The sequence below is a fragment of the Streptomyces sp. NPDC048523 genome (assembly GCF_043199815.1).
Lineage (GTDB): Bacteria > Actinomycetota > Actinomycetes > Streptomycetales > Streptomycetaceae > Streptomyces.
Window position 1 is genome coordinate 57096 of record NZ_JBICWQ010000005.1, and the last position, 56265, is coordinate 113360.

47 protein-coding genes, 5 tRNA genes, 1 other RNA gene and 1 pseudogene (2 of these 54 running past the window's edge) are annotated in these 56265 nt (G+C 71.3%); 29 read left to right on the forward strand and 25 right to left on the reverse strand.

Annotated elements, in window-relative coordinates; genetic code table 11:
* The 4 genes from ACGFWE_RS25800 to purS all read right to left on the reverse strand — a co-directional run.
* Positions 1-713, reverse strand: partial view of a sterol carrier family protein gene (locus ACGFWE_RS25800; protein WP_393602057.1) — the 5' portion only. 82 nt of this gene lie to the left of the window's left edge; the window shows 713 of its 795 coding nt (coding positions 1-713); it begins with the start codon at positions 711-713; its stop codon lies beyond the left edge, outside the window.
* A 112-nt stretch (positions 714-825) separates the two neighbouring features.
* Complete coding sequence (gene purL, locus ACGFWE_RS25805) at positions 826-3084, reverse strand: phosphoribosylformylglycinamidine synthase subunit PurL (RefSeq protein WP_352391847.1); 2259 nt, start codon at positions 3082-3084, stop codon at positions 826-828.
* Positions 3081-3761, reverse strand: coding sequence for a phosphoribosylformylglycinamidine synthase subunit PurQ (gene purQ / locus ACGFWE_RS25810; protein ID WP_352391848.1), 681 nt, complete (start codon positions 3759-3761; stop codon positions 3081-3083). The genes purL and purQ overlap by 4 nt, the downstream gene beginning before the upstream one ends.
* Complete coding sequence (gene purS, locus ACGFWE_RS25815) at positions 3758-4030, reverse strand: phosphoribosylformylglycinamidine synthase subunit PurS (protein WP_352391849.1); 273 nt, start codon at positions 4028-4030, stop codon at positions 3758-3760. Before purS ends, purQ begins: the two co-directional genes overlap by 4 nt.
* Before the next feature lie 268 nt (positions 4031-4298).
* Between purS and ACGFWE_RS25820 the strand changes: the two genes are divergently transcribed.
* From ACGFWE_RS25820 to ACGFWE_RS25855, 8 genes are all read left to right on the forward strand, one after another.
* The gene (locus ACGFWE_RS25820) at positions 4299-4616 is read left to right on the forward strand and encodes an Lsr2 family protein (protein WP_352391850.1); all 318 of its coding nucleotides are present in this window, start codon (positions 4299-4301) and stop codon (positions 4614-4616) included.
* A 124-nt stretch (positions 4617-4740) separates the two neighbouring features.
* Positions 4741-4812: transfer RNA gene (locus ACGFWE_RS25825), tRNA-Gly, on the forward strand.
* Positions 4813-4892: 80 nt separating this feature from the next.
* Positions 4893-4965, forward strand: a tRNA-Gly gene (locus ACGFWE_RS25830).
* Between the two features lie 138 nt (positions 4966-5103).
* Entirely contained in the window at positions 5104-6042 is a 939-nt protein-coding gene (locus ACGFWE_RS25835) for an ABC transporter ATP-binding protein (RefSeq protein ID WP_393602060.1), read from the forward strand.
* Positions 6039-6812, forward strand: coding sequence for an ABC transporter permease (locus tag ACGFWE_RS25840; RefSeq protein ID WP_393602062.1), 774 nt, complete (start codon positions 6039-6041; stop codon positions 6810-6812). Before ACGFWE_RS25835 ends, ACGFWE_RS25840 begins: the two co-directional genes overlap by 4 nt.
* A gap of 14 nt (positions 6813-6826) precedes the next feature.
* Complete coding sequence (locus tag ACGFWE_RS25845) at positions 6827-8044, forward strand: sensor histidine kinase (RefSeq protein WP_393602064.1); 1218 nt, start codon at positions 6827-6829, stop codon at positions 8042-8044.
* 22 nt (positions 8045-8066) lie between these two features.
* The gene (locus ACGFWE_RS25850; RefSeq protein WP_352391854.1) at positions 8067-8702 is read left to right on the forward strand and encodes a response regulator transcription factor; all 636 of its coding nucleotides are present in this window, start codon (positions 8067-8069) and stop codon (positions 8700-8702) included.
* A 22-nt stretch (positions 8703-8724) separates the two neighbouring features.
* Positions 8725-8800 (forward strand) — tRNA-Gly (locus ACGFWE_RS25855).
* A 50-nt stretch (positions 8801-8850) separates the two neighbouring features.
* On the opposite strand, the gene ACGFWE_RS25860 is transcribed toward ACGFWE_RS25855, so the two are convergent.
* The 6 genes from ACGFWE_RS25860 to ffs all read right to left on the reverse strand — a co-directional run bounded on the left by ACGFWE_RS25860 (position 8851) and on the right by ffs (position 18117).
* Positions 8851-9750, reverse strand: a complete 900-nt coding sequence (locus ACGFWE_RS25860) for a phosphoribosylaminoimidazolesuccinocarboxamide synthase (RefSeq protein WP_393602066.1) — start codon at positions 9748-9750, stop codon at positions 8851-8853.
* Positions 9751-9909: 159 nt separating this feature from the next.
* Positions 9910-11418 carry a N,N-dimethylformamidase beta subunit family domain-containing protein gene (locus ACGFWE_RS25865; protein ID WP_393602068.1) on the reverse strand — a complete coding sequence of 503 codons (1509 nt, stop codon included), beginning with the start codon at positions 11416-11418 and terminating at the stop codon, positions 9910-9912.
* 197 nt (positions 11419-11615) lie between these two features.
* Positions 11616-13763: a hypothetical protein gene (locus ACGFWE_RS25870; RefSeq protein WP_393602070.1), complete on the reverse strand. Its 2148-nt coding sequence runs from the start codon at positions 13761-13763 to the stop codon at positions 11616-11618.
* Between the two features lie 336 nt (positions 13764-14099).
* Positions 14100-15353, reverse strand: a complete 1254-nt coding sequence (gene purD, locus ACGFWE_RS25875; protein WP_352391858.1) for a phosphoribosylamine--glycine ligase — start codon at positions 15351-15353, stop codon at positions 14100-14102.
* A gap of 107 nt (positions 15354-15460) precedes the next feature.
* A complete protein-coding gene (locus ACGFWE_RS25880; RefSeq protein ID WP_393602072.1) occupies positions 15461-17959 on the reverse strand; it encodes a DNA polymerase III subunit gamma and tau in 2499 nt (832 codons plus the stop codon).
* 59 nt (positions 17960-18018) lie between these two features.
* Positions 18019-18117, reverse strand: an RNA gene (gene ffs / locus ACGFWE_RS25885) — signal recognition particle sRNA small type.
* Between the two features lie 72 nt (positions 18118-18189).
* Between ffs and ACGFWE_RS25890 the strand changes: the two genes are divergently transcribed.
* Positions 18190-18277: transfer RNA gene (locus ACGFWE_RS25890), tRNA-Ser, on the forward strand.
* A 61-nt stretch (positions 18278-18338) separates the two neighbouring features.
* On the opposite strand, the pseudogene ACGFWE_RS25895 reads toward ACGFWE_RS25890, so the two are convergent.
* Positions 18339-18574, reverse strand: a pseudogene (locus ACGFWE_RS25895) (DUF4287 domain-containing protein); the annotation flags it as partial.
* A gap of 132 nt (positions 18575-18706) precedes the next feature.
* Here ACGFWE_RS25895 and ACGFWE_RS25900 point away from each other — a divergent pair.
* Complete coding sequence (locus ACGFWE_RS25900; protein WP_393602074.1) at positions 18707-22660, forward strand: hypothetical protein; 3954 nt, start codon at positions 18707-18709, stop codon at positions 22658-22660.
* A 521-nt stretch (positions 22661-23181) separates the two neighbouring features.
* On the opposite strand, the gene ACGFWE_RS25905 is transcribed toward ACGFWE_RS25900, so the two are convergent.
* Positions 23182-26250: an FG-GAP repeat domain-containing protein gene (locus ACGFWE_RS25905; RefSeq protein WP_393602076.1), complete on the reverse strand. Its 3069-nt coding sequence runs from the start codon at positions 26248-26250 to the stop codon at positions 23182-23184.
* Between the two features lie 607 nt (positions 26251-26857).
* Positions 26858-27637 (reverse strand): SDR family NAD(P)-dependent oxidoreductase, encoded by a 780-nt coding sequence (locus tag ACGFWE_RS25910; RefSeq protein WP_393602078.1) that lies wholly within the window; start codon positions 27635-27637, stop codon positions 26858-26860.
* Positions 27638-27668: 31 nt separating this feature from the next.
* Between ACGFWE_RS25910 and ACGFWE_RS25915 the strand changes: the two genes are divergently transcribed.
* The gene (locus tag ACGFWE_RS25915; protein ID WP_393602080.1) at positions 27669-28511 is read left to right on the forward strand and encodes a DUF72 domain-containing protein; all 843 of its coding nucleotides are present in this window, start codon (positions 27669-27671) and stop codon (positions 28509-28511) included.
* On the opposite strand, the gene ACGFWE_RS25920 is transcribed toward ACGFWE_RS25915, so the two are convergent.
* The 5 genes from ACGFWE_RS25920 to ACGFWE_RS25940 form a co-directional block, all read right to left on the reverse strand.
* Positions 28477-30339, reverse strand: a complete 1863-nt coding sequence (locus tag ACGFWE_RS25920; RefSeq protein ID WP_393602082.1) for a copper resistance CopC/CopD family protein — start codon at positions 30337-30339, stop codon at positions 28477-28479. The genes ACGFWE_RS25915 and ACGFWE_RS25920 overlap by 35 nt on opposite strands.
* 123 nt (positions 30340-30462) lie before the next feature.
* Positions 30463-31230 carry an SDR family NAD(P)-dependent oxidoreductase gene (locus ACGFWE_RS25925; RefSeq protein WP_393602084.1) on the reverse strand — a complete coding sequence of 256 codons (768 nt, stop codon included), beginning with the start codon at positions 31228-31230 and terminating at the stop codon, positions 30463-30465.
* The gene (locus tag ACGFWE_RS25930; RefSeq protein ID WP_352391345.1) at positions 31227-31694 is read right to left on the reverse strand and encodes a cupin domain-containing protein; all 468 of its coding nucleotides are present in this window, start codon (positions 31692-31694) and stop codon (positions 31227-31229) included. Before ACGFWE_RS25930 ends, ACGFWE_RS25925 begins: the two co-directional genes overlap by 4 nt.
* Positions 31684-32295, reverse strand: coding sequence for a GNAT family N-acetyltransferase (locus ACGFWE_RS25935; RefSeq protein WP_352391346.1), 612 nt, complete (start codon positions 32293-32295; stop codon positions 31684-31686). The genes ACGFWE_RS25930 and ACGFWE_RS25935 overlap by 11 nt, the downstream gene beginning before the upstream one ends.
* 8 nt (positions 32296-32303) lie before the next feature.
* Positions 32304-34421, reverse strand: a complete 2118-nt coding sequence (locus ACGFWE_RS25940; RefSeq protein WP_393602086.1) for a penicillin acylase family protein — start codon at positions 34419-34421, stop codon at positions 32304-32306.
* Between the two features lie 79 nt (positions 34422-34500).
* Here ACGFWE_RS25940 and ACGFWE_RS25945 point away from each other — a divergent pair, with 79 nt between their 5' ends.
* From ACGFWE_RS25945 to ACGFWE_RS25955, 3 genes are all read left to right on the forward strand, one after another.
* Positions 34501-35238, forward strand: a complete 738-nt coding sequence (locus ACGFWE_RS25945) for a siderophore-interacting protein (protein ID WP_393602088.1) — start codon at positions 34501-34503, stop codon at positions 35236-35238.
* Positions 35239-35271: 33 nt separating this feature from the next.
* Positions 35272-35877: an HhH-GPD-type base excision DNA repair protein gene (locus ACGFWE_RS25950; RefSeq protein WP_393602090.1), complete on the forward strand. Its 606-nt coding sequence runs from the start codon at positions 35272-35274 to the stop codon at positions 35875-35877.
* 347 nt (positions 35878-36224) lie between these two features.
* Positions 36225-36542 carry a hypothetical protein gene (locus ACGFWE_RS25955; protein ID WP_393602092.1) on the forward strand — a complete coding sequence of 106 codons (318 nt, stop codon included), beginning with the start codon at positions 36225-36227 and terminating at the stop codon, positions 36540-36542.
* Positions 36543-36732: 190 nt separating this feature from the next.
* Here the strand turns inward: ACGFWE_RS25955 and ACGFWE_RS25960 are convergent, their stop codons facing one another.
* The gene (locus ACGFWE_RS25960; RefSeq protein WP_393602094.1) at positions 36733-38295 is read right to left on the reverse strand and encodes a helicase HerA-like domain-containing protein; all 1563 of its coding nucleotides are present in this window, start codon (positions 38293-38295) and stop codon (positions 36733-36735) included.
* Between the two features lie 170 nt (positions 38296-38465).
* On the opposite strand from ACGFWE_RS25960, the gene ACGFWE_RS25965 reads away from it, so the two are divergent.
* Entirely contained in the window at positions 38466-38762 is a 297-nt protein-coding gene (locus ACGFWE_RS25965; RefSeq protein ID WP_003999914.1) for a type II toxin-antitoxin system VapB family antitoxin, read from the forward strand.
* 99 nt (positions 38763-38861) lie between these two features.
* The gene (locus ACGFWE_RS25970; protein ID WP_393602096.1) at positions 38862-39503 is read left to right on the forward strand and encodes a LytR C-terminal domain-containing protein; all 642 of its coding nucleotides are present in this window, start codon (positions 38862-38864) and stop codon (positions 39501-39503) included.
* 115 nt (positions 39504-39618) lie between these two features.
* Here the strand turns inward: ACGFWE_RS25970 and upp are convergent, their stop codons facing one another.
* Positions 39619-40254 carry a uracil phosphoribosyltransferase gene (gene upp, locus ACGFWE_RS25975; protein WP_393602098.1) on the reverse strand — a complete coding sequence of 212 codons (636 nt, stop codon included), beginning with the start codon at positions 40252-40254 and terminating at the stop codon, positions 39619-39621.
* A 96-nt stretch (positions 40255-40350) separates the two neighbouring features.
* Here upp and ACGFWE_RS25980 point away from each other — a divergent pair, with 96 nt between their 5' ends.
* From ACGFWE_RS25980 to ACGFWE_RS26015, 8 genes are all read left to right on the forward strand, one after another.
* Positions 40351-40533 carry a hypothetical protein gene (locus tag ACGFWE_RS25980; protein WP_007383124.1) on the forward strand — a complete coding sequence of 61 codons (183 nt, stop codon included), beginning with the start codon at positions 40351-40353 and terminating at the stop codon, positions 40531-40533.
* Between the two features lie 291 nt (positions 40534-40824).
* Positions 40825-41367 (forward strand): hypothetical protein, encoded by a 543-nt coding sequence (locus tag ACGFWE_RS25985; RefSeq protein ID WP_352391441.1) that lies wholly within the window; start codon positions 40825-40827, stop codon positions 41365-41367.
* 59 nt (positions 41368-41426) lie between these two features.
* Positions 41427-41852, forward strand: a complete 426-nt coding sequence (tadA, locus tag ACGFWE_RS25990) for a tRNA adenosine(34) deaminase TadA (protein ID WP_393602100.1) — start codon at positions 41427-41429, stop codon at positions 41850-41852.
* A gap of 111 nt (positions 41853-41963) precedes the next feature.
* Positions 41964-42048: transfer RNA gene (locus ACGFWE_RS25995), tRNA-Ser, on the forward strand.
* A gap of 107 nt (positions 42049-42155) precedes the next feature.
* Positions 42156-42332 (forward strand): hypothetical protein, encoded by a 177-nt coding sequence (locus ACGFWE_RS26000; RefSeq protein ID WP_352391355.1) that lies wholly within the window; start codon positions 42156-42158, stop codon positions 42330-42332.
* A 20-nt stretch (positions 42333-42352) separates the two neighbouring features.
* Complete coding sequence (locus ACGFWE_RS26005; RefSeq protein ID WP_352391356.1) at positions 42353-42646, forward strand: Dabb family protein; 294 nt, start codon at positions 42353-42355, stop codon at positions 42644-42646.
* 144 nt (positions 42647-42790) lie between these two features.
* A complete protein-coding gene (locus ACGFWE_RS26010) occupies positions 42791-43648 on the forward strand; it encodes an RNA polymerase sigma factor SigF (RefSeq protein ID WP_352391357.1) in 858 nt (285 codons plus the stop codon).
* A 327-nt stretch (positions 43649-43975) separates the two neighbouring features.
* On the forward strand, positions 43976-44869 hold the full coding sequence (locus ACGFWE_RS26015) for an RNA polymerase sigma factor SigF (RefSeq protein WP_352391358.1): 894 nt from the start codon (positions 43976-43978) through the stop codon (positions 44867-44869).
* Between the two features lie 492 nt (positions 44870-45361).
* Here ACGFWE_RS26015 and ACGFWE_RS26020 read toward each other — a convergent pair whose 3' ends face one another.
* The gene (locus ACGFWE_RS26020) at positions 45362-45568 is read right to left on the reverse strand and encodes a hypothetical protein (RefSeq protein ID WP_352391359.1); all 207 of its coding nucleotides are present in this window, start codon (positions 45566-45568) and stop codon (positions 45362-45364) included.
* A gap of 195 nt (positions 45569-45763) precedes the next feature.
* Here ACGFWE_RS26020 and ACGFWE_RS26025 point away from each other — a divergent pair, with 195 nt between their 5' ends.
* From ACGFWE_RS26025 to ACGFWE_RS26045, 5 genes are all read left to right on the forward strand, one after another.
* The gene (locus tag ACGFWE_RS26025; protein WP_352391360.1) at positions 45764-46300 is read left to right on the forward strand and encodes a MarR family transcriptional regulator; all 537 of its coding nucleotides are present in this window, start codon (positions 45764-45766) and stop codon (positions 46298-46300) included.
* A 13-nt stretch (positions 46301-46313) separates the two neighbouring features.
* Positions 46314-48845 (forward strand): MFS transporter, encoded by a 2532-nt coding sequence (locus ACGFWE_RS26030; protein WP_393602104.1) that lies wholly within the window; start codon positions 46314-46316, stop codon positions 48843-48845.
* 91 nt (positions 48846-48936) lie between these two features.
* Positions 48937-49758: a YceI family protein gene (locus tag ACGFWE_RS26035; RefSeq protein WP_352391362.1), complete on the forward strand. Its 822-nt coding sequence runs from the start codon at positions 48937-48939 to the stop codon at positions 49756-49758.
* 35 nt (positions 49759-49793) lie between these two features.
* The gene (locus tag ACGFWE_RS26040; RefSeq protein ID WP_393602106.1) at positions 49794-50393 is read left to right on the forward strand and encodes a class I SAM-dependent methyltransferase; all 600 of its coding nucleotides are present in this window, start codon (positions 49794-49796) and stop codon (positions 50391-50393) included.
* A 4-nt stretch (positions 50394-50397) separates the two neighbouring features.
* The gene (locus ACGFWE_RS26045; RefSeq protein WP_352391364.1) at positions 50398-50859 is read left to right on the forward strand and encodes a PPOX class F420-dependent oxidoreductase; all 462 of its coding nucleotides are present in this window, start codon (positions 50398-50400) and stop codon (positions 50857-50859) included.
* Positions 50860-50906: 47 nt separating this feature from the next.
* Here the strand turns inward: ACGFWE_RS26045 and ACGFWE_RS26050 are convergent, their stop codons facing one another.
* The 4 genes from ACGFWE_RS26050 to ACGFWE_RS26065 form a co-directional block, all read right to left on the reverse strand.
* On the reverse strand, positions 50907-51668 hold the full coding sequence (locus ACGFWE_RS26050) for a TetR/AcrR family transcriptional regulator (RefSeq protein ID WP_352391365.1): 762 nt from the start codon (positions 51666-51668) through the stop codon (positions 50907-50909).
* A 154-nt stretch (positions 51669-51822) separates the two neighbouring features.
* Positions 51823-53316, reverse strand: coding sequence for an MFS transporter (locus ACGFWE_RS26055; RefSeq protein ID WP_393602108.1), 1494 nt, complete (start codon positions 53314-53316; stop codon positions 51823-51825).
* 108 nt (positions 53317-53424) lie between these two features.
* A complete protein-coding gene (locus tag ACGFWE_RS26060) occupies positions 53425-55623 on the reverse strand; it encodes a glycosyltransferase family 39 protein (protein ID WP_393602110.1) in 2199 nt (732 codons plus the stop codon).
* Positions 55623-56265: the final stretch of a glycosyltransferase gene (locus ACGFWE_RS26065; protein ID WP_393602112.1), read on the reverse strand. The gene runs 854 nt beyond the window's last position; only the last 643 of its 1497 coding nucleotides appear in the window; its start codon lies off the right edge, out of view — the gene reads right to left on this strand; the stop codon is at positions 55623-55625. The genes ACGFWE_RS26060 and ACGFWE_RS26065 overlap by 1 nt, the downstream gene beginning before the upstream one ends.

The window sequence follows — 56265 nt, forward strand, 5'->3', positions numbered from 1 at the left end:
CAGGCCAGCCTGCCGGTGGCGAGCCGGATCCAGGTCAGCGGGTCGGTCTCGACGACGTTCGGCGGGGTGCCCCGGGTGTGCTTCGGCCCCTCGACGCACTGCACGACGGCATACGGCGGGATCCGCACCTCGGTCGAGCCGCCGGGCGCCTTCGCGGCCAGGGCGTCGGCGAGGAGACGGGTGCAGGCGGCGAGCGCCTGGCGGTCGTAGGGGATGTCGAGGCCGGGCACGGCCGCGTTCAGGTCGTCGGTGTGGACGACGAGTTCGACGGTTCGGGTGACCAGGTAGTCGGCCAGGGTCATGGCACCGGTACGGGCGGCGAGGACGCGGGAGCCGGGGGCACTCAGGGCGTGCAGGAACCGCTCCTCGGTACGGGCGTACAGCGCGTCGAGGTCCGGGTTGGCCGAGGCCAGCTCCCGGGTGCCGTCGGCGATGTCACCGGCCCGGGCAGCCGTGGCGAAGGGCCATTCGAGGAGGGTGAGCCGCGGCGCCGGGGGCTCCTCCCGGTCGAGGTTCCGGCTGACCGTCTCGACCGCCATGGTGAGGTGCGCGGCCAGGTCCCGCACGGTCCAGCCGGTCAGGCGCGTGGCGAGAGCGAGTTGCTCGGGGGTGAGGGCGCCCACGGCCTCCCGTACATGTCCGAACTGGTTCTTCAGAGCCTCGCGGATCCTGGCGGGGTCGTAGGTGCGGGCGCGCTTCCTGGTCGTGGGCATGGCGGTGAGCCTAATCGGCGGTGCTTCGGAGGCGGCCGGCGAACCGGTGGCTGCGTGACGAAGGCCCCGCCCGTCACGGCGACGGGCGGGGCCTTCGGAGTCGTACGACCGGCTACTTCAGCAGTGCCGGGATCGTCTCCTCGTGGGCCGTCCGCAGTTCCTCCAGGGACAGTTCGAACTCGCCCTGGAGCTCGACCGAGTCGCCGTCGACGACACCGATGCGGGTGACGGGCAGGCCCCGCGCGCCGCACATGTCGTTGAAGCGGAGCTCCTCGGAGCGGGGGACGGCCACCACCGCGCGGCCGGCCGACTCCGAGAACAGCAGCGTGAACGCGTCCAGACCGTCCGGGACGATCAGGCGGGCGCCCTTGCCGCCGAGCAGCGCCGACTCCACGACCGCCTGGATCAGGCCGCCGTCGGACAGGTCGTGCGCGGAGTCGATCATGCCGTCGCGGCTGGCGGAGATCAGGATCTCGGCCAGCAGCCGCTCGCGCTCCAGGTCGACCTTGGGCGGCAGACCGCCGAGGTGGTCGTGGACGACCTGCGACCAGGCCGAGCCGCCGAACTCCTCACGGGTGTCGCCGAGGAGGTACAGCAGCTGGCCCTCCTCGCGGAAGGCGACCGGGGTGCGGCGGGCGACGTCGTCGATGACGCCCAGGACCGCGACGACCGGGGTGGGGTGGATGGCCACATCACCGGTCTGGTTGTAGAGGGAGACGTTGCCGCCGGTCACCGGGGTGCCCAACTGCTGGCAGGCGTCTGCCAGTCCGCGGATGGCCTCCGCGAACTGCCACATGACGGCCGGGTCCTCGGGCGAGCCGAAGTTCAGGCAGTCGGAGACCGCGAGGGGCTTGGCACCGGTCGTCGCCACGTTCCGGTAGGCCTCCGAGAGCGCCAACTGCGCGCCCGCGTACGGGTCGAGCTTCGCGTACCGGCCGTTGCCGTCCGTCGCGATGGCGACGCCGAGCCCGGTCTCCTCGTCGATGCGGATCATGCCGGAGTCCTCCGGCTGGGCCAGCACCGTGTTGCCCTGCACGAAGTGGTCGTACTGCGAGGTGATCCACTTCTTGGATGCCTGGTTCGGGGAGGAGACCAGCGCGAGGACCTGGTCCTTGAGCTCCTCGCCCGTCTGCGGCCGGGGCAGCTTGTTCGCGTCGTCCGCCTGGAGCGCGTCCTGCCAGTCCGGACGGGCGTACGGGCGCTCGTAGACCGGGCCGTCGTGGGCCACGGTCCGCGGGTCGACGTCGACGATCTTGCCGCCGTGCCAGTAGATCTCCAGCCGGTCGCCGTCGGTGACCTCACCGATGACGGTGGCGATGACGTCCCACTTGTCGCAGATCTCCAGGAACCGGTCGACCTTCGACGGCTCGACGACCGCGCACATGCGCTCCTGGGACTCGCTCATGAGGATTTCCTCGGGCGAGAGCGTGGAGTCGCGCAGCGGTACGTCGTCCAGGGTGACGCGCATGCCGCCGGAACCGTTGGAGGCGAGCTCGGAGGTGGCACAGGACAGACCGGCCGCGCCGAGGTCCTGGATGCCGACGACCAGCTTCTCCTTGAAGGCCTCCAGGGTGCACTCGATGAGGAGCTTCTCCTGGAAGGGGTCGCCGACCTGCACGGCCGGACGCTTCGACGGCTTGGCGTCGTCGAAGGTCTCGCTCGCCAGGATCGACGCGCCGCCGATGCCGTCACCGCCGGTGCGGGCCCCGTACAGGATGACCTTGTTGCCCGCGCCGGACGCCTTCGCGAGGTGGATGTCCTCGTGCCGCATGACGCCGATGGCACCGGCGTTGACCAGCGGGTTTCCCTGGTAGCAGGCGTCGAAGACGACCTCGCCGCCGATGTTCGGCAGGCCAAGGCAGTTGCCGTAGCCGCCGATGCCGGCGACGACACCGGGGAGCACGCGCTTGGTGTCCGGGTGGTCCGCGGCACCGAAGCGCAGGGGGTCGACCACGGCCACCGGCCGCGCGCCCATCGCGATGATGTCGCGGACGATGCCGCCGACACCGGTCGCGGCGCCCTGGTAGGGCTCGACGTACGAGGGGTGGTTGTGCGACTCGACCTTGAAGGTGACCGCGTAACCCTGGCCGACGTCCACGACGCCCGCGTTCTCGCCGATGCCGACAAGGAGGGCGTCCGACTGGGGCGCCTTCTCGCCGAACTGGCGCAGGTGCACCTTCGAGGACTTGTAGGAGCAGTGCTCGGACCACATGACCGAGTACATGGCGAGCTCGGCACCGGTGGGCCGACGCCCGAGGATCTCGACGACCCTCTCGTACTCGTCCTTCTTCAGGCCCAGTTCGGCCCAGGGCAGCTCGACGTCGGGGGTCGCGGTCGCGTGCTCGACCGTGTCCAGAGGCGTCCGGCTCATACGTTGACCAGCTTCTTGAGGATCGAGGTGAAGAAGGGGAGGCCGTCGGTGCGGCCGGTGCCGATGAGCGGCTCCACGGCGTGCTCCGGGTGCGGCATCAGGCCTACGACATTGCCCGCCTCGTTGGTGATGCCGGCGATGTCACGGAGCGAGCCGTTGGGGTTGAAGTCCAGGTAGCGGAAGGCGACCCGGCCCTCCGCCTCCAGCTTGTCCAGCGTGTACTCGTCGGCGACGTACCGGCCGTCCATGTTCTTCAGCGGGATGTGGATCTCCTGGCCCGCGTCGTAGTCGACCGTCCAGGCGCTGGAGGTGTTCTCCACCCGCAGCTTCTGGTCGCGGCAGATGAAGTGGAGGTGGTCGTTGCCGAGCATCCCGCCCGGGAGGAGGTGGGCCTCGGTGAGGATCTGGAAGCCGTTGCAGATGCCGAGGACCGGGAGGCCGGCCTTCGCCTGCTCGATGAGGGGCTCCATCACCGGCGAGAAGCGCGCGATGGCACCCGCGCGCAGATAGTCGCCGTAGGAGAAACCGCCGCACAGCACCACGGCGTCGACCTGGTGGAGGTCCTTGTCCTTGTGCCAGAGGGCGACCGGTTCGGCGCCCGCGAGGCGGATCGCGCGCTGGGTGTCCCGGTCGTCGAGGCTGCCCGGGAAAGTGACGACGCCAATACGAGCGGTCACTTCGCGGCCCCCGCGACTTCCGCAGAGTCCTCCACCTTCACGGTGAAGTCCTCGATCACGGTGTTGGCGAGGAAGGATTCCGCAAGATCATGGATGCGGGCGAGCGCGGCCTCGTCGACCGGCCCGTCAACTTCCAGTTCGAATCGCTTTCCCTGACGTACGTCGGAGATGCCGTCGAAACCAAGCCGCGGCAGTGCGCGCTGCACCGCCTGGCCCTGGGGGTCGAGGATCTCCGGCTTGAGCATGACGTCGACTACGACGCGTGCCACTGGCACTCCCGGTGGTGTGGTGCTGAGCAGGTTCCTTCAGACTACCCGCACAAAAATTCTACGCGCGTTGAGTTGTAGGAATCTACGTGACGGCCATCACGACACATCGTGGAGGCGTCCGGTCGCGAAAATTTCCCGGAAAGATCTCAGATCGACACCCGATACCTATTGCGCTGGGACACGCGGAAGGATTTAGTCGAGCTCACAATGCATTGTTGGGCACTGTACAAATGAATTGGCAACGTGCCGTACGAAGGGACCGATATTCGTGGCGCAGAAGGTCGTGGTCACTCTCTTTGACGACATCGACGGCTCGGAAGCGGCGGAAACGATCGCCTTCGGACTCGACGGCAAGTCGTACGAGATCGACCTGAATCAAGCCAATGCCAAGAAACTGCGTAAGGCGCTCGAGCCGTACGTGGAGGCCGGCCGCAAGCGGTCCAGGTCGGGCAAGGCGTACCAGCAGACCGAGGTCGCTCCCGACCCGGCGGCGGTCCGGGCCTGGGCCCAGGCCAACAAGATGGATGTCCCCGCCCGCGGACGCATCCCCAAGAGGGTCTACGAGGCGTTCGCCGAGGCCCGGTAAGGGCCGGTCGACGCCGGGTCACCCGCCCCTCGGGACAACCGACTTGCGTTGCACCCCACCTGGTCAGCTAGAGTCTGGAGCACGCCGAGGGGCGAGGCCGAAAGGCCCAGCTCACGGAGTACATGCGGGTGTAGTTCAGTAGTAGAACATCCCCCTTCCAGGGGGAAGGCGCAGTGTGCAATTCCTGTCACCCGCTCTGCACCACCGGCCTGGCCACAGTTGTGGATCAGGTATGCTGGTGCCCGCGCCGATCGGTGAGAGCCGGTCGGATGCAATGCGGACGTAGCTCAGTTGGTAGAGCGCAACCTTGCCAAGGTTGAGGTCGCGAGTTCGAGCCTCGTCGTCCGCTCTGAATCAAGCCCCCCGGTTTCCGCCGGGGGGCTTTTTCATGCCCGGTGCCTGACCGGTCGGGTCGTCTGACATTTGTCATACGGAGTGGTGACAGCACGCACTGCTGTCGCCTCCGCTCCGCCGGGACGCTGGCTCCATGAACACCGACGAACACGAACACGTGATTGAGGTCACCGGCCTACGGCGTGTGTACGGGGGCGGGTTCGAGGCCGTGCGCGGGATCAGCTTCTCCGTGGTCCGCGGAGAGGTCTTCGCCCTGCTCGGCACCAACGGCGCCGGCAAGACCTCCACCGTCGAACTCCTCGAAGGACTCGCCCGGCCGACCGAGGGCCGCATCCGCGTCCTCGGACACGATCCGTACACCGAGCGTGCCGCCGTACGCCCGCGGACCGGGGTGATGCTCCAGGAGGGCGGCTTCCCCTCCGAGCTGACCGTCGAGGAGACCGCGCGCATGTGGGCCGGCTGCGTCAGCGGGGCCCGGCCGCCGCTGGAGGTGCTGGAACTCGTCGGGCTCGCCCGGCGGACCGGCGTACGGGTCAAGCAGTTGTCCGGGGGCGAGCGGCGGCGCCTCGACCTGGCGCTCGCGCTGCTCGGCGACCCCGAGGTGCTGTTCCTGGACGAGCCGACGACCGGACTCGACGCCGAAGGGCGCCGGGACACCTGGGAGTTGGTGCGGGCCCTGCGGGACCGGGGGACGACCGTGCTGCTCACCACCCACTACCTGGAGGAGGCCGAGGACCTCGCCGGCCGGCTGGCGATCCTCCACGAGGGGCGGATCGCGGCCACGGGGACACCGGCCGAGGTGACCGCCGCGCAGCCGGCACGGATCTCGTTCGAGCTGCCGGAGGGGTACTTCGTGGGGGATCTGCCACCGCTCGGGGAGCTGGGGGTGAGCGGGCACGAGGTCGACGGGAACGTCGTACGGCTGCGGACGCGGGAGTTGCAGCGGGCCGCCACCGGGCTGCTGGTGTGGGCCGAGCGGGCCGGCATCGAGCTGCGGCGGCTCGATGTGCGGTCCGCCTCGCTGGAGGAGGCGTTCCTGGGGATCGCGGCGCGCGAGGAGGTCTCGGCATGAGCATGGTCACCACTCCCGCGAGCCGGCTGGCCGCCCTCGCCCGCGCCGAGTTCACGCTGCTCGGACGCAGCAAGGCCACGCTCGTCGCGGCCGTACTGGTGCCGCTCGCGCTGCCGTTCAGCCTGCGGCCCGTCGTGGACGACATGGACGTCGAGAAGTCCGGGCTGAGCGTCGGGCTGGTGCTGCTGCCGGCCGCGGTCGGCTTCACTCTGCTCTTCGGTGTCTATGGCGCTCTGGTCGGGATCTACACCGCCCGGCGCGAGGAACTCGTGCTGAAGCGGCTGCGCACGGGTGAGCTGCGGGACGTCGAGATCCTCTGCGGGACCGCGCTGCCGATCGGCGCGACCGGGCTCACCCAGTCCGTGGTGCTGGTGGCCGCGAGCACGGTCCTGCTCGACGTGCCCGCGCCGCACGCACCCCATCTCGTCGTACTGGGGCTGCTGTTGGGGCTGGTGATGTGCGCGGCGCTCGCTGCCGTGACGGCGGCCGTGACCCGGACCGTGGAAAGCGCGCAGGTCACCACGCTGCCGTTCGTGATGATCTCGATGATCCTCTCGGGCGTCGCCGTACCCCTGGAGCTGCTGCCCGACACGTTCGCGTCGGTGTGCGAGCTCCTGCCCCTGTCGCCCGTGATCACCCTGGTCCGCGGCGGCTGGGCCGGCACGCTCTCCCCCTACGAGGCCCTGGGCTCCCTCGCCACCGCGGTGGCCTGGACGGTGCTGGCCGTGTTTGCTGTACAGCGGTGGTTCCGGTGGGAGCCGAGGCGCTGACGTACGGGGAGAGCATGCGCGAGGCAGGGGGCTGGTGGCGGCGGAAGAGCACGCCGGCGAAGGTGGAGACGTACACGCGCTGGTCGTTCCACTTCTTCGCGGTGATCTACGTCGCCTCGATCGGACTGCCGGTCTTCGGGCAGGTGACGGGGCAGCTCGCGGTCTGGCTGGTGCTGCTGGTGTGCGCGCACGCCCTGGCGTGCGCGGTGACCGCGTCGCGGGCGCTCGACTGGACGCGCGGGCGGCGCGAGCAGCCGGTGCGGACGCTGTGGCTGCTCGGGGCGGTCACTGCCGCCGTCTCCGTCGCGGTGATCGGCATCGCCGAGCGGGGGCCGCACAGTGACGGGCTCGACATGGCCACGGGCGCAGTCTTCGTGGGCGTGCTGACCTTCGGGGCCGGCATCGGCGCGCTCGGCGTCCGCAGGCGGCGGCGCGTGCTCGCGCTGGTGGGCGGCTTCGCCGCGGGCGCGGTGCTCGGCGGCTTTCCCCTGGGGCACGCCCTCCCGGAGTCCCTGGTCACCGGAGTCGTGGTGCTGATCGCCGCCGGGTTCCTCGCCTTCACCTCCGTCTTCTCCGTCTGGCTCCTGAACGCCGTCTACGAACTCGACACGGCCCGCGAAACCCGCGCCCGGCTCGCCGTCGCCGAGGAACGGCTGCGGTTCGGGCGGGACCTGCACGACGTGATGGGGCGCAACCTGGCCGTGATCGCGCTGAAGAGCGAACTGGCCGTGCAGTTGGCGCGTCGGGGACGCGACGAGGCCGTGGACCAGATGACCGAGGTGCAGCGGATCGCGCATGAGACACAGCGCGAGGTGCGGGACGTCGTACGGGGATACCGGGAGGCCGATCTGGGGATCGAACTGGCCGGAGCGCGAGGGGTGTTGACCGCCGCCGGCATCGACTGCGAGGTCACCGGTGAGCCGGGCGGGCTGCCCGCCGAGGTGCAGTCGGCGCTCGGCTGGGTGGTCCGGGAGGCCACGACGAACGTACTGCGGCACGGGGACGCCAAGCGGTGCGTGGTGGCCCTGCGGAGAGAGGGGGAGCAGGTGGTGCTGACCGTGGAGAACGACGGGGTCCTGAGATCGTCGGGCGGTGCCGGTGGGTCCGGGCTCGCCGGGCTGCGGGAACGGCTTGCGGCGGTGTCCGGGACGCTGGAGGCGAGACCGGTCCGAGAGGGTGTGTTCCGGCTGGTGGCGGAGGTGCCGGTGGTGGCGGCGGAGGGGGTTTCATGAATGGGGGCGGGGTCGTGACCGTATGTGTCGGGTCGCCGGAGGTGGGCCCGTGACCGTGCGGGTGCTGCTCGCCGATGACGAGCATCTGATCCGGGGTGCGCTCGCCGCGCTGCTCTCGCTGGAGGACGACCTGGTGGTCGTCGCGGAGGCGGCGACCGGCCCCGAGGCGCTGGCGATGGCCCGGGCGCACGAGCCCGACGTCGCCGTACTGGATCTCCAGATGCCCGGCGCGGACGGTGTGAAGGTCGCCACATCTCTGCGGACCGAACTGCCCTCGTGCAAGGTGCTGATCGTCACCGGTCACGGGCGCCCGGGGCATCTCAAGCGGGCCCTGGAGGCCGGTGTGCGGGGGTTCGTCCCGAAGACCTTGAGCGCGCAGCGGCTCGCGGAGATCATCCGCACGGTGCACGCGGGAAACCGTTACGTCGACCCGGAGTTGGCCGCCGACGCGATCTCCGCCGGGGACTCGCCCCTGACCGCGCGGGAGGCCGAGGTGCTGGAACTGGCCGCCGACGGGGCCCCCGTCGCGGAGATCGCCGAACGGGCCGCGCTGTCGCAGGGGACCGTACGGAACTATCTGTCCTCGGCCGTCTCCAAACTCGGGGCCGAGAACCGGCACGCGGCCGTGCGGCTCGCGCGGGAGCGAGGTTGGGTATAGTGGTTCTCGCGCCACGGCGCATGCGAACGTAGCTCAGTTGGTAGAGCGCAACCTTGCCAAGGTTGAGGTCGCGAGTTCGAACCTCGTCGTTCGCTCCATCGAGAAGCCCCCCGGTTTTCACCGGGGGGCTTCTCTGTTACGACCAGGGCTACGACCAGCTCGTGCCCGTCAGACGCTCGTACGCCTCGATGTACTTGGCTCGAGTGCGGTCCACGACCTCCTGCGGCAGCGGCGGCGGGGGCCGCTCGCTCTTCCTGTCCCAGCCGGACTCCGCCGAGGTCAGCCAGTCGCGCACGAACTGCTTGTCGTACGACGGCTGCGCGTGCCCCGGCTCCCATTGGTCGGCCGGCCAGAAGCGGGAGGAGTCCGGGGTGAGGACCTCGTCCGCGATGACGAGGGTGTCCCCGTCGAAGCCGAACTCGAACTTGGTGTCCGCGAGGATGATCCCGCGGTCCCGGGCGATGTCCCGGCCGCGCGAGTACACGGCGAGGGTCGCCTGGCGCAGCTGGGCGGCGGTGTCCGCGCCGACCTGGCGGGCGATCTCCTCGTAGGAGACGTTCTCGTCGTGCTCGCCGACGGCGGCCTTGGTGGCCGGGGTGAAGATCGGGGCGGGGAGTTCGCTGCCGTCCGTGAGCCCCTCCGGGAGGGCGAGGCCGCAGACCGTGCGGGACTCGTCGTACTCCAGCAGTCCGGAGCCCGTGAGGTAGCCGCGCGCGACGGCCTCCACCGGGACCATCCGGAGCGACTTGCAGACCAGGGTGCGGCCGGCCCAGTCGGCGGGGGCGCCTTCCGGCACGTCCGTGCTCAGGACGTGGTTCGGCAGCAGGTCGGCGATCTGGTCGAACCACCACAGTGACAGCTGGGTGAGGACGCGGCCCTTGTCGGGGATCTCGGTCGGCAGCACCCAGTCGAAGGCGGAGATACGGTCGCTGGCGACCATCACGAGGTCGCCCGCCTCGTTCTGGTACAGCTCGCGCACCTTGCCGGTGTGCAGGTGCACCAGCCCCGGAACCTGGAGCGGCTCGGGCTTTTCTACGAATCCGGACACGGTTCCTCCCCGTGGGTATGTCCTACGGGTCGATTGTCCCGTACACCGGGCTGACCTTGGACTTGGGGTGTGCTGGGGCTGTGCTGGGGGTGTGCTGCGGGTGCTCCACCGGCGTTGTGCCGGTGTTTTGCCGGTGTTGTGCCGGTGTTTTGCGTGGGCTCAGTCACGCTTGCAGATGCGGTCCAGGAGGTTGGCGGTGGCGCGCTGGACACGGGCGTCGACGTGCCCCGGGCGGTCCAGCGCCGGGGACCAGGCGAAGGTGCCGGCGGCGAAGACCAGGGCTCCGGAGGGGGCGCGGTAGAGGGACGTCTCCTGGTGGCGGAGGACGCCCTCGCTGTCGGCGTAGGGCGAGTGGGCGAGCAGGATGCGGTCGTCGTGCTCGGGGAGCGGGGCGCGCGGGAAGTAGCGGTCGGCCTCGCCCGCGACCAGGCCGGCGAGTTCGTCGCCCTCCTGGGCGCCGGTCGCCTCCCACAGCCAGTGCTCGGCGTTGCGGACGATCAGAGGGTGGGGCTCGGGCACCCTTCCCGCGTACTGGATGCCGACCAACTGCTGTTCGGGGCGGTCGACTTCGCGCCAGAGCGCCGGTTTTCCCGGCCCCCTGCGCTTGCGGCAGGTCAGCAGGCGGTCGGGGACGCCGGACGGCGACGGGCCCAACTCCACCTGCCAGTACATGGTGTTGGCGGAGAGGAAGACCAGCGAGGTGCCGCTGTCGCGGGCCCGCTCGACCGTGCGGCGCATGGCCGCCGACCAGTACTCGTCGTGGCCGGGGAAGACCAGACCCCGGTAGCGGGTGGGGTCGAGGTGACCGGCGTGCAGGTCGCGGGCGTCGGCGTAGGCGAGGTCGTAGCCGTAGCGCTCGGCGAAGCGGATGAAGTCGTAGGCGTGGCCCACGTGTATCGGCAGGCCCGCGCCCGCGTACGGCCGGTCGAAGGAGACCGTGGTCGCCGCGTCGGCCTCGCCGAGGAGCCTGCCCTGTTCGTCCCAGGCGTGGTAGAGGCTGGCGCCGGTGCGGCCGTCCTCCGGGTAGAGGTTGTACGCCTGCCAGGTCACGTCGGGCAGCAGGAGCAGTAAGTCCGCGGGGTGGTTGTCGCGGATCGTGAAGGGGATGTGGGAGCGGTAGCCGTCGGCGGTGGTGAGGACGGCGACATACGCCCCGATGCTCCAGTACGACGGGATCTGCAGCCGCCAGGACAGCCACCAGTGGTGACAGGAGACCGTGCGGTCCGCGGTCAGCGGCGGGGGCTGGACGATGCCGGAGAGGCGGGGGCTGGTGGTGATCTTCGCGGCACCGTCGCCGCCGTAGTGGCCGATGCGGTAGATGTCGACGGCGAATTCCTGCGGCGGGTCGACGGTGATGTGGAAGTCGACGGCCTCGCCGGGGGCGACCGCGCCGGTCGAGGTGAAGCCCTTGATCTGGCGGCGGACGTCGTCGGCGGAGCGGGGGCCGCCGCCGGGGTCCGAGCGGGGGGAGGGCACGCGCGGGGCGCCCCGTTTCGGGGTGTGGGCGGGGTCCGTCTCGACGTACCAGGGGACCACCTGGCCGGTGTCGTCGAAGTAGGTCTCACTGCCGCGCAGCCAGGGGACGGGGCCCTGGCCGAAGGGGTCCGTCACGGCGTGCGCGAGTGCTCCCGACTCCCAGCGGCGGATGTGCTCCTGTCCCGGCGTCATGGTCGCTCCCCTCCCTCGTGCCCCCGTCGTCCGTCCTGCGCGGTGCTTTGGAACGCGTGTCGTGCACCTGTCCTATGGCGCGAGCCCTTGCCATGTGCGCGATCGGTCCCAGCACATCACATTCCGCACTTGAACTGTCACTGTTCGTTGCGAATTGGCCGAAAGTGGAAGCGGGGGTTCCGCCTATTCCGTCTTCGTCAGACGAGGCGGACGGGCTTCTCGGGGCGTATCCCCGACTTGACCAGCCAGGCACGCAGCGGGCCCGGGTCGCCGTCCTCCACGAGACTCAGGACGCGGGGAGCGAGGTCCGCGGCGCGTTCGCCGTTGATGAGGAGCGACGGGCCGTCGAGCCAGTCCAGGCCCGGGGTGGCACCGGCGGTGTCGATCGCGGCGCAGCAGATCATCGCGGTGACGTGATCGGTGAGCAGCTCTCGGGCGCTGCGCGGGGGCTGGAGCGGGAACAGGGGCAGCGCGGTGTCGTCCCAGGGAGTGGCGTCGGGAGCGGTACGGGAGGTGGGGGCGGCGGCTTCCTCACGGGCGAGCTCGGCGGTGAGGGCTGCGGCGAGGATCTCGGCGAGGGGTTCGTCGGGAGGTGGCGGTGAAGCGTGGGGGGTGAGCTCGCCGGCGGCAGTTGTGGGGGCGTCCGGGGTGTCCGGGGCGTCCGGAGCGTCTGCGGAGGGGTGCGGCGGGGCCGGGGTGGGATCGGTGGGCGCGGGCGCGTGGGGCGGGGTGGGCTCGTGAGGGGCCGCGTCGCGGTCGGCCGCGGCGGTCCGTGCGCCGTCCGTTGCCGTGTCGTCGGACGGCGGAGTCGGTACGGGCTCGGCGGTGGCAGGAGCCTCGGCGTGCGGGTCGGTGGGTGCCGGGTGGGCTGCCGTGGGGCGGGCCGCCGGTTCGGCCGACCTGTCGGATGCCGTGGGGCGTGCCGCCGGGTCGGCGGGCCTGTCGGCTGCCGTGGAGGGTGACGCCGCACGGGCGAGCCCATCAGTCGCCGCGGAGCGTGACATCGGGTCGGCCGACCCGGACAGCGAACCTGAACCCGGCTGCGCCGAGGGGCCGGTAGGCGGAGAGGAGGACAGGTGGGAGAGCACTCGGGAGAGGGTGGGGGCGTCGGACTCCGGTGGGGTTCCCGGGGGGCGGCGTACGCCCTGGGCGTCGAGGACCCGGTGGAGGCGGGCGGCGTCGAGGCGCCACTTTCGGTCCACCACCTCTTCCGGGTACTCCTGCCAGTCCACCGGCGACCAGTCCGGGCCGGTCTCCGCGGGGCCGCCGTGGAAGAGGCGGGCGGCGAGCAGGGAGGCGGCCTCATCGATCGTGCCGGGCTCTTCGAGCAGGTCGCAGGCGGGACGCTCGCCGAGGCGGGAGGCGAAACCCTCGGCCAGGCGGTCGCGGCGTGACAGTTCGGTGAGGGCGGCCACCACGCCCGCGTCCAGGCGGGAGGGCCAGCGCCCCATCCGCCAGGCGGGAAGCGCGACCCGGGTCAGCAGCCGGTCCCAGCCCGCGTAGGCCAGGCCCACCTGCTCCTGGGCCACGATCCTGAGGCCGTAGTCCACAGCCTGTGCACGCTCGGCGGCCGCCGCGGCGACCCCGCGCTCCATCTGGGTCGCGTGCTCCCGGCAACTGCGCAGGAGCAGGCGGGCCACCCAGGCGACGCCCGCGCACGCCACCCGGGTCAGCGGACAGCGGCCGGGTACGGAGCCGACGGCCACCGCCGCGTCCAGTCCGCGTACGAAACGGCGGGCCGCCGCTATGTCGGGGTGGGCCGAGGGGCCCGTACCGGCGACGACCGGGGCGAGGACCGCGCGCAGTTCGCCGACGCGCATCCACCACAGGAACGGCGAGCCGATGACCAGCACCGGTGCGGCCGGGACCCGGCGGTGGGAGCCGCGGACGCCCGCGATCTCGTCCTCCCGGCCCTCCTGCGGGGGCGGGCCGTGCGCAGGGTGGGTGCGGTCCTCGAGCCAGCTGTCGCAGTCCGGGGTGAGCGCTATGGCGGAGGGGGCGGGGACGTCCAGGCGGTCGGCGAGGTCGCGCACCATGCGGTACAGGTCGGGCGCGGACTCCTCGGCGATCGCGACGGTCGGACTGACCGCGGGGCGGGCGCGGGCGACGACCAGGGCGACGGCCCCGGCGGCGAGCAGCACCACGGCCCCGAGAACGCTCATGACCAGCCGGGCGGTGTCCCAGAACCCGCCCACGAGATGGCTGGTGGAACCTCCGGCGAGCAGCACCACGGCCACCGCCGCGGGCAGCAGCGCCACGGCCAGCGCACGGCTGCGGATCCGCAGCACGGCAAGGGCCCAGGAGCGCGCGGCCTGCGCGCCCGCCTCCACACCGATACCGGTCATGACCGGACCTCACCCCCTCCCTGCCGTCCTGAATGCCCAGCTTTCCTGGTGTTGCTCACTCCCCCACTGTGGCACCCGCCACTGACATCGCAATGCCGGTGGGCCAAGTGCCGGAACGCTTGCGCCGCACCCTAGTTGGGCCCCGGGCCCCCGTCAGCCGTATAGCGCCCCGGTCACTCGATGGAATGGCTTTGGGGAAAGGTGGATGACGTACAGCAAAGATCAGGCCCCGAATCCTTAGACGGATCCGGGGCCGGTCGGGTTGTTCGGGGCGGCTTCGGGACAGGAGTTTCGGGACAGGGGCTTCGGGGAGTTTCGCCCCGGGCTCCGGGCTTCTCAGGCTTCGGACGCCGCCTTCGCCGCGATGTCCGTCCGGTGCTGGGAACCGTCGAGCCGGATACGGCCCACCGCCCGGTAGGCGCGCTCGCGGGCCTCGGTGAGGTCCTTGCCGGACGCCGTGACCGACAGCACGCGGCCGCCGGCGCTGACGACGGCGTCGCCGTCCCGCCTGGTGCCGGCGTGCAGGACGTACGCGTGCGGGGCGTCCTGCTCGGCCACCTCGTCGAGGCCGGTGATCGGGTCGCCGGTGCGCGGGGTGGCCGGGTAGTTGTGGGAGGCGACGACCACGGTGACCGCGGCGTCCTCGCTCCAGCGCAGGGGTGGCAGGTCCTCGAGGTTGCCGCTCGCGGCGGCGAGCAGGACACCGGCCAGCGGGGTCTTGAGGCGGTTCAGCACGACCTGGGTCTCGGGGTCACCGAAGCGGGCGTTGAATTCGATGACCCGCACACCCCGGGAGGTGATCGCGAGACCGGCGTACAGCAGCCCGGAGAAGGGGGTGCCGCGGCGGCGCATCTCGTCGACGGTCGGCTGCAGAACCGTCTGCATGACCTCGTCCACCAGCTTCGGGTCGGCCCAGGGCAGCGGGGAGTACGCGCCCATGCCGCCGGTGTTCGGGCCCTCGTCGCCGTCGAGGGCGCGCTTGAAGTCCTGGGCGGGCTGCAGCGGGAGGACGGTGTCGCCGTCGGTGATGGCGAAGAGGGAGACCTCGGGGCCGTCGAGGAACTCCTCGATGACGACGCGGTCGCAGGCGTTCGCATGGGCCGTCGCGGCCTCGATGTCGCCGGTCACGACGACGCCCTTGCCCGCGGCGAGACCGTCGTCCTTGACGACGTACGGGGCGCCGAAGGCGTCGAGGGCCTCCGCGACCTCCTCGGGGGTCGTGCAGACGTAGGAGCGGGCGGTCGGGACTCCGGCCGCGGCCATGACGTCCTTGGCGAAAGCCTTGGAGCCCTCGAGCTGCGCGGCCTCCCCGGACGGGCCGAAGACCGGGATGCCCACCTCGCGCACGGCGTCGGCGACCCCCGCGACGAGCGGGGCCTCCGGGCCTACGACGACCAGGTCGGCGCCGAGTCGCTGGGCGAGCGCGGCCACCGCCTCGCCGTCGAGGGCGTCGACCGGGTGCAGCTCGGCGACCTCGGCGATACCGGCGTTGCCGGGTGCGCAGTGCAGTGCGCTGACGTCGGGATCGAGGGACAGGGAGCGGCACAGGGCGTGTTCGCGGGCGCCGTTACCGATGACGAGGACCTTCACGGGGCTCAGCCTAACGGGGTTTTTGTGCGGGCTTCCCAAGGGGCGGAGGGAGAGGAGCCGTAGGTTCCTCCAAGGTGCGGGCTCTCTTGCGCGCTCCTCCGCACCCCCTACTCGTTCGTGATCTCCTCCACCACGGTCGCCCCGAGCTCCCGCACGATCAGTTCGCGGCCCGAGAGTGCCGACTCGTTGAGGTCGGGGTCGTCGTCCTCGGGGATGTCGTCCTCGATGGAGACGGGCGGGGGTTCCGGCGCGGACCGTTGTGGGGAGGGGGCCTGGGTGGGGGCGGGCGTCTGTCTGGGCTGGGCCGCCTGGGCGGACGTCGGCTGGGGGGATGACGGCGGGGCCTGGGGGGCCGGGGCGCCGTAGCCTCCCGGGTTTCCGGTGCCGTAGCCGCCGGCGTTGCCGCCTCCGCCGTAGCCACCGCCGCCACCGCTGCCGTTGAAGCCGCCGGATGCCGGGGGTGCCGCGCCGCCGCCCGAGGGGTCGACGACGGCCTCGATCTTCCACTGGACGCTGAACTGCTCGGAGAGTGCCTGGCGCAGCACCTCCTCGCTGCCGCTGCTCGCGAAGTTGTCGCGGGCGCCGGCGTTGACGAAGCCGAGCTGGAGGGTGGTGCCGTCGAAGCCGGCCACCTGGGCGTTCTGGCTGAGCAGGATCCAGGTGAAGCGTCGGCGGTTCTTGACCGCTTCCAGGATGTTGGGCCAGAGCTGGCGGGGGTCGAGGCCACCGGTCGGCGGGGCGTAGGAGGCCGGACCGGGTGCGGAGGCCGCGGGGGCGGGCTGTGCGGGCGCCGGGACCGCCGCGGGTCGGTGTGCCGCGGGCGCCTGGGGCTGGCCGCCGCCCGTCGCAGCCGGGGTGGGCCAGCCACCGGGACGCCGGCCGCCGCCGAGGGGGGCGGCGGTGGGCCAGGCGCCGGGGGCGGGGGCGGGGGTCGTGGCGGACGGTTGCTGGTGGGTTGGGTGTGGCTGGTCGGAGTGTGGCTGGTCCGGGTGGGCGGCAGCAGGGGGCGGGCCGGGTGGTGGACCGGCGGGAGCACCAGGGGCCTGGCCCGCGGGTGAGCCGTGCGCCTGGCCGGCGGACGGGCCCGAGGGCGGGCCGGCGGGGGCGGCCGCTGCGGCGAAGGGCGCCGGATCTGCCGCAGCGCCGGGGAAGCCGGCCGGGCCACCGGCTGCGCCGGGAGTGCCGCCGCCCTGGGTGCCGCTGCTGTCGTTGCCGCTGCCGTTGCCGGGCCCTGGGCCGCCGGGTGTACCCGCGCCGGAGGCCCGGACCGCCGCCCTGGCCGCGGCCGGACCGCTACCCGGCGGAACCGGAACGGCAGACGGAGTCGCAGCCGGAGCCGATGGCGGGACGGCGGCCGCCGAGTGGCCGGGGGCGGCTCCCCCGTGCACCTCCGGCCCCGGCCCCGGTACGTATCCCATCGCGGGGGCGCCGCCGCCGGCCGAGAAGTTCACGCCCCGCTCGATGCGGTCGAGGCGGGCCATGACCGAGCGCTCGTCCCCGTAGGACGCGGGGAGCAGCACGCGCGCGCAGATGAGCTCCAGCTGGAGACGGGGCGAGTTGGCGCCGCGCATCTCCGTCAGGCCTTCGTTGACGAGGTCGGCGGCGCGGCTGAGCTCCGCGGCGCCGAAGGTGCCGGCCTGGGCCTGCATGCGCTCGATGACGTCGGCGGGGGCGTCGATGAGCCCCTTCTCGGCGGCATCCGGGACGGCGGCGAGGATGACCAGGTCCCGCAGCCGCTCCAGCAGGTCGGCGACGAAACGGCGCGGGTCGTTGCCACCCTCGATGACACGGTCGACGACCTCGAAGGCGGCGGCGCCGTCACCGGTGGCGAAGGCCTCGACGACGGAGTCGAGGAGGGAGCCGTCGGTGTAGCCGAGGAGGGAGGTGGCCATGGCATACGTCACACCCTCCTCCCGCGCACCGGCGAGCAGCTGGTCCATGACGGACATGGAGTCACGCACGGAGCCCTGGCCGGCCCGGACGACGAGGGGCAGGACGCCTTCCTCGACGGGGATGTTCTCCTTGCCGCACACCTGGCCGAGGTATTCCCGCAGGGTGCCGGGCGGTACGAGCCGGAAGGGGTAGTGGTGGGTCCGCGACCGGATCGTCCCGATGACCTTCTCGGGCTCGGTGGTGGCGAAGATGAACTTGAGGTGCTCCGGGGGCTCCTCGACGACCTTCAGCAGCGCGTTGAACCCGGCCGACGTGACCATGTGGGCCTCGTCGATGATGTAGATCTTGTACCGGCTGCTCGCGGGCCCGAAGAATGCCTTCTCGCGCAGCTCACGGGCGTCGTCCACGCCACCGTGGGAGGCGGCGTCGATCTCGATGACGTCGATGGAACCCGGGCCGTTCCTGGCGAGGTCCTGGCAGGACTGGCACGTGCCGCAGGGCGTGGGTGTGGGCCCCTGCTCGCAGTTCAGGCACCGGGCGAGGATGCGCGCGCTGGTCGTCTTGCCGCAGCCGCGGGGACCGCTGAACAGGTACGCGTGATTGACCCGGTTGTTCCGCAGCGCCTGCTGCAGCGGGTCGGTGACATGCTCCTGCCCGATGACCTCGGCGAAGGACTCCGGGCGATAGCGGCGGTACAACGCGAGAGACGACACGCTTACGAGGTTATAGGCGACCACTGACAACCCGACCCCGCGCGGGCACTCCGTCCGGGAACGCGAACGCCCCCCACGCACCCGCCAGAGCCAACCTACCCTTGCTGCCTTCCGGCCCTGGGGGAGTTCAGTCAGATAGCGCCGCGTGAGGGGCTGCCCAAACAGTACCCGATGGCAGGGGGTGGGAACGAGTTCGCGAGCACTCCTCAACGTCTTGTATTGTTTGCCGCGGAGGATTCGCCTAGAGGCCTAGGGCGCACGCTTGGAAAGCGTGTTGGGGGCAACCCCTCACGAGTTCGAATCTCGTATCCTCCGCCAGTGCCTCACCGGGCACGATGTCGAAGGGCCCCACCGTTCGCGGTGGGGCCCTTCGTCGTTTGGCGTGGCCGTAGCCCAGGCCGTGTTCCGTCTTGAGCCAGGTGACCAGTCCATGTGCTCGGTCAGGGGCGAGGCGCGGATGAGGTCCTTCCACTCCGCGATCGGTCGGCCGTACTTGTTCTCGATCGAGGGGAAGTAGCTCGCGGGGCCCTTCACGGGTTCGGCCGTGACTGCGCTTCCGTTCGTCTGCGGCGTGGTGGTGCTGCCTGTACGACCTGGACCGAGGCGCGAATACATCGGTCGGGAAGGCGTGATCCACGCCACAGTAAAGATCGAACGTCTGTCCTTGCCCCTCGTTAGAATTCGCTCGCCCCAAGAGCCCTCGTGAGCACCACAGGGACGGGGCCTGCGCTTTCCAGGGGGGAACGCATGCTTCACACGTCCATCAGGGAACAACGCCGAAGACGACACGCGTCCAGGGGGGCCACTTCGCTTCTCGCGCTGATCGTCTCCGTCCTGGCCTCGTTCACCGCACAGACCGGCACGGCTTCCGCCGTGGCCGTGCCGACCCCGAAGACCACGGCCGCGACCTCCGGGCCCGCGACACCGAAGTCACCGAAGTCACCGGAGAAGAAGGCGGCTCCCGAGGCGCTGCACGCCACCGCCGCGCGCGAGATCGGCCGTAGCGACACGGCCGACACCTGCTCCGGGGCGATTGAGTCGGGAACGGTCTACACCTGCTCCGCCGGGCCCGAGGGCGGCGCGAGCTTCACGTTCGCCCTGCCGAACCCCGACGACCTGGTGTTCCTCCAGGTCGTCTCCACCGATGACCAGCCCCAGTACCCGACGCTCACCGCACCGGACGGTTCGACGGTCACCTGCGACCGGCCCGACGGCGCGTACGGGGCGGCACGGTGTCCGACGAGCCGGGCCGGTACGTACACCGTGCAGGCCGGGGCCGCGCCGAGTGGCTTCTCGGTGTCGTACACGGCTCTGCTGTCCGGCCCTTCCTGCACCGCGGTCTCCAAGGACGACACCGCCCTCGGGGCGCCGAAGTCCCTCGCCGACACGCTTACCGCCGGGTCCGCCGGCCACTGCTTCGGCCTGCCGTCCGCCGCCGGGGACGTTCTGCGGAGCCATCTGTCCGCGTGGCAGGTGACCGGGACCGTCTACGACGCCACCGGCACGGAGGTCTGCACGACCCGTGAGAACAACGCCACGGACTTCGACTGCACCCTCAAGGGCAACGCACCGTTCCGTGTGCTGACGAACCAGTCGTACGCGGCGAGCATGGACTACAGCCTCACGTCGGCCCGCCTCTCCGCTCCCGCCGGCTGCCCCACCGTCCAGCCTCTGGCCTACGGCACGGTCCCGGACGCCACGTCCACCGCGCGCTGCCGCGTCCTGCACGTACCCGCCTCCGGGCCCTATCTCTTCGACACCGTCGGCGACAGCGTCTCCGGGAGCCTCTACGCCACCGACGGCACGTCCCGCTGCACCCCCACGCTGCTCGCCCCCTGCACCCTGACCGCAGGTGATTACACCTGGGCGCGCGACGGGCGCAGCAGCGCCCCGGCCGCCTTCGGGGTCCGGCTGTACGCGACGAACCTGACGCAGGGCTGTACCGCCGTACGCGACGACGGCTTCGCCTCCGGCGCGGTGAAGGGTGCCTTCGGCGGACCGGGCGAGCAGCAGTGTCTGTCCCTCCCGACGGCCACCGGCCACGGCCTCTACCTGATCGACCGGACACCGGACGGCGGAGTCAACCCGAGCTACCGAGTGTTCGACGCCAAGGGCATCGCGCAGTGCGACAACGACGACTCCCCGGTGATCTGCAAGCTGACCGGGACCGCCCCGTTCCACGCGGTGCTCTCGGGCTCCGCCGCAGGTGAGTACCAGCTCGCCGTCCAGGACACCGGGAAGACCGCGGGCTGCACGGCCTGGCCGCAGTCGGCGTTCGACGGCACCTGGGGCGTGTCGGTTCCGCTCACCAGCACGACCCAGGCCGTGTGCCTGGGCATCGCCGCCGACCAGCACTCCACCGCCGAGATGTTCGACTACACGAACAACACCAATAGGGTGAACGCCGCGGTGCGGGTGTTCGACGGCGCCGGCAACGAGCTGTGCACCACTGTCGGCGGCTCCACGACCACCTGCCGGTTTACGGCCGGTGTCGGCTACACGGCCCTGCTGACGGGCACCGGCGCCTCGGACACGTACAAGCTGGTCCGCCGGGACATCTCTTCGACGGCGAAGTGCGCCGCTCCGGCCTCGCTCACCGTCGGTGGAGCCTCCACGTCCTTCAACCTCGACTCCGCACTGGACAGCCGGTGTCTGCGTGTCACTGCAGCGGCCACGGACAAGCTCTGGATGTCCGCGCGGACCCCGACGGCCGCCCGGAACACGGGCGTGGTGCTGAAGGTGGTCGACGCCTCGGGCACGAGCGTGTGCCGGCAGTGGGGCGTCTCCTGCCGCGTCACCGGCTCGACCTCGTACATCGTCATCATCCTGGCCTCGGGGTACGACGAGACCCCCATTTCCGCACACGTCGACACCTGGCGCGTCGGCACCGCCTCGGGCTGGGCCCCGGAGTGCACGGCGAACAGGGTGTCCCCGCAGGGCTTTTCCGTGCGGAGCGGCACGTTCACCGAGTCCGCAACCGCGTACTGCGCCGTGATCCCCATGCAGCCGTCGCAGCGCTTCCAGGTGTACGGCACCCAGAGCAGCAGCACGGGCACCCCGTGGGTGAGCCTGCTGAGCACCACCCGCTTCGCCGGCGCGAGCGCCGACTACTCCTACCAGTGCAACGGTGACAACGCCGGTGTCTTCAGCTACTCCTGCCTCACCACCTCCAGCGCCTCCGCGGGCGACTACCTGATGCTGGTGAGCCCGTACCAGGCGGACACTCCGGTCGAGTACTCCATGCAGGGTGTCTGCAAGAGCGGCTGCACCACTCAGCCGAAGTCGGCCGACGTCACCTCGCTGGGCCCGACGAGCGGACCTGCCGGGACGTCCAACCAGGTTGTGCTGCACGGCGCGAACCTGACCCTCGGCACCCAGGTGGAACTCCGGTCCGGGGACGACTCCCGCACCGCCGAGCCGGTCTCCGTCAGCGCCGATGGCACCACGCTCACCGTGCGGCTCGGTACGTACGACCTCCCTCCGGGCGCGTACGACCTGGTGATCGACAACGTCGGGTACACATCCGGCATCCCGTCACCCGGCTACCTTCCGGGCGCCTACACCGTCACCGCCGCACCGGCGGCGACCCACAACCGCCTCGTCCCGGTCTCGCCGACGCGCTTCCTGGACACCCGCAACGGCACCGGCGCCCCCAGGGCACGGGTCGGCGCGGGCGGAATCGTCGAGCTCAAGGTCGCCGGGACGCACGGTATCCCCGCCACCGGGGTCACCGCGGTCGTCATGAACGTCACCGCCGTCCGGCCCACCGGCAACGGCCACGTCGACGTGTACCCCGCCGGTCAGCCGCTGCCGACCGTCTCCAGCGTCAACTACACGGCGCCGCAGACCATCGCCAACTTGGTGACGGTTCCCGTACGGAACGGATCGGTGGACCTGCGCAACAGTGCGGGCTCCGTCGACCTCCTCGCCGACGTCACGGGCTACTACGCGGAGGGGAGTTCAGGTTCGGCCTTGACACCGGTCTCGCCGACGCGCTTCCTGGACACCCGCAACGGCACCGGCGCCCCCAAGGCGCGGATCGGCGCGGGCGGAATCGTCGAGCTCAAGGTCGCCGGGACGCACGGTATCCCCGCCACCGGGGTCACCGCCGTCGTCATGAACGTCACCGCCGTCCGGCCCACCACCGGGGGCTACATCACCGTGTACCCCGACGGCCAGTCGCTGCCGGCCGTATCCAACATCAACTTCCCCGCCGGCCGGACGATCCCCAATATGGTCGTCGCCCCGGTCGTGAACGGTTCGGTGGACCTGCGCAACAGTGCGGGCTCCGTCGACCTCCTCGCCGATGTCACGGGATACTTCTCCGCCACCGGTTCGACCTTCACCCCGGCGGGCCCGCTGCGGCTACTGGACACACGCAGCGGACTGGGTGCCCGGCCCGGAGCCGTCGCCCCGGGCGGTCTGGTCAGCCTCCCGGTCACCGGTACGGCCGGCGTCCCCTCCTCCGGGGTCACGGCAGTGGTGCTCAACGTGACGGTCACGGCGCCTTCGGCCGGGGGATATCTGACGGTCCACCCGCACGGTCTGCCGGAGCCCGGCGTCTCGAACCTCAACTTCGGCGCAGGGCAGACTATTTCCAACATGGTCGTGGTGCCGGTGGTTGACGGACGGGTCACCTTCGCCAACCACACCGGTTCGGTCCAGGTCATCGCCGACCTGGCCGGGTACTACAGCAGCTGACCACCAGGTCGGGGGCGGGGCTCGCACCGCCCCCGACCGCTCCCTGTACACACCGAAACTGCCGCGCGCTCCGGCGAACGTCGGCCGGGCTGCGGTGTGCTCTCTGCTCGTGCGCTGATCCGGCGGGCGAGTGCGAGCGGGCCCACTGCGGCGAGGGCGCCCGCTGCGAGTGCCGTCCACCCTGAAGGCGCCCTGGTAGCGGCCGCGGGCGTGGACCGGGGCGAGGCCGGCGACGACCGAGGCGGCGATGCCGGCCGCGGAGTCCTCGCCCAGCGACCGCCCACCCCATGATCTGAGAACGCGCAAGCGAGTGTGAAAGCCGCCGTGACAGCTTTGTCACCGTGGGTACACATTCCGCACTCTCCGCACAGGTCGGCGAAGGCGCTCGCCAGGGGTGCCCTGGACACGGGGGCACCCCTCTGGCATTCACCGTCCCCGGCGTGGCGCAGCATCGCGGTCGCTCTCGTCAGGCCTGCAGCTTCCGGTGGAGGTGCAGGCCTGGAGGTTGCTGTTCCGGACCCTCAGTACAGCGCCTTGTAGACGCCCCAGCCGCTGCCGATCTTCACGCGGGCGCCGAAGCCGCCCTTGCCGTTGCCCGCCCAGCGGTACAGGTTGCCCGCGGTATCGCGGGTGAGGAGGTCGTTGCGCCCGTCCTGAGTCAGGTCGCCGACACCGACCAGGGCGTTGTAGGCGTTGAAGCCCGAGGCGATCTTCACGCGCCCCCCGATGCCGCCCTTTCCGTTGCCGTACCAGCGGTAGAGGTTGCCGGCCTTGTCCCGGCCGAGAAGGTCTCCGGTTCCATCGCCATTGAGGTCGCCCGTGCCCACCAGCGCCGTATAACCGGACAGCCCTGTGCCGATGCGCACCCGGGACTTGAACGTGCCCTTGCCGGTGCCGGCGTAGAACCACAGGACTCCGGACCGGTCACGGCCCAGCAGGTCGGACCGGCCGTCACGGTTGAGGTCCCCGGACGACGTCAGCAGGTTGTACTGGTTCCAGCCCTTGCTAATGACAGTGGACTTGTTGGTTCCCCGGGCGAAGTACACCTGCCCGAAGCCCCAGTACGCACGCAGTTCGCCGGTGGAGTTGCGGACCAGCATGTCCGCGTACCCGTCGCCGTTGAGGTCGCCGGCCGGCACCAAGGTGGAGGAGGTCGGCCAGTCCGCGGTGTAACTGCGGTTGTAGAAGTGCCCCTTGGGATGCCCCTCCCATGAGTCGGTCCGGCCGTCCTTCCGGACCGCCACCATGTCCGGAAACCCGTCGCAGTCGTAGACATGGGTCGGCAAGGCGCCGCACATCACGTCCAGGCCGCCGCTTCCCACCCGCACCGGCACGTTTCCACCGTTGAACCTCGCGGTCAGCTGCCAGGTGTAGAGACCGCTCGGGGCAGGAGCACCGTTCGACTCCCGGCCGTTCCACGAGGCCGAGATGCCGTCGAGACCGCGTTCGGCCCCACCTCTCACCACAGCCACCCGGCGCCCGGTCGTCTTCTGGACGATGTCCAGTTCCCAGGAGTCCACGGGGCGGCTCAGCAGCAACGAGGCCGTCCAGGTCGAGTAGTACGACGAAGTGGTCCTCGGTGCGACGCTCCCGGAGGTGTACGCCGCCCCGATCACCGGAGCGGAGTCCGGTACCCCGTCCGCGCTCACGTGCACGCGGCGATCGGCGTCCACGTAGGCGATGTGGCCGCTGTACTTGTCCACGGTCCACGTGATCCTGCGGTCGTCCGCGAGCGTTCCGGCCGGGAGGGCGGCCATGGAGCGCTCCGCGAGCGGGTTGCCGGTGTGGAAGTCCGTCAGCTTGAGCTCGCCCGCGTCCCGGTCGTGCCGGACCACGTAGCCGTCACCGAGCATGGCGGGGCCCGACGGCACAGCGAAGCCGCGGTTGTTCGTCAGGTCGTACACCCCGGCCTGCTTGTCGGCACCGCAGGACCAGTAGAGCCAACGCGCTGTCGCCTGCAGTTCGGTGGGCACGCAGGCGGCACCGGTCCGCACGGTGCGGACGGGTTTGCCGGGAGTGGCCGCGTCCGAGGTCAGCCGCTCCGCGGTCAGCGTGCCGGGGCTGCTGGGGGTCGCGCTCCACAGGGTGGAGTACCAGAGCGCCGCGGCCTGCACCGGGCGGCTGCGTACAACCTTGTTGTAGCCCGGGTCGATCAGATACTGGGTTCTCGGGGACCCGCCGTCCACCACCACGTACGAATACGACGCGTCCCTGACCTCGCCGCCACTGCCGGGCAACGGCACCTGCACGTGCGACGTGTTGGCGTCCACGCGGGTCTCCAGGTACGTCCGCCCTGCTGTCTCGGACAGGAAGGACAGGCCGTACCAGTTGCCCTCGACGGTCCGCACGCAGTCCTCACCCGTCGCACAGCGCACGGCGGAAGAGGGCATGCCCGCGGGCAGGGGCTTGGCCGCTCCCGCGACGGGGGCCGGCCCGGTACCGACGTCCTGCTGGTAGAGGGAGAGCTTGGCCTGCATGCTGTCCACCCGGTTCAGGGTGCCCCGGTACAGGTTCAGTCCCAGGACCTTGGCGATTACCGGGGGCAGCGGCTGGACCACCTCGTGCGCAGGCGACCCGTCGGAGCCGGCGGCGAAGCGGTGCACCGCCCAGTCGCCGGTGCCGGAGCCGCCGACGAGCAGGGCGCTCCCGTCCGCCGTCTGCGGTGGGGAGTCCGACACGAGCGCGATGTGGTCGAGTGCGGTGCTCGGCTCCCCGCCGTCGAGCGGCCGGGACGTCAGCCGCCGACCGAGCGTGGTGCCCGAGGTGGCGTCCGGGCCCGAGGTCAGGAGGGTGCCGCCGAGGAGGGCCACGGGGGCCGCGTCGGCGGGCAGCGGGAACTCCTGCGTCCCGGAGGACACGTCACCGCGGGGCAGCCAGCGCAGTCCGGTGAAACCGTGCCCCCACCAGGCGATGCGGTCGGCGCTCAGCAGGATGCGCAGGCCCTGGCCGCTCATCGCCTCCGGAAGAGGGGTGATCATGGCGGTCCCGGGGTCCAGCAGGCCGTAACGGTACGCGCCGTCCTGCCGGAAGGAGATCACCGCGCCGTGGTCGTCCGTGGCGCTCTCCTGCAGGGGGAGGCTGCTCAGCTGGGCACCCGCGGGCAGGCCGGTGATGGGCAGCGGTTGCGCGGGATCGGTGCCGGTGTCGAGGAGCACACCGGCGGAACTGGTGGTGCTGGTCGCGGACTCCAGCGCCAGCACCTTGCCCGCGACGGTCCCCCGGAACGTGTAGCCGGCCGGGAGCTGCGCCTCGCGGCGCTCACCGGTGTGCGGATCGAGCAGGGTGTACCAGGCGGTGCCCCGGGCCGGGCTCGGTGAGACGGCGAGCAGGTCTCCGTCGGCACCGACGGGGCGTACGAGCGCGTTGGCCGGCAGGGTCTGCAGGCCGGGCACCTGTGTCGAGGTGCCGCTCGCGAAGTCGGTCCAGGTGTAACCGTCCCGGCCCTCCTGCTGGTGCAGGAACCCGGTGCTGCCCGCCGCCAGCGGGGTGTCCACACGGGGTGTGGCGCGCTCGGCGGCCGGGATCACGACCTCCTGGGACGAGTCCGCCGCGGTAGCCGCCTGAGCGGCCCACGCGGGCGGCGCGTCCACGGCGAGCGGAATGGCCGTTCCCGCGGCCGCCAGAATCGTGGCGGCCGCACCGACCCTGAGGCCCGCGCCACCTCTGCGGCGGCGACCTCCGTGCAGTGGTTCAGTCGACGTCCGGGTCAATGCCCCCACGTCTCCCCCTCATTGATGTGATGATCTGCCGCCGCGCGGCGCCCCGCCGTGGCCGGACGCGCTGCCGCGTCCCCCCTGGTGGCCGCGGTGGATCTTGCCGGCCGGTTGTGCGGTAGACGCTAACCGATCAACGAAGTCCCGGTCCGCCCTGTCGGGATTACGATCAGACAACCCGACGACGCACTGGCGGGGCGACCAGGGAGCGGCCATGCGAAGGCGCGGCCGGAGCCCGACTGCGTACCCCATGGAGGGACCTCATTGTCCGGGTCCTTGTCCGGGTCTTTGTCCGGGTCTTTGTCCGGGTCTTTGTCCGGTGCGCGGACGACTGCCAGCCTGCAATGCTGTACGCGCAGCCCGTTTGAGCTGCGGCGCGAACCTCTGCGAACGCCGCCCCCGGACGGCCGCGCGGACAGTCGGAAGCGGGTGGGGGCAACCCCGCGGTGGGCCCTTCATCGCGGGTTTGCGCCCGGTGGAGAGGTCAGTGCACCGACAACCCCCCGTCCACAAAGATCGACTGACCCGTGACGTAGGCCGAGGCCCGGCTCGCCAGGAACACCGCCGCGCCCGCGAAGTCCTCCGGGACGCCGTTGCGGCCGGTCATCGTGCGGGCGGCCAGGGACGCGACCTGTTCCGGGTCGTCGGCGAGGCGGGAGTTGAGGGGGGTCAGGACGAAGCCGGGGACGAGGGTGTTGCAGGTGACGCCGTGCGGGGACCAGGCCTCGGCCTGGGAGCGGGCCAGGGACTCCAGGCCGCCCTTGGAGACGCCGTAGGCGCCGCTGCTGACGAAGGCGCGGTGGGCCTGCTGGGACGTGATGTGGATGATCCGGCCGAAGCCGCGTTCGGCCATGCCGGGGCCGAAGCGCTGGCCCAGGAGGTAGGGGGCCTCCAGGTTGACCGCCATGGTGGTGTCCCACACGTCGTCGGTGAGCTCGGTCATCGGTGGACGCAGGTTGATCCCCGCGGAGTTGACCAGGATGTCCGGTTCACCGAACAGCGCGGCCGCTGCCTCCGCCGCCGTACGGACACCGTCCCTTGTGCTCAAGTCGCCGCTCACCCAGGCCGCCCGGCAGCCGCCGGACCGCAACTCCTCGACCGCCGACGTCAGTTCGGGCTCCCTGCGGGCCACGATCACCACGCTCGCCCCCGCCCGCGCCAACGCCCCCGCGATCGCCCTGCCGATGCCCGAGCTCCCGCCCGTCACCAGCGCCACCCGGCCGTCCAGCGAGAAGAGTTGGGAGAGATACGCCTGGGAAGTCATGCCCGCACCCTAAGGCGGTACCTGGTCCCCCATGACCCGCATTCTCGTCGGCACGTGCTCCTGGACCGATCCCGCACTCGTCCGCAGCGGCTGGTACCCGCCGGGCCGGCGGGACGCCGAGGGGCGGTTGCGGTACTACGCCGAGCGGTTACCGGTGGTGGAGGTGGACGGCACGTTCTACGCCCTGCCCAGCGAGCGCAACAGCCGTCTGTGGGCGGAGCGTACGCCCGACGGGTTCGTGTTCGACGTGAAGGCGTACGCCTCGCTCACCGGGCATCCGGCGAAGCAGACCGCCCTCGCGGGCGTCCCCCTGGACGAGGTGTGGGCGCGGTTCGCCGCCGGGATCGAGCCGTTGCGGGAGGCGGGACGGCTCGGCGGGGTGCTGTTCCAGTTCCCGCCGTGGCTGCGGCCGGGAACGCGGGCGGAGCGGTTCCTGGAGGAGACCGCGGAACGGACCGCCGGGTGGCCCGTCCATGTGGAGTTCCGGCATCCGTCCTGGTGGGAGGAGGGGCAGCAGGACCTCACCTGCGCGCTGCTCGGCAAGTACGACTTCGCCGCCGTGGCCGTGGACATGCGGCAGGGGCTGCCCGCCTCCCTGCCGCCGGTCACCCCCGTCACCGCGCCCCGGCTGTCCGTCGTGCGCTTCCACGGGCGCAGCTCCTCCTGGGGCCGCGGCAGCAAGGAGGACCGTTTCCGGTACGACTACACGCGCGCCGAACTCGCCGAGTGGGTACCGCGGTTGCACGCACTGGCCGAGCGGTCCGACGAGCTCCACGTCCTGTTCAACAACTGCTGCGGAGCGGCCGCCGTGCACGCCGCCGAGACCATGGCGGACCTGCTCAGCGCACGATCCTCATCGTCTTCGTCACGCTGACCTGGTCGACGTCGGAGACCCTGATCGTCGCCTTCATCCGCCAGTCGCCCGCGAGGGGGAGGGTGAGGTCGTTCGTGCCCCAGTAGCCGCCCATGTTCTTCAGGCCGGCGTCGATCGGGCCGATCTGCTTGGCCGGGAGGGTGAAGGACAGCCGCAGTTCGGGGACCGTGGCGAGGCCGCCGTCGGCCGCGTAGACGATGGCCTGGACCGAGTTCTCGCCGGTGCGGCCCGGGTCGAGGGTGATCTGCACCTTGCCCGTGGCGCCGCCCACCGCGAAGGGGACGTTGGTCAGGGACGCGGCGGGCAGTCCGCCCTCGGCCGGTCCCGCCTCGGCCGCCTCGGCCTGCGCCCGCCCGGGCAGCGTGCCGCTCAGCACGGTGCTCAGCACCAGGACCACGACCCCGACGGCCACTTCGGCGAGCACGGAACGACGCAGTCCGTGGCGGTAGGCCGGTGCGGCCGGTGCGACGGGTGCGGCCGGGCCGGGGGGGACGGGCGCCGGTTCCGAGGCCGACGGCGGCCCGTCCACCCGCGCCGACTCCACGCCGGCCGGGGCCCCGTCCGCCACCGGCTCCGCGGTGCTCGACGCTCCCCCCACCCGCTCCGGCACCCTCTCCCGTAGGACCGCCTCCGCCTCCGGCTCCCGCTTCCGCTCGGTCGTGATCGTCACCAGTCGCCCCGTCCACCGTCGCGACAGCCGTGCCGCCGCCAGCAGCAGGGTCACCGCGAGGAGCTTGAGGACGAGCAGGTGGCCGTACGTCGTGCCGGTGATCGCGCTCCAGGAGCCGAGGCCGCGCCAGGACTGGTAGACGCCGGTGCCGACGAGGACGGTCACGGAGGCGAAGGCCAGCCGCGAGAAACGGGCGACGACGACGGCCGGGACGTGCGACGAGGCCCGGTAGAGCGTGGTGAGCAGGGCCGCGAGACCGCCCAGCCAGACGGCCATCGCCAGCACGTGCAGCACCGCGGACGTCATCGCCACCGGCACCTGGATCCCGGCGGACGCGTGTTCGGCTGCGGCCCAGGTCAGCGCGAGACCCACGGCGAGCGCGCCGCCCGCCGCCTGCCACGCGCGCGGCAGCCTCGACTCGCCGAGCCGCAGCAGCCGTACGACGAAGAAGTACCCGATGAGCAGCAGCGCCAGGCGGACCAGGAGGGCCTCGCCGGGGCGGGTGGTCAGGGTGCGTTCGAAGGCCTTCAGTGAGAACGCGGACGCCGGGCCCGCCCCGGACTCGTACGGCGCCCGCAGCACCAGCAGGAACACGGTCGAGCCGAGCAGGGTGCCCCAGCCCGCCCACAGGAGCCGGCGCAGCCGGGACGGCTCCGGGGGGCGGCAGGCGGTGAGGAAGACGGCGGTGCCGATGAGCAGGGCCACGGCGAGGTAGGCCAGGTAGCGGCCCATGTTGAAGAGGCTCTCCGTGGCCGGGTTCTCGGTCGGGCCGGTGTCCACGAACACGGTGGCCGGGGAGGGTTTGCCGACGGAGAAGGTGAAGGCGCCGGAGACCGGGTGGCTGTCGGCCGAGACCACCCGCCATGCCACCGTGTAGGTGCCCTGGGCGAGTTTCGCGGGCAGGGAGACACGGGCCGTGTCGGAGCCGCCCGCGCCGTGTCCGGCGTCACCGGTCTTCAGGCGCTTGCCGTCCGGGTCCAGCACCCGGAAGGAGTCGTCGAGCAGGCCGACCGACTCGGTGAAGGTCAGGGTGATGTCACGGGGGGCGGACTTGAGGACGCTTCCGTCCTCGGGGTCCGTGGCCTTGAGGGCCGCGTGGGCCGACGCGGCCCCGGCACCGCCGAAGAGGAGCAGGACCAGCACGGTGCCCAGCAGCACCAGCCCTTGAAGTCCTCGCCTTCGCCGGCCTGCGCTGCTGCCTGCACGCTCACACCTCACGTCACTACTCCGTACCTGGGCTCGCGGTCTTCCCGACATGTACGGACGCGGACCGCCGAGCGCTCACCACGTCGGCCGGGCGGACACCCCGCCGTCCACCACCAGGTCGTGCCCGGTGACCCAGGACGCGAGCGGGGAGGCGAGGAACACGCACGCGTCGGCCACGTCCTCGGGGCGCCCGAGCCTGCCCAGGGGCGCCTTCCGCACCCACCGCTCCACCCCCTCCGGCCAGGCCTCCGCCAGCCCGTCCCGGTCGATCAGCCCGGGCGAGACCGTGTTCACGCGGATGCCGTGCGGGCCGTACTCCAGGGCCGCCGACCGCGCGTGCATCACGATGGCGGCCTTGGAGGCGGAGTAGTGGGCGTGCCCGGGAGCGGGGTGGCTCGCCTCGACGGACGCGATGTGGGTCACGCAGCCGCCCGGCCCCATGACCTCGGCCGCCGCCTGCGTACACGCGAAGACGCCGGTGAGGTTGGTGTCCACGACGGCCCGCCACTGCGCGGTCGTCATCCCGGGCAGCGGCCGCGTGGGCTGCACACCCGCGTTGTTGACCAGGGCGGTCAGTCCCCCGCCCCATTCCGCCACCTCCCGGACCAACCGGTGGCACGCGTCCTCGTCCCGCAGATCCGCTTCCAGTACGACGGCCCGGGCGCCGAAGTCCTCGATCCGGGACGCCACTTCCCGGGCCGCTCCGGCGGTGGCCGACGCCGCTGTACGGCAGTGGACCGCGACCGCGGCCGCGCCCTGCTCGGCGAACCGCAGCGCGATGCCCCGCCCGATGCCACCGCCGGCGCCCGTGACCAGGGCGACCTGGCCCTCCAGAAGTCTCATGGGCGGCACAGTCCCGCGATCCGCTCGGCCTCGGACGGATAACGCGCCGTCAGTTCGGCCGGGTCGCCGTGCTCGTAGTCCTCGTAGGTGAAGCCGGGGGCCATGGTGCAGCCGAAGAAGGTCCACGCGCCGCGGGTGCGGGCCCCCATCCAGGTGCCCGCGGGCACGGTCAGCTGGGGGTGCTGGCCGTCGCGTATGTCCGGGCCCAGGACGGCGGTGGTCGCCGTGCCGTCCGGGGCCAGGAGCAGGAGGTCCAGGGGGTCGCCGAGGTAGTGGTGCCAGATCTCGTCACTGGGCAGGCGGTGCAGGGCGGAGTAGTCGTCCGAGGTCAGCAGGGCGACGATCGCCGTGCCGTGGGGCCTTCCGTCGGCGCGTTCCTGCCCCGCCCAGGTCTGCCGGAACAGCCCGCCCTCACGGGGGATCGGTTCCAGGTTGTAGTGGGCGACGAGGTCGTCAGGCGTCACCCGGAAAGGCTACCTCCCTTGTCAGGAAGGCCAGTTGGGCGCGCTTCTCCGGCAGGTGCACATCAGGGATGTCGATCTCCGGCAGCACGACCGCGTCTCCGGCCACGAACCCCTGCTTCAGGAAACGGGTGATCGCCTTCTCGTTGCGCACGTCCGGATCGACCACGACCCGCCGCCGGTCCAGACCCAGCAGCACGTACGAGGCGACGGCACCCAGCAACGCCGACGACCAGCCGGTCCGGGTGCCGCCCGAGGTGACGGGCGCGAGCAGCAGGTGGACGCCGATGTCACCGGGGCGGACCTCGTAGCACTCGCTGACCCGGTCGGCCTCCGGCTCGTAGGTCTGCAGGAGCCCGACCGGTTCGCCGTCCCTCTCCAGGAGATACGCGTGGTGGGTGTCGAGGGTGTCCACATGGGCGTAGACCTCAGCCACTTGCTCCTGTGTGAGGCCGTTCATGCCCCAGAACACGGCGCGCTCCTCGCGCACCCAGGCGTGCACGGTCGCCGCGTCGGCGTGCGGGTCGAGCCGCAGGATGCGGACGGTGCCGAAGCCGTCCACGCGCTGGGTGTGGACCGCCTCACGTGTGGGGATGTCGGACATCGCTCTCCTCAGTCTTCCTTCGTCAGGTGCTGCCAGTCGGTGACGACCGGGACGAGATCCCCCTTGAGCCACAAGGGGAGTTGGTCGCGGTGATGCGGTGAACCGGGGACACCGGACGCGCCCAGCGGGACCACCCAGAGGCTGTCCTCGCGGCGGGCCAGGTCCCAGACGTAACGGGCGGCCGGGCCGCGCGCGGCGAGGTCGGTGAGTCCGGGGACCGCGGAGGTGCACAGCACGCAGTCGTGGTCGCCGGAGAGGGCAGGAGCGTCCCCTTCACTGCCGGGGAGCGCCTGCCAGGCGGCGAGGCGGTGGGTGTCGCCCCACGTGCCCGGCGGCGGCTCGGCGGCCACTTCCTCCACGGCGGCCCGCACGATTCCGGCCCGGTCGATGCCGTACAACTCCTCGGCGCGCAGGAGGTGTTCGAGCGCGAAGGCGATACGCGGGACGAGACCGAGCCAGGGGAGGAGGACGTCGGGGTAGGCGGGCGGGTCCGCCAGGGCCGCGAACGCGGGGTGCGCGGCGAGCCGTCGTACGACCGCGCCGCGTACGGCGGCGTACAGGGCGGCCTCCGTGCTGTTCGCGGTCATGCGGCGATCCCAGCGGAGAATCGTTTCCCTCGCGGTCATGGCCTCGGGGCTCAGGTCATCGAGGGCCTCGATGTGGTCCAGCAGGGGCTGTGCCGAACCGAGATGGGTGTCCATGTGGATCAGGGGCATGTCGGCGGCCGACCACCGCTCCCTCTCCTCCAGCAGGGCGGTGATGCGGTTCGCCCGGTGGGGCGGGGCGAACTCGACGCCGAGCGGGGTGGCGGGGCCGCGCTGGTTGGCCATCACGGCGATGCCGTCGGTGAGACCGGCGCGGGGGGTGTCGTGCCAGCCCTGCCAGTCGTGGCCGGGCTCCCAGGCGGGGACGGGGTGCAGCCGGTTGGCCTCCGCACGCAGGGGGACCCTGCCGGCGACCCGGTGCAGCAGTCCGCCCTCGGTGTCGGCGGCATGGACGACGTTCACGGGCTCGGCCCACAGATCGAACGCCCGGTCCACGTCGGCGGTGCGGCGGGCCCGGAGCAGGGGGAGCAGGGCGCTGAAGCCGAGATCCTCGGTGACCCGGGGCGGGTAGCGGAGGGAGAGGGCCACGGGCGTGCCGGGGAAGCCCGGCAGCTCCCCCTCCGGCGCTCCCCCGTCCAGCCCTTCCGGCACTCCCCCGTCCAACCCTTCCGGGCCCCCCGCGATCACAGGTCCCCGCCCGGTCTCGATCACCTCGATCTCGACCGACGACACGCCCGCCACCTCGACCGTCTCGGTGTGCCGGGTGGCACGGTGCCAGGTGCCGTCCGGGCCGAGGGCCTCCACCCCCGCCCCCGTGCGGCGCAGTCGCTCCCGGTACAGGTCCTGGTAGTCGGCCATGGCGTTGGTGATGGACCAGGCGACCGTGCCGGTGTGGCCGAAGTGGGCGATGCCGGGAACGCCGGGGACGGCGAGTCCGATGACGTCGAACTCGGGGCAGACCAGGTGGATCTGCTGGTAGACACCGGGGTCCTCGATGAAGCGGTGGGGGTCGCCCGCGAGGACGGCGTGGCCGGTGGTGGTGCGGGCGCCGGCGACCAGCCAGCCGTTGCTGCCGGAGGTGCCCGGGCCGTCGGCGGCGAAGAGGCCGACCGCGTCCGGGCCCAGGTGCCGTATGGCCTCGTCCCGCCAGAGCTTGGCCGGGAAGCCGGCGAAAAGGATGTGCGTGGCGAGCCAGACGCCGAGCGGGGTCCACGGCTCCCAGCGCCCGGGGGCGAGGCCGACGCGCGCGAACTCGGGGGCGGAGGTGCCCGGCAGCTCCTCGTTCACGCCGTCGACGTACGCCCGCACCCAGTCGGCCGTCTCCGGGTCCCGTCTCTCCAGGGCCCCGAAGCAGCGTCTCGCGGTGTCGTCCAGGCGGGCCCGTCTCGCGAGGGTGTCCCAGGGCAGGGCCCCGGCGCCGAGGAAGGCGGCCAAGGTGCCCTGCGCGCGATGCCGTTCGACCTCCAGCTGCCAGGCACGGTCGCGGGCGGTGCCCTGACCCTGGGCGCGGGCGAGTTCACGCGCGCTGCCCGCGCGGAGATGGGGGATCCCCCAGGCGTCGCGGTAGATCTCGATACTCACCCTCGAACCCGCTCCTCTTTAAGTTAGGCTAACCTAAGTTGACTTGGTGGGAGAATCGTACGCGAAGGGTGCAAAGACCATGGGGCAGGGGCACGGCTGGGAGGGAGCGGTCCTGCGGCTGCTGCGTGCGAAGGACTTCGTGTGCACCGTGACGGGCGCCGAGGACGTCACCGACGCGTACCGGCGGGTGCACCTCACCGACGGCGGAATGCTGGCGGCCACCGGCGTCCACCCGACGATGTGGGTCCGCCTGTGGTTCGCCGCGGCGGGCAAGCCGCACCAGCGCGCCTACACCCTGGTCGACCCGGACCCCGCGGCGGGCACCTTCACGCTGGAGTTCGCTCTGCACGACGGCATCGCCAGCGACTGGGCCCGCGCCGCGAAGCCCGGCGACACCGTCGAGGCCACCGTCCACGGCACCGGCTTCGACCGCCCCGACCCCGAGCCCACGCACGTCTTCGCCTTCGGCGACCCGGCCTCCCTGCCCGCCCTCAACTCCCTCCTCGGCGCCCTGGACTCCTCCCCCGCGACCGTCTGGTTCGAGGGCGGCGACGAGGGCCTCCCCTTCCGCACCGACCCCTCCCGCCACGAGGTCCGCCGGGTACTGCGCCTCGACTCAGGGGCGCACCTCGTCGCCCAGGTGAAGGCGGACCTGCCCGGCCTGCTGCGGAGCCACCCGGACGCGTACGTCTGGATCGCCTGCGACACGGCGACGACCCGGACCCTGTCGTCGTACGTCCGCAAGGAGCTGGGTGTGCCGAAGCAGCGGGTGCACGCGCTCGGCTACTGGCGGGAGCTGCCCGCCGGCTCCCGGTAGAGGCGCGCTGCCGACGGGGGCATGATCGGGGACATGGACGTCACCCTTCACCTCGCCCAGGACCCCGAGGCCGACGAACTCCTCGGCCGCTCACCGCTCGCCGCGCTGGTCGGGATGCTGCTGGATCAGCAGGTTCCGATGGAGTGGGCGTTCAAGGGCCCCCGCACCATCGCGGACCGGCTCGGCGCGAGCGACCTCGACGCGCACGACATCGCCGCGCAGGACCCGGACGCGTTCGTCGCGCTGCTCTCCGAGAAGCCGGCCGTGCACCGCTACCCGGGCTCGATGGCCAAGCGGATCCAGCAGCTGTGCCAGTACCTCGTCGAGCACTACGACGGCCGGGCCGAGCTGGTGTGGAAGGGCGTGGCCGACGGCCGTGAACTGCTGCGCCGGCTGGAGGAGCTGCCGGGGTTCGGGAAGCAGAAGGCGCAGATCTTCCTGGCGCTGCTGGGCAAGCAGCTGGGCGTCCGGCCGACGGGCTGGCGGGAGGCCGCGGGCGCGTACGGCGAGCCGAAGTCCTTCCGGTCCGTCGCCGACATCACCGGTCCCGAGTCGCTGACGAAGGTCCGCGCGCACAAGCAGGAGATGAAGGCGGCGGCCAAGGCGGCGAAGACGGCGAAGACGGCTGAGAAGTCCTAGTCAGCCGGGTGGCCGTGCGGTGCACGGCGGTCCCAGCATGGACCATGACCGAGTTCGACGACCGCTTCGACGATCGCTCCGACGACCGCAAGGTCCACGCGGGCCACCCGCCGGTCCGTCTCGCCGGGGACTTCGCCGCACGCGCCCGAACCCCCTCGAGGGCCCCCTGCCCGCTCTCTCCCGGGCGGCCTGGCAGGTCGTCCTGCTGACCGGCGTCGCCTCGCTGCTCGCTGTCGGTGTGCTCTTCGGCGTGCCGCCACGCCCTTGGCGCCCCCTCACTACTGCACCCGGGTGAATCCCCTGGCCGAAGTGATGAAGGGAGCGTGCCGGAGGGGGAGACGAGGTGTGTGAGTTCCGTACGACGCCCCCCGTGCAGCCGTGACTGGCTGCGGGCGCTCGTGCTGTTGCTCGCGCTGCTGGTTCCCGGCGCACATCTGCAGGCGCAGGCGATGCCGCCCGTCCCGGCCGGGGAGCTCGTCGAGTACGACGTCCTCGACACGGCCCTGCGGCCACCGGCCAGGATCGTCCACCGTGCGGTCGTACCTCTGAGGCCGGTTCCATGGCCCGAGGCGGTCCCCGGGGTGCCGGCGGACCGTACCCTCCCGGTGGCCCCGCGACCGCCGCACGCGCTGCCCGCCCTGCGTTCCGTGGTCCTGCGCTGCTGACAGAGCCCGCTTCCGACAGGTCTGTTCAGCACTCACGCGAGGAACACCGCCATGCCCGTCGACCCTTACGCGGTCCTGCGCGCCCTGCTGCGCGCGGAGGCCGCCCGCAGTGCGCCGAAACCGCAGAGCACGACGAAACAGCCGCCGGTGAGAGAGGAGAAGCGCGGCTGAACCTCCGGAGGAGGCGGGGCTACCGCCTCCTCCGGGCCGTACCGAAGACCGAGCGGGTGATCTCACGCCCGATCTGCGTGCCCAGCGACCGCGCGAGCGACTTGAACATGCCGCTGCCGACGACCTGTTCGACGACGGAGGGGTTCTCCTCCCGCGCAGAAGGCGGGACCTTCGGCGCGGCCTTTGCCGGGACCATCTCGTCCGGGCCCTTGGCGCCGTGGGAGTCGAGCCTCTCGTACGCCGACTCCCTGTCCACAGCCTGTGCGTAACGTCCGTACAGCGAGGAGGCCCTGACCGCCGAGTCCAGCGCGTCTGCGTCGAGGGGACCCATCAGGGACTCGGGGGCGCGCAGGCGGGTCGCGGCGACGGGCGTAGGAGCCCCCTTCTCGCTCAGCACCGTCACCACGGCCTCCCCCGTCCCCAGGCCGGTGAGCAGCTCCTCGAGGTCGTACGCGGAGTCGGGGAAGGTTTTCACGGTCGCCTTCAACGCCTTCTGGTCGTCCGGCGTGAAAGCCCGCAGCGCGTGCTGGACCCGGTTGCCGAGCTGGGCGAGGACATCGGCGGGTACGTCCTTCGCGGTCTGCGTGACGAAGAAGACGCCGACTCCTTTCGAGCGAATCAGCCGGACGGTCTGCGTGAGGGAGTCGAGGAACGCCTTCGAGGCCCCGTTGAAGAGCAGATGCGCCTCGTCGAAGAAGAAGACGAGCTTCGGCTTGTCGACGTCCCCGACCTCCGGCAGATCGTGGAAGAGATCGGCGAGCAGCCACATCAGGAAGGTCGAGAAGAGCCGCGGCCGGTCCTGTACGGCGGCCAGCTCCAGGACGGACACGAGCCCGCGTCCGTCGTCCGCGACCCGCAGCAGCTCACCGGTGTCGAACTCGGGCTCCCCGAAGAAGTCGGCCATGCCCTCCGCCTCGAAGGCGGTGAGGGAGCGCAGGATCACTCCCGCGGTGGCCGTGCTCAGCCCGCCGATGCCCTTCAACTCGCTCCTGCCCTCGTCGGAGGTCAGAAAGGCGACGACGGCCCGCAGGTCCTTCAGGTCGACCAGGTCCAGCCCCTTCTGGTCGGCGTAGTGGAAGATCAGGCCGAGGGACTGCTCCTGGGTCTGGTTGAGCTGGAGCACCTTGGACAGGAGCAGCGGACCGAAGCTGGTGACGGTGGCCCGGACCGGAATGCCGTGCCCGATGCCGCCGAGGGCGTAGAACTCCGCGGGAAACCCGGTGGGCTCCCACTGCTGATGCACGTCGGCGGCCCTGGCCTGCACCTTCTCGTTCCGTGCGCCCGGCTCGCCGATCCCCGACACATCGCCCTTGATGTCGGCGAGGAAGACGGGCACTCCCTGCGCCGACAGCTGCTCGGCGACGAGCTGGAGCGTCTTGGTCTTGCCGGTGCCGGTGGCGCCGGCGACGAGCCCGTGCCGGTTGAGCATCGGAAGAGGGATCCTGACCTGCGCGTCCGGGAGGCAGACGCCGTCCCACAGCAGCGCGCCGAGGTCGAGCGCGGGCCCGGCGAAGGCATAGCCGGAGGCGATCTCCAGGGCCTGCCGGGGCAGCGCGGCGGAGCCGGACTGTGCCTTTGGCATGGACCGGTCGGTGGTTGCCGCGGCGGCTCCCGTCACACCCTCCGGCGGGGTCTTTCGCTCACTCATACCAAACCCCTGCTCCCGTTACGCCCCTTTTCGCGACTTTTTTCCAGCGTCGCACTCGGCCGCCATGGCTGCGCCCGGAAGGTCTTGACCGGTAGGCTTTCCGTGTGATCTTCAAGCGCATCGGAAACGGCCGGCCGTACCCCGACCACGGCCGGGAAAGCACCCGGCAGTGGGCGGACGTCGCACCGCGCCCGGTCCGCCTCGATCAGCTGGTGACGACCAAGGGCCAGCTCGACCTGGAAACCCTGCTCGCCGAGGACTCGACGTTCTACGGCGACCTGTTCGCGCACGTCGTGAAATGGCAGGGCGACCTGTACCTGGAGGACGGTCTCCACCGCGCGGTGCGGGCGGCACTCCAGCAGCGACAGGTGCTGCACGCGCGCGTGCTCGAGCTGGACTGAGCGACCGCGCTGTAGAGGTTTGACCCTTTCGGGTTCACCTGTGCCGTGGTCAATGATCATCTAGTAGGCATTGCCGTCCCGGCGCACTACGCTGCGCCCATGAGCATGCTGACGCCCCCCGGCATGGGCGGTAAGTACCGGATCACGGGCGACAAGTACCCCCGGATGCGTCGGCCCCGGCGGCGCGGCAGGCTCGTGCTCGGCGTGGTGGCCTCCGTCGCCGCGCTGAGCCTGGTCGGCTGGGGCACGCTCCAGCTCATCGACGTGTTCACGGGTGGCGGGGACCGGGCCTCCGCGGCCAGCTCCGGGACGGACTGCAGGACGAAGGCCGGCGCGTCCCCCTCCCCCTCCGCGGCCCCTCTCCCCAGGCCGGGCCAGATCACCGTCAACGTCCTGAACGCCACGGCTCGCGGCGGACTCGCCAAGAAGACGGCGGACGAGCTGAAGAAGCGGGGCTTCAAGATCGGCGAGGTGGGCAACGCGACGGCGACCTACGACAAGAAGGTCAAGGGCACGGGGGTACTGCTCGGTCCCTCCTCCGCCCTCAAGACCTCGCTGCCGGTCCTCGCGACGCAGCTGGCCTCCGCCGAGACCCGCACGGACACCCGCAAGGGCGTCGAGGTCGACCTGATCATCGGGACGGCTTTCAAGAACCTCACGCCGAAGGCGACGGCGGACAAGTCGATGGCAGCGCTGGCCCGTCCCGACGCGTCGGCGACGACGTCGAAGAAGAGCTGCTGAGGTGTCGTAGGGCGGAAGTGGGCGCCTATTGGGGTGCCGGGTCAGGTTTTCGGGCGGGTGCGGGCCCGTGGGAACTGCGCACAACGCCCGCCCCCACCGAACCCGCAGGCAACCCCTACTCGGCCGACCCGTACAGACGGTCGCCCGCGTCGCCGAGGCCCGGGACGATGTAGCCGTGCTCGTTGAGGTGGTCGTCGACCGCGGCCGTGACCACCGTGACCGGCGTACCCGCCAGCTCGCGCTCCATGATCTCCACGCCCTCGGGGGCGGCCAGCAGCACCACCGCTGTCACATCGTCCGCGCCCCGCTTGATCAGCTCACGGATCGCGGCGACCAGGGTGCCACCCGTCGCGAGCATCGGGTCGAGGATGTACACCTGCCGCCCGGACAGGTCCTCCGGCATACGCGCGGCGTACGTGGTGGCCTGCAGCGTCTCCTCGTTGCGGATCATGCCGAGGAACCCCACCTCGGCGGACGGCAGCAGCCGGACCATGCCGTCCAGCATGCCGAGCCCGGCACGGAGGATCGGCACCACCAGCGGGCGCGGATACGACAGCTTCACACCGGTCGTGGCGGCGACCGGGGTGCGGATGTCGACCGCCTCGGTGCGCACGTCGCGCGTGGCCTCGTAGGCGAGCAGGGTGACCAGCTCGTCGGCGAGACGACGGAAGGTCGCGGAGTCGGTGCGCTGGTCGCGCAGCGTGGTGAGTTTGTGGGCGACCAGAGGGTGGTCGACGACGTGGAGACGCATGGCCACAACAGTAGCCCGGTCCATCGGTGCCCTCGCGCTGGCGTCAAACCCCCCGACCGGGGGAACGTGGGAGGGACGGACTGGGGTGGTGAACCGATGCCTGACCTGCCTGAGCACGAACCGTCGTCACAGGAGACCGACGCCGAGCGCCGGCGCCGGCGCGCGCAGTTTCTGCGCGACCTCGCGGAAGCCCGGGAACTGCGTGACCGGGTGCAGCCGCGCCGGGCGAAAGTGGCCCGTCTGCGGCACGCGATGCGCATGCGGACCTTCCGCTGGTAGGAAAGATCACTGGACGCGAGCCGCACGGAACAGGTGGCCGTGTGTGGGCCGTTGGGAAAGCCGCGTACGATCCCGCTCGTGGCGGCGACGAGTGCGCTGGTGAGTCCTTCACCGACGTGCCGACGCGCGTGCGATCAAAACCACCGGACACAGGGTGCCGAAGACGTCCCCTGAACGCCTTGTTTCTGCCACGATTCCGAGTGGGTGGGGCTCGGAGCCGAGCTCTCCCCGCCCGAACCTCCGCCGGGGGGACCCCCAACCGGCACACCTATGACCAGTGGGAGAGTCACGGTGTACTTCGCCGCACTGCTCGCGCGCACCGAAGACGGGTGGGAAGCGAGCGACACAGAGCTCCTCGACAATGTGGAGACCCTGTCGGATCTGGCCGACCTCGCCCGGGAAGCCGCGGCCGAGGACGACACGGTGCTCGTCCTGATCGAGCAGGAGGACGCCTGGTTCGGCGTCGTCCGCATCGACGGCGAGGAAGACCCTCGTATCTACGTCTCGGACGCCGCCGCCGCTGCCCGCAGCTCGTACGGCGAGATCCTGCTCACCGACGAACTGCTCGGAAGGGAGCCCGACGACGACCCCGACCTCGACGCCCTCGACCTCGACGGCACCGAGGACGGTGAGGACGACGACGAGGACGACGACGACGTCACCGCCGAGGCGGTCGGCTCCGGGGAGGCCGTGCCGCACGGCCCGGTCGGCGACGTTCAGGTCCTCGACGACCTGGGCGTCAGCGTGAAGGAGCTGAAGGCCCTGTCGGAGGACGCCCTCACCGCGATCGCCGAGGCCCTGGGCGCCTCGGAGGTCCTGGAGACCGTCCGCTGACCGCAGGAACCGAGAAGGACGGCACCCCGGACCCGGTACGCGACCGCTGGCGGGCCGCGATGCGGCTCGCCCTGGACGAGGCCGGCCGGGCGGGCGCGGACGTGCCGGTGGGCGCCGTCGTCCTGTCCCCGGACGGTACGACGGTGCTCGCGGCCGGTCACAACGAACGCGAGGCGGTCGGCGACCCGACCGCGCACGCGGAGGTCCTCGCGATCAGGCGGGCGGCGGCGGAGCTCGGCGAGTGGCGGCTGACCGGCTGCACGCTCGTCGTCACGCTGGAGCCCTGCACGATGTGCGCGGGCGCGATCGTGCAGTCCCGGGTGGACCGGGTCGTCTACGGCGCCCGGGACGAGAAGGCGGGCGCGGTCGGCTCCCTGTGGGACGTCGTCCGCGACCGGCGCCTCAACCACCGGCCCGAGGTCATCGAGGGGGTGCTCGCCAAGGAGTGCGCCGGGCTCCTCACGGAGTTCTTCCGCGACCGCTGACGGACCGCCCCCCTGACCGCTGACGGACCGCCTCCTGACCGCCGATCGACCGCCTCCGGGCCGCCGATACCGATTTCAAACCATGCCCCACCTTGCTGTAAGGTCTCCCTCGGTAGCGTGTCCGAGCGGCCGAAGGAGCTCGCCTCGAAAGCGAGTGTGGCGCAAGTCACCGAGGGTTCAAATCCCTCCGCTACCGCTGGAGAAGGGCCCCGTCGAGAGACGGGGCCCTTCGTGCGTACTGATCACCCCGGTTACACTCGCGCCCCAGAAGGAACAGACGTACCAATAGCGGGGGAGGCCGCGGTGGCGGTGAACGGAAAGAAGATCGCCGTCTATTTGCTCGTGGTCTTCGTGCTGTACGTGATCATCACGGACCCGGCCAAGGCCGCCGACTACGTGCAGATAGGGTTCCAGGGCATATCGGACGCCGCCAAGGCCGTGGGCGACTTCTTCACCTGGCTGGCCGACGGGGCGCACTGAACAGACTCGAGGGAGCGCCCATGATCCGCCATCTCGTCCTCTTCAAGCTCAACGAGGGTGTCGAGCGCGACGACCCTCGTGTCGTCGCGGGCGTCGAGGCCTTCCGCGCGCTGGACGGCAAGATCCCCGAGATCCGCTTCTGGGAGCTGGGCTGGAACCTCAGCGACCGCCCCATCGCCTACGACTTCGCCATCAACTCCGGGTTCGAGGACGCGGCCGCGCTGCGGACGTACGTCGAGCACCCGGAGCACCAGGCGGGTGTGGCGCTGTGGAAGGAGTTCGCCACCTGGGTGATCGCGGACTACGCGTACTGAGCCCGAGTGCTCGGAAGCCTCCTGCCGGCAACGGCGGGAGGCTTTTCTGCGTCTTCCAGCCCCACCTGCCCCTCAACACGGCGTAACCCAACGTTATGCGGTGCTTGCACACAGTGCACATGTCTTGTGATGCTATGACCGCTTTTGACGGATGAGTTGACCAACGAAGAGGTGGCGTTGACCGTGGCGGCCAGTACCGCGCCTCCCCAGGAGGCCCCCCAGGAGGCCGCCCCACGCAGTCGCGGCGCCGACACCCGGGCGCTGACCCAGGTGCTCTTCGGCGAGTTGAAGGAGCTCGAGCCGGGCACGCCGGAGCACAACCGGGTGCGGACGGCGCTCATCGAAGCCAACCTCCCGCTCGTGCGCTACGCGGCCGCCCGCTTCCGCTCCCGCAACGAGCCGATGGAGGACGTGATCCAGGTCGGCACCATCGGCCTCATCAACGCCATCGACCGCTTCGACCCGGACCGGGGCGTGCAGTTCCCGACCTTCGCGATGCCGACCGTCATCGGCGAGATCAAGCGGTACTTCCGCGACAACGTCCGCACGGTCCACGTCCCGCGCCGGCTGCACGAGCTGTGGGTACAGGTCAACGGCGCGACGGAGGACCTGACGACCGCCTTCGGACGCACCCCGACGACCGCCGAGATCGCCGAGCGGCTGCGCATCACCGAGGACGAGGTGCTGTCCTGCATCGAGGCCGGACGGTCGTACCACGCCACCTCGCTCGAAGCGGCCCAGGAGGGCGACGGACTGCCCGGCCTTCTCGACCGGCTCGGCTACGAGGACCCGGCGCTGGACGGTGTGGAACACCGCGACCTGGTCCGCCATCTCCTGGTCCAACTCCCCGAACGGGAACAGCGAATCCTGCTGCTGCGCTACTACAGCAATCTCACCCAGTCGCAAATCAGCGCGGAACTCGGCGTCTCACAGATGCACGTTTCGAGGCTACTGGCGCGTAGCTTCCAGCGGCTGCGGTCCGCCAATCGGATCGACGCATAATCTTCGGCGGATAGCGGATGCATAAGGGGCGCACGGTCGCACGTTCCGGAACACCGCAGTTCGCAAGCGGGATCGAGAGGTAACCGGCGCGAGCGAATCGCTCACCAGCGCCGTTCCCGACACTTCTGTGCCGAAAAACCGTCAGACCCCCTTTATCCAGGGCGGATTCGGGTCTCACATGTCGACATGTCACTACAGCGTGTTGCCGACATGTGACATTCTGCCGGAAGCGCGTTTGCCGAGGCTTCGGCGCCGGTATTCAGGTGAAGGCTGACGTTCCACCACGGGGCGTTCGCCACGACCGTCCCGCGACCCAAAGGGGGTGGCATGTCCGCAGATCAGGGCAGCTCGAAGGTGCTCACGCTCACCAAGAGCGAGGCTGAGCCCGCACTCGACGACGTCACGGCTGTCGAGGCCGCGTCGGCCCCGGCTCTCCCGGCTCCCCCGACGGTGTCGGGAGCCATCGACACCCGCACCCTGTCCCGCTCCCTCTTCCTGCGGCTCGCCGCACTCGACGAGAACAGCCCGGAGCGCGCGTACGTCCGGGACACCCTCATCGAGCTCAACCTCCCGCTGGTGCGCTACGCGGCGGCTCGTTTCCGCTCGCGCAACGAGCCGATGGAGGACATCGTCCAGGTCGGCACCATCGGCCTGATCAAGGCGATCGACCGCTTCGACTGCGAACGGGGCGTCGAGTTCCCGACGTTCGCGATGCCGACGGTCGTGGGGGAGATCAAGCGGTTCTTCCGCGACACCTCGTGGTCGGTGCGTGTCCCGCGCCGTCTGCAGGAGCTGCGGCTGGCCCTCACCAAGGCCAGCGACGAGCTCTCCCAGAAGCTGGACCGCTCTCCGACGGTCGCCGAACTCGCCATCGTGCTCGGCGTGTCCGAGGAGGACGTCGTCGACGGCCTCGCGGTCGGCAACGCGTACACCGCGTCCTCGCTCGACTCTCCGGCCCCGGAGGACGACGGCGGCGAGGGCTCTCTCGCGGACCGCCTCGGCTACGAGGACACGGCTCTGGAGGGCGTCGAGTACCGGGAGTCCCTGAAGCCGCTGCTGGCCAAACTCCCGCCCCGGGAGCGCCAGATCATCATGCTGCGCTTCTTCGCCAACATGACCCAGTCACAGATCGGCGACGAGGTCGGCATCTCCCAGATGCACGTCTCCCGCCTCCTGACCCGAACCCTGGCCCAACTCCGCGAGGGTCTCATCTCCGACTGAGGATTCCTCCTGTCACCGGGCATCCAGAAGCGCCTGAGGGCGCCTATGGATGTGCCGGGTCGGGTTGTCGGGCGGCTGCGGGCCGGCGGGGGCTGGTCGTGCAGTTCCCCGCGGTGCCGCTGCGCTGGGCTTGAACCGGGCGCCTAGTCGGGTGCCGGGTCGGGTTGTCGGGCGGCTGCGGGCCGACGGGGGCTGGTCGCGCAGTTCCCCGCGCCCCTGGGGGTTGCAGTCACCTGCGCCAGGACGGACCGTTCGCCACCTCGCGCGCCGCAACGGACCCTTAGCTCTTACCGCGCCGCGACGAGCCGTTCGCCGGACCGTGCGCCACTACGGGCACCCCCCCACCCCGGCACCGACCCACAACACACCTGCACGCGCTACCCAAACCCCCACTGGAGCCGCACAGGCCGCCGCAGGCATCCAGGGGCGCGGGGAACTGCGCACAACGCCCGCCCCCACCGGGCCGGCACCTGAAAAGAAACCCCGCCCGCGCTACCCGAGCGCCAGCCAAGCCACCGCCGCGACGATCGCCACCGCGACCACCACCCCGATGATGAGCCCGATGCGCGGACCGCCCGACGTGGCGGCCGGCGCAGTCGGCTGTCGGCGGCCCTGTGGGCCCTCGTCGACGAACGCGCGGAACATCTGGGTGCTGCCGGCGGGGTCGTGGTTGCCGTCGGGGACCTGGTTCTCAGCCATGCCCAGAGACCCTAGCGAATCCGGGACCGGGGCCCAAGTGCGGGGCTGACCACGGCACCAGCAGCCCCCACATGCGCGTTTACGTTCGTAATACTTGCCTTTGCCAACTTTTTATGCCGCACCCACCCCGTTTTATTTGCCTGTAGCAACCAAGCACGTCTATGGTTGCCCTAAGCAACGAATACGGGAGGTGTGATGGCCGAGCAAGCGCGATACGAGGAGCTGATCCGCCAGTTCAGCGCCTTCGGGGCCGTGAAGAGGGAGATCGGGCGGATGATGCCGTCCGAGTGCCCCTCCGGTTCCGCCGCCGTGCTGACCCTCCTCGGGCGCTACGGGGACATGCGCATGAGCAAGCTCTCCGAGCTGCTCGCCGTGGACATGTCGGTGACCAGCCGCCACGTGGCGCACGTCGCCGAGCGCGGCTGGATCGAGCGCTCCCCCGACCCGGCGGACAAGCGTTCACGCATCCTGCGTCTGACGCCGGCCGGCCAGGCGCTCCTGGACCAGCTGTCCCGCCGGACCTGCCTCATGCTCGCCGAGCGGCTCAGCGACTGGAGCGACGACGAGGTCGTCCAGCTGACCGCGCTGATGGCCCGCCTCCGGGCGAGCTTCGACGACAGCCGTTCCCACGAGAGCCGCGCCTACGACACCCGCGCCCACGGCCCCGAACCCCGGCCGCCCGTCACCCCCGTACTCGAACAGACCACCCGTACACCCGCGATCACCCAGTAAGAGAAGGAAGCCCATGGCAACGACCACACCAGCCGGTGTGCGGGCTCACGCCAAGCACGGGGGAGGCTCCACCGAGTACGCCCCGATGACGCACCGGCAGATCATGGAGGCCATCTCCGGCCTGCTGCTCGGCATGTTCGTGGCGATCCTGTCGTCCACGATCGTCACCAACGCGCTCCCGCACATCATCAGCGACCTGGGCGGCGGCCAGTCCGCCTACACCTGGGTCGTCACCGCCGCCCTGCTGTCGATGACCGCGGCCACCCCCCTGTGGGGCAAGCTCGCCGACCTGTACAGCAAGAAGGCGCTCGTCCAGATAGCCCTGGTCATCTACGTCCTGGGCTCCGCGGCCGCCGGTCTCTCGCAGAACGCCGGCATGCTGATCGCCTGCCGTGTCGTCCAGGGCATCGGCGTCGGCGGTCTGTCCGCGCTCGCCCAGATCGTCATGGCCGCGATGATCTCCCCGCGTGAGCGCGGCCGTTACTCCGGCTACCTCGGCGCGACCTTCGCCGTCGCCACCGTCGGCGGCCCGCTGCTCGGCGGTGTCATCACCGACACCTCGTGGCTGGGCTGGCGCTGGTGCTTCTACGTCGGTGTCCCCTTCGCCGTCATCGCGCTGATCGTGCTGCAGAAGACCCTGCACCTGCCCGTCGTGAAGCGGGACGTGAAGGTGGACTGGGCGGGTGCGTTCTTCGTCGCCGCCGCCGTCTCGCTGCTGTTGGTCTGGGTCACCTTCGCCGGTGACAAGTACGACTGGATCTCCTGGCAGACGTACGCGATGGTCGGCGGCTCCATCGTCCTCGGTCTGATCTTCGTGCTGGTCGAGTCCAAGGTGCGCGAGCCGATCATCCCGCTGCGCCTGTTCAGGAACCGCACCATCACGCTGGCCTCGCTGGCCTCGCTGTTCGTCGGTGTCGCGATGTTCACCGGCACGGTGTTCTTCAGCCAGTACTTCCAGCTGGCCCGCGACAAGTCCCCGACGATGTCCGGCGTCATGACCATCCCGATGATCGGTGGTCTGTTCATCTCCTCCACCGTCTCCGGGCAGTTCATCACCCGCACCGGGCGCTGGAAGGCGTGGCTGGTCAGCGGTGGTGTGCTGGTGACGGCCGGTCTCGGTCTGCTCGGCACCATCCGGTACGACACGGCCTACTGGAAGATGTCGATCTTCATGGCCCTGCTGGGTCTCGGCATCGGCATGATGATGCAGAACCTGGTGCTGTGCACGCAGAACCAGGTCGACCCGAGCGACCTCGGCTCCGCCAGCTCCACGGTCACCTTCTTCCGTTCCCTCGGTGGTGCGGTCGGCGTCTCCGCGCTCGGCGCGGTGATGTCCCACCGGATCACGCACTACGTGTCGGACGGCGTCGCCGCCCTCGACCCCAAGTACCAGGCCGCCCTGTCCGGTTCCGGCTCCTCCACCGACAGCATCCCGGACCTGAGCAAGCTCCCGGCCCCGGTGCGCACGCTCATGGAGAGCTCCTACGGCCACGGCATCGCCGACGTGTTCCTGATCGCCGGCGCCCTCGCGGCCGTCGCGTTCCTGATCACCCTGTTCATCAAGGAGGTTCCGCTGCGGACCAAGGGCGCGCTCGCGCAGGCCGCAGGCGAGGAGACTCCCGCTCCCGCCGAGGCTCCGGTGGAGACCGAGGCCGCCGCGCACACTCCGAGCTGGGCGGCCGGCGAGACCGCCTCCTCCGACACCGAGACCGCTCCCGAGGGCACGCAGCGGCTGTCCGCCGTGGCCACCCTCGCCCGTCCGGAGGCGTCCGGTGAAGGCTCCGGCGGCATCCCGGTCCGCGGCTTCGTGCGCGGCAACGAGAGCGCTGCGGTCCCGCAGGCCGCGGTCACGCTGATCTCGCTCGCGGGACGGCAGCTGGGCCGGTCGGTCACCCAGGCCGACGGTTCCTACGCCGTCGAGGCGCCGAGCGTCGGGTCGTACGTCCTGATCGCCTCCGCGGACGGCTTCCAGCCGCAGGCGTCCACGGTCCTCGTGAACGGCGAGCCGGTCGCCTACGACATCCTCCTCAGCGGCACCAGCGGGCTGAACGGGCTCGTGCGGGCCGCGCAGAACGGGGAGCCGGTCAAGGACGCGATGGTGATCGTCACCGATGTGCGGGGTGACCTGCTGGCCACCGGGACCACCGGTGAGCAGGGCGAGTTCGCCTTCGGCGAGCTGGTGCCGGGTGCGGTGACCGTCGCGGTCAACGCCGCCGGGTTCCGGCCGCGCGCCCTGCCCGTCGAGGTCGGCGGCACCGGCGTCACCCGCATCGAGGTCGACCTCGACTCGGGCGCCCGCCTGCAGGGTGTCGTACGGGCGCCGCACGGTCCGCTGGCCGACGCGCGGGTCACCCTCGTGGACGCGGCCGGCAACGTGGTCGGCACCGCCACCACCGGGTCGGACGGGGCGTACGCCTTCACCGACCTGGACGGCGGCGAGTACACGGTCATCGCGACCGGCTACCCGCCGCAGGCCACGGCCCTGACGGTCAACGGCCCCGGCGTCGACGGCCACGACATCGAACTCGCCCACCCCGGCGAGTAGTTCACCCGCTCCGGCCCGTGGCAGGGAGCGCGCGCTCCGAGCGGAGGCGCGCGCCCGCCACGGGCCGGTCTTCTTTGAGGAGGTACGAGACATGGGACTGACCGCGAGGATCCGCACCCGGGACGGATGGGCCGTGTCGCACGCGATCGTCACGGTGACCGACATGACCGGCACCCAGGTGCTGCGCGCGGAGGCCGACGCGGAGGGGGCGGTACGGGACGGGACTCCGCTGGAGCCGGGGCCGTACACCGTCATCGTCACGGCCGTCGGCTATGCGCCCGCCGCGTCCAGCGCGATCGTCACCGCGAGCGGCCGCGCCGAGGTCGGCACGGTCACCCTGGCCCGCATCGGCGGCACGGAACTCCCGCCGCCGGGGCCCTGGACGGTCGATCCGGCCCACTCCAGTGTGGGCGCGGTCGCCCAGCACCTGGGCATCTCCAGCGTCCACGGCCGCTTCACCGACTTCACGGCGGCGATCGAGGTCGCCCCGGACGACGTGACCAAGTCCCGGGTGGAGGCGGTGATCCGGGCGGCCTCGATCGACACGGGGAACGCGATGCGGGACGAGCACCTGAGGTCGGCGGACTTCCTGGACGTCGAGCGGTACCCGGAGATCACCTACCGGTCGACGGGACTGGTCGTGTCCGGTACGGACCGCTGGACGGTCCGCGGCGAGCTGGCGATGCGCGGTGTCGTACGGCCCGTCGACCTGGACCTCGCCTACCTGGGCACCGGCGCCGACCCCTGGGGCGGAACCCGGGCCGCCTTCCGGGCGACGACCCAGCTGCGGCGGGAGGACTTCGCCATGAACTACAACCAGGTCGTACAGGCGGGGATCGCGGCGATCGGCACGACGCTGAAGGTCGAGCTCGATGTGCAGGCGGTGCAGGGGGAGTCGCTGCCGCAGGCCTGAGGGCGTTGTCAGTGGCGGGTCGTACGGTTCGGGGTATGGAGCGGACCACGGGGGTGCAGGGCTACTACGCCGAGTCGGCGGAGCGGCTGGGGAGGGTGTACGAGAGCGTCTCGTTCGAGGCCGTGCACGGGGCGCTGCTGGATCTCCTGCCGGAGGCGCCCGCGCGGGTGCTGGACATCGGCGCGGGGACCGGGCGGGACGCGGCGGCGCTGGCCGGCCGCGGGTACACGGTCGACGCGGTGGAGCCGGTGGCGGAGCTGCGCCGGCTGGCCGAGCGGCTGCACCCCGGCAGCGGGGTGAACTGGCGGGCGGGCGCGCTGCCGGAGATACCCGGCGTGCGGGGCCCGTACGACGTCGTCCTGCTGTCCGCGGTGTGGATGCACCTGCGGCCGGAGGAGCGCCCCGTCGCCATGCGGCGGCTGGCCGGGCTGCTCGGTCCCGGCGGGATCCTGCTGATCACCCTGCGGCGCGGTGAGCCGCCCGTGGACCGGCGGATGTTCGACGTGCCGCCGCAGGAGGTCGCCGGGCACGGGGCGGAGGTGGGGCTGAGGCTGCTGCGGACCGTGGAGGAGGGGGCGGACCGGCTCGGCCGGGACGCGGTTCACTGGAACGCCGTGGCGCTCCAACTAGGCTGATTCCATGGCACCGAACATTGCGACCAACAAGGCCGTCTCCCTGGACGAGCTGCTGGACTTCGTACGGCCCCGGCACCGGGCGATCCTGCTGACGCGGCGGGCGGACGGGTCGCCGCAGGCCTCGCCGTTGACCTGCGGGGTGGACGACTCGGGGCGGATCGTCGTGTCGACGTACCCCGAGCGGGCCAAGACGCGGAACGCGAAGCGGGACTCCCAGGTCAGCGTGCTCGTGCTGAGCGACGACTGGAACGGGCCGTGGGTGCAGGTCGACGGGACCGCGGAGGTCATCGACTCGCCGGAGTCAGTGGAGCCGTTGGTGGAGTACTTCCGGAACATCTCCGGTGAGCATCCGGACTGGGACGAGTACCGCTCGGCGATGGTGAAGCAGGGGAAGTCGATCATCCGGGTGACGCCGGTGCGGTGGGGGCCGGTTGCCACCGGCGGTTTCCCGGCGCGGTTGGCCTGATCGCCCGGGTGGGCAAGCGCAGCTGAGCTCGGGGTGGGCAAGCGCGGCTAAGGGCGCTCGACCATCGCCTCGATGCCCTTGACCAGCAGATCCAGGGCGAATCCGAAGTCCCTGTCGCGCATCTCCTCCACCGTGTCGCCGCCCCTCGCCGTCATGATCTCCTCGTTCTCCTTGAGGAGTTCGGCGGCGGCGGGGGCCCGGGTGGCGGTGGTCATGGCGTGGCGGAAGTACGACTCCTGGGTCATGCCGGCCTGGGTGGCGCGGGCGATGAAGTGGCCCTCGATGGTGCCGAAGCCGTAGACGAACTGGAAGACGGCGGAGATCGCGCCGGTGATGCCGTGCGCGGGCAGGCCGGTCCCGCGGACGATCCGGTGCACGGTCCGGGACAGGCCCAGGGAGTGGGGGCCGATGTTGAGGAACGTGCCGGCCAGCGGTGAGACCCAGGGGTGCCGTACCAGCAGACCCCGGTACTCCCGTGCCACCGTGCGCAGTTGGTCCCGCCAGTCCTCGTCGGCCTCCGGGTCCGGCAGTTCCAGCTCGCCGAAGGCCGCGTCCAGGGCGAGTTCGAGGAGGTCGTCCTTGGTGTCGACGTACCAGTAGACGGACATCGCGGTCACGTTCAGCTCGGCGGCCAGCCGCCGCATGGAGAACTTGGCCAGCCCCTCGGCGTCCAGGAGGCGGACGGTGACCTCGGTGATCCGGTCCCGGTCCAGCCCGGAAGGCTGCCCGCCCCCACGCCCGCCCCGGCGCACCTTGCCCTCCAGCCAGACACTGGTTCGCGCGGCCGCTTCTTGGCCTGCCTTCACCATGGCGCACCTTCCGAGACGTCGTTCACTTGCCGAGATGCTAGGCCTGCACCGACCTGTGAGGGGCGCGGGGCGGTGCCGATATGCGGCTCCGCCGCGTGGGCGCGACCAGCCACGATCGGACTGCGGCCGCCGATGAGCCGAAGCCGCCACCCCGCTAGGCGTTCTGCGCCCGCTCCGCCCGCCGCAGCAACACCCCCGCCACCACCCCGCCCAGCAACACCGCCACCGCCCCCACCAGCTGACTGCTCTCCAGGCCGGAGGCGAACGCCTCCGTGATCCGTGTCCGCTCCGACGCCGACCCCGCCTCCGCCAGCGCCCCCGGCAGGGACACCGCGGCCACGGAGATCCCGGCCGCGAACCGCGCGTTCAGGACTGCACCCAGCACGGCCACCCCGAGCCCCTGCCCGAACTCCGCCACCGTGCCGTTGATGCCCGCGCCGACCCCGGCCTTCTCCGGCGGGATCGCGCTCATGATCGCGTGGGCCATCGCGGGACTGGCGACCGCCGCGCCCGCGCCGATCAGCACCAGCCCCAGCAGCGTGCCCGGATACCCGTGGCCGGTGAGCGTGGCGATGGCCAGGAGGCCCGCGGCCATCACCGCCATGCCGAGGCCGATGGAGAGCGGCGTCCCGAGCCTCGTGGACCACTTCGCCGACAGGCCGGTGAAGTTGAGGGCGACGATCATCAGCGCGAGCGGTGCCGTCCGCAGTCCCGCCTCCAGAGGGCCGTAACCGAGGACGAACTGCATGTGCTGGGTGAGCAGGAAGAGCGAGCCGCCCATGCCGAAGGTGATCAGGACCGCGCCCGCCACCGCTCCGGTGAACCGGCGGTCGCGGAAGAAGTGCATGTCGAGCATGGGGTGGGGGATCCGGCTCTCCCAGTACGCGAACACGGCGAGGACCACCACCGCCACGGCCGCCGGTGCCAGCACCCGGCCGGAGGTCCAGCCGTGCTCGGGGCCGGAGATGATCGCGAAGACCAGGGAGGCCATGCCGATCGTGGAGAGCAGGGCGCCGAGCAGGTCGGGGCGGTCGCCCTGCGGGTTCTTGGACTCGGGGACCAGGAGCACGACCGCGACCAGGGCGAGCGCGGCGACCGGCAGGTTGATCAGGAAGATCGCGCCCCACCAGAAGTGGTTCAGCATGAAGCCGCCGAGGAGGGGACCGGTCGCGAAACCCAGGGAGTTCACCGCCGCCCAGATGCCGATCGCCTTCGGCTGCTCCTCGGGCGCGAAGATCTGCATCGCCACCGCGAGCGTGGTGGTCATCAGCAACGCGCCGCCCACGCCCATCCCGGCCCGTGCCGCGATCAGTTGGCCGGTGGAGTCGGCGAGGCCCGCGACCAGCGACCCGACGCCGAACAGCACCAGCCCCGCGGCCAGCATCTTCTTGCGGCCGTAGCGGTCGGCGGCGCTGCCCGCGGTGAGCAGGAGGCCCGACTGGACCAGCGAATACGCGTTGATCATCCACTGGATGTCGGAGGTGGCGGCGTCCAGTTCGCTGGTGAGGGAGGGGATCGCCACGTTCAGGATCGTGTTGTCGAGCAGCACGGTCAGCTGCGCGAGACAGATGACGCCGAGTATCAGCCAGCGCTGGGGATGGCCCTGGGCGACGGTGACGGGGGTGGGAGCGGAGGCGGGGGCGGTCATGTTGTACACCGTAGAACAGTTCCTGTACGGCGTACAACGCACTTTCCCGCCGTACGACGAGAAGGGCGGCGACCGCCGGGGTCGCCGCCCTTCTGCCGGGGAGAGGCGTCAGCCGCTCGCCTTCTGCGTGAGGTCGTAGAAGGTGGCCGAACCGACCGTGACCTTCTTGAAGTTGGCCTCGACCCACGAGGTGATCTGCGAGGACGTACCGCTGCTGCTGCCGCCCATGCCGCCGCCGGAGCCACTGGAGATGAAGTAGTGGACCTTGCCGTCCGCCACGTACTTCTTGAACTGGGCCAGCGTGGGGGACGGGTCGGTGCCGTTGAAGCCGCCGATCGCCATCACCGGGTCGCCGGTGGAGAGCTGGTAACTCGCCGCGTTCTGGGCGCCGATGGCCGCCGCCACCCAGGTGTACTTCGACGCGTCGGTCTCCAGCAGCTTCTTCGCCTCGGAGGTGACGCTCGCTCCGTTCAGCAGGCCGCCGACGCCACCGCCGCCGCCCATGCCGCCGCCGTCGCCCGTCTGTCCGCCGGGGCCGCCCTGTTGGCCCGGTTGGGCCTGGGTGCCGCCGTTGCCGTTCTGCTGGTTCTGGCCCTGCTGCCCGGGCATGCCCCCGCCCGGGAAGCCGCCCGTGCCGCCGCCCTGCGTGGTGCCGTTGCCGTTCTGCTGGCCTTGCCGGCCGGGCGTCCCGCCGCCGAAGCCGCCCCGGCCACCGCCCGGACCGCCACCGCCGCCCATCATGGACGCGCCCGCCGGGCCCGCCGTCACGATGGAACCGGTGTGGCCCTCCTGGAGGGTGCTGAGGGTGTACGCCGTCGGGCCGGCCAGCGAGGCCACCAGGCCCAGGGAGGCCGCCGCGAGGGCGAGTTGGCGGCTGATGCGGCCCGCGAAGATCAGGCCGAGCGCGGCGACCAGACCGCCGATCAGGACCAGGTACTTCAGCCAGGGCAGGTAGTCGGAGGTGCGGTTGAGCAGGACGTAGCTCCAGGCCGCCGCCGCCACGACCGAGGTGGCGAGGGTGATCGACGCCCACAGCTCGGCGCGCCTCTCCCACAGGATGCCCGCGCCCATGCCGATCACGGCCGCGATGTAGGGGGCGAGGGCCACCGTGTAGTACTGGTGGAAGATGCCCGCCATGTAGCTGAAGACGACCATGGTCATGAGCAGCGAGCCGCCCCAGACCAGGAACGCACCACGCGTGACGCTGGTCCTCGTGAGTTTGCGGGTCGCCACCAGACCGGCGGCCAGGAGGATCAGCGCGGCCGGCAGCAGCCAGGAGATCTGGCCGCCGATCTCGGAGTTGAACATCCGGTCCCAGCCGGTCGCGCCCCACATGCCGGTGCCGCCACCGCCACCACCGCCGCCGACCGAGCCGGTCTCCTCGCCGCTGAGGCGGCCGAAACCGTTGTAGCCGAAGGTCAGTTCAAGGAAGGAGTTGTTCTGGGAGCCGCCGATGTAGGGGCGCGAGGAGGCGGGCCACAGCTCGACGATCGCGACCCACCAGCCGCCCGAGACGACCAACGCGCCGGTGGCAGCGGCCAGTTGACCGAGCCGCTTCCTGACGGAGACCGGCGCGCAGACGGCGTAGACGATCGCCAGCGGCGGCAGGATCAAAAAGGCCTGCAGGGTCTTGGCGAGGAACGCGAAGCCGATCGCCACACCGGCCCACAGCAGCCACTTGGTGCGGCCGTCCTCCAGGGCGCGGACCACGAAGTAGCAGGCGAGCGCCATCAGCAGCGCCAGCATGGCGTCGGGGTTGTTGAACCGGAACATCAGCGCCGCGACGGGGGTGAGCGCGAGCACCGCGCCCGCGATCAGACCGGCCGCGGGGCTGAACCGGCGGCGCACGGAGGCGTACACGACGGCGACCGTGCCGACGCCCATGAGGACCTCCGGCGCGAGGATCGCCCAGGAGTTCAGGCCGAAGATCCGCACCGACAGCTCCATCGGCCACAACGAGGCCGGGGGCTTGTCGACGGTGATGGCGTTGCCCGCGTCCAGCGAGCCGAAGAAGAACGCCTTCCAGGACTGGCTGCCGGCCTGGACCGCCGCCGAGTAGAAGGAGTTGGCGTAGCCGGAGGCGCTCAGGTCGTACAGGTAGAGCAGGAGGGTCGCGGCCAGCAGGCCGAGGAAGGCCGGGCGGGCCCAGCGCGGGTCCTCGGGGCGGCCGCGCCACAGTCTGCGGACGAAGGGCTGCTGGGGTTCACCGGACTCGGGGGCCGGGTGAGCGAAGGGCGCCTCGGGGGCCGTCGCCGCCGGACCCCACCCGGAACCCTGCCGGTTCGGATGGTCGGTCTGCGTGGTCATCAGGAGTTCCTCGGATCGGTGTCGGTCGGGCGCACCGGCTGCAACCGCACGGTGGCGTCCTGCCAGGAGCGCTGCTCCGCGGCCTCACCGGCGCGGAACTCGGTCGTGTCGTACGGGGACGGCGGGGTGTACGGCGTGGTGGCGTACGGCGTCGTGGCGTACTGGTGTGCCGTCGGGCGCTGGGGCAGCGGTCCGTACGACTGCTGCGGCTCGGCCGGGGTGTGGGTGGCGACAACGGTGGACCTGGGCTGGTCCTCACCGCGGTCGGGGAAGACCCAGGCCCTGAAGAGCAGGAAGCGCAGCACGGTCGCCGCGAGGTTGGCGGCGATCAGCACCGCCAGCTCGGTGGAGTGCGCGGGGTCGCTGCTGGCCGCGTTGAGCGCGGCGAGGGAGCCACTGGTCAGCGCGAGACCGATGCCGAAGACGACCAGGCCCTGCGCCTGGTGCCGGACGGCGCCGCCCCGCCCGCGCACCCCGAAGGTCAGACGCCGGTTGGCGGCGGTGTTGGCGACCGCGGAGACCAGCAGGGCCAGCGCGTTGGCGATCTGGGAGCCGCTGAACTGGCGGAAGCCGCTGTAGAGCAGCAGGTAGAAGAGGGTCGACAGCCCGCCGACGAAACAGAACCCGACGAGCTGGCGGGCC

What these genes read in the sequence shown, in the direction of transcription:
- ACGFWE_RS26005 (WP_352391356.1), top strand. Translation starts at nt 42,353, where the DNA reads ATGATCCGCCATCTCGTCCTCTTCAAGCTCAACGAGGGTGTCGAGCGC.
- ACGFWE_RS25865 (WP_393602068.1), bottom strand. Translation starts at nt 11,418, where the DNA reads ATGACGCCGGGACAGGAGCACATCCGCCGCTGGGAGTCGGGAGCACTC.
- purL (WP_352391847.1), bottom strand. Translation starts at nt 3,084, where the DNA reads ATGAGCCGGACGCCTCTGGACACGGTCGAGCACGCGACCGCGACCCCC.
- ACGFWE_RS25945 (WP_393602088.1), top strand. Translation starts at nt 34,501, where the DNA reads ATGGGGCAGGGGCACGGCTGGGAGGGAGCGGTCCTGCGGCTGCTGCGT.
- ACGFWE_RS25845 (WP_393602064.1), top strand. Translation starts at nt 6,827, where the DNA reads ATGCGCGAGGCAGGGGGCTGGTGGCGGCGGAAGAGCACGCCGGCGAAG.
- upp (WP_393602098.1), bottom strand. Translation starts at nt 40,254, where the DNA reads ATGCGTCTCCACGTCGTCGACCACCCTCTGGTCGCCCACAAACTCACC.
- ACGFWE_RS25870 (WP_393602070.1), bottom strand. Translation starts at nt 13,763, where the DNA reads ATGACCGGTATCGGTGTGGAGGCGGGCGCGCAGGCCGCGCGCTCCTGG.
- ACGFWE_RS26015 (WP_352391358.1), top strand. Translation starts at nt 43,976, where the DNA reads ATGTCCGCAGATCAGGGCAGCTCGAAGGTGCTCACGCTCACCAAGAGC.
- ACGFWE_RS25925 (WP_393602084.1), bottom strand. Translation starts at nt 31,230, where the DNA reads ATGAGACTTCTGGAGGGCCAGGTCGCCCTGGTCACGGGCGCCGGCGGT.
- ACGFWE_RS25970 (WP_393602096.1), top strand. Translation starts at nt 38,862, where the DNA reads ATGAGCATGCTGACGCCCCCCGGCATGGGCGGTAAGTACCGGATCACG.
- ACGFWE_RS26035 (WP_352391362.1), top strand. Translation starts at nt 48,937, where the DNA reads ATGGGACTGACCGCGAGGATCCGCACCCGGGACGGATGGGCCGTGTCG.
- ACGFWE_RS25935 (WP_352391346.1), bottom strand. Translation starts at nt 32,295, where the DNA reads ATGTCCGACATCCCCACACGTGAGGCGGTCCACACCCAGCGCGTGGAC.
- ACGFWE_RS25850 (WP_352391854.1), top strand. Translation starts at nt 8,067, where the DNA reads ATGTGTCGGGTCGCCGGAGGTGGGCCCGTGACCGTGCGGGTGCTGCTC.
- ACGFWE_RS25980 (WP_007383124.1), top strand. Translation starts at nt 40,351, where the DNA reads ATGCCTGACCTGCCTGAGCACGAACCGTCGTCACAGGAGACCGACGCC.
- ACGFWE_RS26060 (WP_393602110.1), bottom strand. Translation starts at nt 55,623, where the DNA reads ATGACCACGCAGACCGACCATCCGAACCGGCAGGGTTCCGGGTGGGGT.
- ACGFWE_RS25960 (WP_393602094.1), bottom strand. Translation starts at nt 38,295, where the DNA reads ATGCCAAAGGCACAGTCCGGCTCCGCCGCGCTGCCCCGGCAGGCCCTG.
- ACGFWE_RS26050 (WP_352391365.1), bottom strand. Translation starts at nt 51,668, where the DNA reads ATGGTGAAGGCAGGCCAAGAAGCGGCCGCGCGAACCAGTGTCTGGCTG.
- ACGFWE_RS26055 (WP_393602108.1), bottom strand. Translation starts at nt 53,316, where the DNA reads ATGACCGCCCCCGCCTCCGCTCCCACCCCCGTCACCGTCGCCCAGGGC.
- ACGFWE_RS26045 (WP_352391364.1), top strand. Translation starts at nt 50,398, where the DNA reads ATGGCACCGAACATTGCGACCAACAAGGCCGTCTCCCTGGACGAGCTG.
- ACGFWE_RS26020 (WP_352391359.1), bottom strand. Translation starts at nt 45,568, where the DNA reads ATGGCTGAGAACCAGGTCCCCGACGGCAACCACGACCCCGCCGGCAGC.
- ACGFWE_RS26025 (WP_352391360.1), top strand. Translation starts at nt 45,764, where the DNA reads ATGGCCGAGCAAGCGCGATACGAGGAGCTGATCCGCCAGTTCAGCGCC.
- ACGFWE_RS25915 (WP_393602080.1), top strand. Translation starts at nt 27,669, where the DNA reads ATGACCCGCATTCTCGTCGGCACGTGCTCCTGGACCGATCCCGCACTC.
- ACGFWE_RS25910 (WP_393602078.1), bottom strand. Translation starts at nt 27,637, where the DNA reads ATGACTTCCCAGGCGTATCTCTCCCAACTCTTCTCGCTGGACGGCCGG.
- ACGFWE_RS25835 (WP_393602060.1), top strand. Translation starts at nt 5,104, where the DNA reads ATGAACACCGACGAACACGAACACGTGATTGAGGTCACCGGCCTACGG.
- ACGFWE_RS26040 (WP_393602106.1), top strand. Translation starts at nt 49,794, where the DNA reads ATGGAGCGGACCACGGGGGTGCAGGGCTACTACGCCGAGTCGGCGGAG.
- tadA (WP_393602100.1), top strand. Translation starts at nt 41,427, where the DNA reads ATGCGGCTCGCCCTGGACGAGGCCGGCCGGGCGGGCGCGGACGTGCCG.
- ACGFWE_RS25900 (WP_393602074.1), top strand. Translation starts at nt 18,707, where the DNA reads ATGCTTCACACGTCCATCAGGGAACAACGCCGAAGACGACACGCGTCC.
- ACGFWE_RS26030 (WP_393602104.1), top strand. Translation starts at nt 46,314, where the DNA reads ATGGCAACGACCACACCAGCCGGTGTGCGGGCTCACGCCAAGCACGGG.
- ACGFWE_RS25950 (WP_393602090.1), top strand. Translation starts at nt 35,272, where the DNA reads ATGGACGTCACCCTTCACCTCGCCCAGGACCCCGAGGCCGACGAACTC.
- ACGFWE_RS25840 (WP_393602062.1), top strand. Translation starts at nt 6,039, where the DNA reads ATGAGCATGGTCACCACTCCCGCGAGCCGGCTGGCCGCCCTCGCCCGC.